Source organism: Micromonospora sp. NPDC049240, from assembly GCF_040647835.1.
In the GTDB taxonomy this organism is placed as follows: domain Bacteria; phylum Actinomycetota; class Actinomycetes; order Mycobacteriales; family Micromonosporaceae; genus Micromonospora.
In genome coordinates, this window is record NZ_JBEZCX010000005.1 from 169608 (window position 1) to 225984 (window position 56377).

Consider the following 56377-nt stretch of genomic DNA (forward strand, 5'->3'; position numbering starts at 1 on the left):
CGAAGTCGGCCGCGGCCGGGCCGCTCGCCCAGGCCGAGCGGGACCAGGCGATCCTCTCCGAGCAGCAGAAGGTGGCCGAGCGCAACGCCGAGCTGAAGCAGCGCCAGCTCGACACCGAGGTCCGCAAGCCGGCCGACGCGCAGCGGTACAAGGTGGAACAGGAGGCCGAGGCGGCCCGCAACGCGGCGGTGCTGCGCGCCGACGCCGAGCGGCAGGCCACCATCGCCGCCGCCCAGGCCATCGCCGAGCAGTCCCGGCTCACCGGTGAGGGTGAGCGGGCCCGCCGCGCCGCGCTGGCCGAGGCGAACGCGATCGAGGGCGCCAAGGAAGGTGAGGCGGAGCAGCGCCGGCGGTCCGCGATCGCCGAGGCGGTCGAGCGGGAGGGCCAGGCCGAGGCGGCGGCCATCCTGGCCAAGGGGCAGGCGGAGGCCGACGCGATGGCCCGCAAGGCCGAGGCGTTCGCCGCGTACGGCGAGGCGGCGGTGCTGGACCTGCTGGTCAAGGTGCTGCCCGAGGTGGTCGGAGCGGCGAGCGCCCCGATCGGCGCGATCGACAAGATGACCGTCATCTCCACCGACGGCGCCTCGTCGCTGACCAAGTCGGTGGCCGGCAACGTCGCCCAGGGCCTCCAGCTCGGCAGCGACCTGACCGGCATCGACCTGGCCGGGCTGCTCGCCCGGCTGGGCAGCGCGCACACCAACGGCAAGACCGCCGTGGACGGCAGCACGGTCACCCCGTGAACGACGGCGCCCGCCGGCTCCCCGAGGGGAACCGGCGGGCGACGTGCGGTGGTACGGGTCAGAGCACGGCGAGGACGAACTTCTCGCCGGCGCCCAGGCCGAGGGTGTCGCTGTCCCAGTCGATGACACGACTCGCGACGAGCTGGCTGGTGCCGGCACTGCCGGCGGTGACCGCCTTGCCGTTGGCGTTGGCGTAGAGGCTCACCGAGCCGTCACCGTAGTAGTCGAGGAAGACGAACGCCTCCCACGCGCCGATCGAGGTGCTGCGCGCGATCAGCGGCTTCGCCCCGGCGCTCTCCGCCGCCACGAACTTGCCGTTGGCCAGCGCCTTCAGGCCGAAGAAGCCGTCGCCATCGCTGACCACCTCGTACTTCTCCCAGGCGCCGACCGTCGTCGAGCGGGGGATCAGCGGCTTCGCGCCGCCGCTCTCCGCCGTGACGTACCGGCCGCCGGCCACCGCCTTGATGCCGACGATCGGGGACGGGGCGTCGAAGTCGAACTTCTCCGCCGCGCCGATCGAGGTCTTGCTGGCGATCAGCGGGGAGGTGGCGCTCGGCGCGGTGACGTACCGGCCGTTGACCGTGGCCTTCAGGCTGACCGTGCCGTCGGTGTTGTCGACGATCTGGAACTTCTCCCAGGCGCCGATGGTGGCGCCGCGCGCGATCAACGGCTTCGCGCCGGCGCTCTCCGCGGTGACGAACTTGTTGGTGACCCGGGCGCGCAGGCCGTACAGGCCACCGCCGGCGTCGACCACGTCGAACTTCTCCCACGCGCCGATGGTGGTGCCGCGCGCGATCAGCGGCTTCGTCCCGGCGCTCTCCGCCACGACGTAGCGGCCGTTGGCCCGGGCCTTGAGCCCGTACGAACCCCGGGCGGTGGGCACCGCGCCGAGGTGCAGGAGCCGGTCCAGCGAGCCCATGCTGTCGTGCACCGCGCCGCCGATGCCGGTGGTGACGACGGAGTCGCGCACCTGCTGCGGCGTCCAGGTCGGGTGTGCCTCCAGCAGCAGCGCGGCGGCGCCCGCCACGTGCGGGGACGCCATCGAGGTGCCGCTCATCGCCACCGACCCGTCGGTGGTGCCCTGCTCCGCCGAGACGATGCCGGCGCCCGGCGCGAACGTGTCCAGGCAGGAGCCGTAGTTGGAGAACCGGGCCCGGAAGTCGAGCCGGTCGGTGGCCCCGACCGTGATCGCCGTCGGCACGCTCGCCGGCGAGACCGTGCAGGCGTCCGCCGACTCGTTGCCGGCCGCGACCGCGTACGTGACGCCGGCGGCGATCGAACGGGTGACCGCGTCGTTGATCGCCTGGTCGACCCGGTCGGAACCCAGGCTCATGTTGGCCACCGCCGGCTTGACCGCGTTGGCGGTGACCCACTCGATGCCCGCCAGCACCTGGTCGGTACGACCGCTGCCGTCGCAGTCGAGCACCCGCACGGCGACGAGCTCGACGTCCTTGGCCACGCCGTACTTCGTTCCGCCGAGCGTGCCGGCCACGTGCGTGCCGTGGCCGTTGCAGTCCTGCGCGACGTCGTCGCCGTCGACGGCGTCGTAGCCGTAGCTGGCCCGCCCGCCGAAGTCCTTGTGGTCGATGTCGATGCCGGTGTCGATGACGTAGGCGGTGACCCCGGCGCCGGTCGCCGGGTAGGTGTACCGGCCGTCGGTCTTCGGCTTGAGCTGGTCGATCCGGTCCAGCCCCCAGGGCGGCGTGGTCTGGCTGCCGGAGGTCTTCCAGCGCTGGACCTGCTGGACGTACGCGACGGCCGGGTCGGCGGCGAGGCGCTCCGCCTGCCGGCGGTCCATGGCGGCGGAGTAGCCGTGCAGCGCCCGGCTGAACACGTGGCGGACGGAACCGCCGTGCTCGCCGGCGAGGGCCGACGCGGTGGACCGCACCTTGGCCGGGCTGGCCTTGCCGTCCTTCAGGACGACGATGTAGCTGCCCGGCACGGCGCTGGCCGTGCCGGCGCCCCGGATGTCGCCACGTGGTGGGGTGACCGGATCGGCCAGGGCGGCGCCGCCGGTGGCGGCGCAGATGATCGAGGTGGCGGAGGTGAGGGCGAGCCCCACCAGCGCGGAGCGGCGCAGCGCGCCGGGACGTGACACCGAATTGTCTCCCCGTGTCCAGCGACCGTCCGGACCGGACGGGCGGATGAGATCAGGACAGCCGCGCCCGTCGAGCGGGGGGCTGGCGATGACCAACATCATGCGGCAGAGATCGATCGGAACGCGTCAACCGTTCGGTCGACACGCCGGCGTATCGTCGTCGCTTTTTCCCGGCCGGCGGATCAGCCGACGATGCCCTCGCCACGGGCCCAGCGCAGCAGTTCCGCCTCGGCCTCGTCCCGGTCCAGCGGGCCACGCTCCAGGCGCAGCTCCTTGAGGTGCGCCCAGGCGCGGCCGACCACCGGGCCCGGCGGCACGCCGAGCAGCTCCATGATCGCGTTGCCGTCCAGGTCGGGCCGGACCCGGGCCAGGTCCTCCTCGGCGGCTATGCGGGCGATCCGCTCCTCCAACGCGTCGTAGTCGGCCGCGAGCTGGGCCGCCTTGCGCCGGTTGCGGGTGGTGCAGTCGGAACGGGTCAGCTTGTGCAGCCGGGACAGCAGGTCACCGGCGTCGGTGACGTACCGGCGGACCGCCGAGTCGGTCCACTCGCCCCGGCCGTACCCGTAGAAGCGCAGGTGCAGCCCGACCAGCTTGACCACCTGGGAGGTGACGTCCTTGGGGTAGCGCAGCGCCTTCATCCGGGCCTTGGTGAGCCGGGCCCCGACCACCTCGTGGTGGTGGAAGCTGACCCGGCCGTCCGGGCCGACCGCCTTGGTGCCCGGCTTGCCGACGTCGTGCATCAGCGCGGCCATCCGCAGCACGAAGTCGCAACCCTCGGACTCCATCGACATGGCGTTCAGCACCACGGTGAGCGTGTGCTCGTAGACGTCCTTGTGCTGGGCGTGCTCGTCGATGGTGAGCTTGAGGCCGGTCAGCTCCGGCAGGAAGCGCTCGGCCAGGCCGGTGTCGACAAGCAGGCGCAGCCCGGTCACCGGGTCGGCCGCGCACAGCAGCTTGGTGAACTCGTCCCGGATCCGCTCGGCGGTGATCCGGTCGAGGTCGGCCGCCATCCGGGTCATCGCGTCCCGGACGTCGGGGTGGACGGCGAAGCGGAGCTGGGCGGCGAACCGGGCCGCGCGCAGCATCCGCAGCGGGTCGTCACGGAACGACTCCTGCGGCGTGCCGGGGGTACGGATGACCTTGGCGCCGAGGTCGGCCAGGCCGCCGTACGGGTCGGTGAACCGGTGGTCCGGGAGGCTCACCGCCATCGCGTTGACGGTGAAGTCGCGACGCTTCAGGTCCTCGGCCAGGCTGGTGCCGTACTGCACCACCGGGTTGCGGCTCACCTGGTCGTAGACCTCGGCCCGGAAGGTGGTGATCTCCAGGGTGAGCCCGTCGCGCTGGCAGGCGATGGTGCCGAACTCGCGTCCGGTCTCCCAGATCGACTCGGCCCAGCCCCGGATGACCTTGACGGTCTCGTCCGGGTGGGCGTCGGTGCAGAAGTCGAGGTCGTTGCCGAGCCGGCCGAGCAGCGCGTCCCGGACCGATCCGCCCACCAGGTGCAGTTCGTGACCGGCACGGGCGAAGCGCCGACCCAGCTCGTCGGCGACCGGGGACACGCGGAGCAGCTCGGCGACGGCGTTGCGCTGCGCGGCGGTCAGCTCACGGCGATCGGCGGCGGAGGCGGAGGCTTCGGACATGGGATCGCCAGCCTAGCGGGCCGAGGGTGGATCGACCGCGCCGGGCGTGGGTAACCGGGCGAGGTTGACTAAGGTTCCGGTGGTGCGGGGCCGTCGGGCCCGGTTCCGACATCCCCCTGGGAGGCTGTGAGATGAGCGGCGGCGGGCTCTACCGCAGCGCGAACGCGCACGGCGGCGGCCTGCCGCCGGACGACGGCGCGACCTTCATCTCGGCGGAGCCGCTGAACCAGCCGGGCGTCGAGTCGGTGGCGCCACCGCAGGAGGTGGTCGCCGAGACCAGCGCCGCGGCGAACAGCGCGGTGATGGCGATCGGCAGCCTGGTCAGCCGCGGCACCGGCTTCATCCGCAATCTGATGATCGGCGCGGCGCTGGGCGGCGCGCTGGTCGGTGACGCGTTCACCACCGCGATCTTCCTGCCGAACCAGGTGTACGAGTTCCTGCTCGGCGGCGTGCTCACCAGCGTGCTGATCCCGGTGCTGGTCCGGCGGCGCAAGTCCGACCCGGACCGGGGCGAGGCGTACTCCCAGCGGCTGCTCACGCTCGCGGTGCTGGCGCTGGCCGCCACCGTGCTGCTCGCCCTGGTCGCGGCGCCGGTGCTGACCGCCATCTACGCCGGTGGCAAGGACGCCGACTACCGCGGGCTGGTCACCAGCCTGTCGTACCTGATGTTGCCGATGCTGTTCTTCACCGGCGTGAGCGCGCTGATCGCCGCGGTGCTGAACACCCGCGGGCACTTCGCCGCGCCGATGTGGGCGCCCATCCTCAACAATCTGGTGGTCATCGGCGTCTGCGCGCTCTACATCGCGGTCTTCGGCGCCAACATCGTCCAGCCCGGCGAGATGAGCTGGGAACGGATCCTACTAATCGGCGGCGGCACGCTGCTCGGTGTCGCGGTCCAGACCGCCGGCCTGCTGCCGGCGTTGCGCAAGGTGGGCTTCCGGTGGCGGTGGCGGTTCGACTTCCGGGCGCTCGGCCTCGCCGAGCTGGCCCGGCTCGGTGGCTGGATGTTCTGCTACGTCGGGGTCAACCAGCTCGGTCTCTTCGTGGTGGTCAACCTGCTCACCCGCGCCGCCGGCGGCAACAACGCCGGTCTGCTGATCTACAACAACGTCTTCCTGCTGCTGATGATGGCGCACGGCATCATCGCGGTCTCGATCATCACCGCGCTGATGCCCCGGATGAGCGCCGCCGCCGCCGAGAGCCGGTTCGGCGACGTCACCGCCGACCTGTCCCGGGGCACCCGGATGGTCACCGCGGTGCTGGCCCCGATCGCGGTCTGCTACGCGGTGCTGGCCGCGCCGATCTCCGTGGTGGTGTTCCGCTACGGCGCGTTCACCGGCGACAACGCGGTGGCCACCTCGACCGTGCTGCTGGTCGCGGCGCTCGGCCTGGTGCCGTTCGCGGTCAGCCAGCTCTTCACGTTCGCGTTCTACGCGCTGCCCGACACGCGCACCCCGGCACTGATCAACATTCCGGTGGTGGTCCTGCGGGTGCTGCTCCAGGTCGGCCTCTTCCTGATCTTCTCGAACACGTTCGCGGCGGCCGGGATGATGCTCGGCAACGCGGTGTCGTACCTGGCCGCGGCCATCATCTCGGCGATGCTGCTGCGCCCCCGGGTGGGGCGGATCGGGTTGGGCCGGATCATGCGCACGCTCGGCCGGGTCGTGGTGGCCGCGCTCGGCGCCGCGCTGGTCGGGCTGCTCGTGCTCGCGGTGCTCCCGGGCGACCCGGCGAAGCTGAGCTGGTTCGCCGCCGCGGTCCAGCTGGTGGTCGGCGGCGCGGCGATCGGCGGCACGTACCTCGGGCTGGCCATGCTGCTGCGGATCGGGGAGATCACCGAGGTGGTCGGCATGGTGCGCCGGCGGCTCGGGCGCTGAGCGCCCACCCGTGACCGACGGTGAACGAGGATCACCAGGCTGGGGATACGGCTGTGGATAACTCGGGATTCCGCCGTCCAGTGGGCCTCTCGGCCTGTGGACAACCAACCGTACGGACGAGGGTGCCCAGGCCGGGACGGGGAAAGCACCGGCACGCCACACCGGGACGCCCCTGCGCCGATCACTTGCCGTCAACCTCTAGATTGGCGGTGCGTGTTCGCTGCGACTGGCTTCCCGCCCGCCGCAGCGGGAAGATGACATGTCGGAGAACCGGGCATCCCGGGTAAGGTCGCTCTCGACGGGTACGTCCGGCGTCGACGTGGGCGTCGACGCCGACCGTGCCGGTTCCACCGAAGCCAGAGCGGGAAGCCACATGCCCAGCAGCACGGGTCCATCGATCGACACGATCACCGAGGGAGGACGGGTGACCCAGGTCGGCGAGGGTCAGGAAGCGGAGGAAAGTTCTCCCGCGGTCGTGACCCTCGGTGCTCCCACGGTCGGTGAGCTCCTCGCCGAGCGCTACGAACTGGTCGAGCACATCAACAACGACAGTGCCGGGCGGCTGGTCTGGCGCGGGGTCGACGTGGTGCTGCGCCGGCCCGTCGCGGTGGTCCTCCGCTACCCCGGCGGCGACTCCGCCACCGAGATGCTCCAGGCCGCGGTCGCGGCCAGCCGGGTCATCCACCCCAACCTGGTCGGCGTCTACGACGCCATCGACGAGGACGACCGGGCCTACGTGGTCCGCGAGTGGGTGGACGGCCAGTCGCTGCGGGAGCTGGTCGCCGCCGACGGGCCGCTGGATCCGGCCCGCGCGACCGCGATCGGCAACGCCGTCGCCAGCGCCCTGGCCGCGGTGCACGCCACCGGCATGGTGCACGGCAACCTCCACCCCGGCACCGTGATGATCAGCGACGACGGCCGGGTGGTGCTGGCCGACGCGCGCACCGACGGGGCGGACAGCCAGGAGAACGACCTGCGGGCCGTCGGCGGGGTGCTCTACTTCGCGCTGACCGGGCACTGGCCGCACGGTGAGGCCCCGCTGCACGGCGCCACCGCCGGGCACGGCCGGGCCGCCCTGCCGGACGCCGTCCGGGACGCCAGCGGCAGCATCGCCGCGCCCCGGCAGGTCCGCGCCGGGGTGCCGGCGTACCTCGACGACCTCACCATGGACCTGCTCGACCCGGAGATCGCCCCGCCCTCGTCGGACGTGCTGTCCGCCGAGCTGAGCCGGCTCGACATCCCGGCCGACGAGCAGTTCCTGGAGCAGGCCGGCCCGCTGCGCTTCACCGCCGACCCCGGCGAGGAGCCGTCGTCCCCGCTGGCCGCGGCCGGCGGGCGCAAGGTCGCCCTGGGCATCGCCGGCCTGCTGGTGGTGGCGCTGGTCGGTCTGCTCGTCGGGATCAGCGTGCTCGGGGGCGGTGACGACGACGCCAAGGAGCCGGTGGCCCAGCCCACCAACAGCGCCCCCGCCACGGGCGGCAGCACCGAGGCGGCCGCGCCGGTCCGCAAGCTCACCGTCTCCGACGTCCGGATCATCGACCCGGAGAGCGGGGACCGCGCCGAGGTGCGGAACGCCGAGAAGGTCATCGACGGCAGCGACGACGAGGGCTGGGAGACCCAGACCTACCGGAACAACGGCAAGTTCGGCGGCCTGAAGAAGGGCATGGGCGTCTGGATCGACCTGGGTGCCCCGCACACGGTCAAGTCGCTCCAGGCCACGCTCTCGTCCACCGGCGCCTCGGCCGAGCTGCGCGCCGGCACCAACGGTGAGTTCCCCTCCACCTCCAAGGGCGACAAGGACCTCGTCGCGGCGTACCCCACCGTGATCGGGCAGCCGTTCGAGGACCACGACGGCACCAAGATGACGTTCAACGGGTTCGACCCCGCCCAGAAGTACCAGTACCTCCTCTTCTGGATCACCGAGCTGCCGAAGAAGGACGACGGCAGCGGCTGGAAGATCGGGGTCCAGGAGATCACGGTCCAGGGCTCGTGAGCCGCTGGTCGGCGACCGGTGACGGCCCGCCGGCCGGCTCCGACCTGGAGCTGCTCCGGGCCCACGTCGCGGGTGACCGGGACGCCTTCACCGAGCTGTTCCACCGGCACCGCGACCGCCTCTGGGCGGTGGCGCTGCGGACCATCGGGGACCGCGAGGAGGCGGCCGACGCGCTCCAGGACGCGATGCTGTCGGCGCACCGCGCCGCGGCCCGTTTCCGGGGCGACTCGGCGGTCACCACCTGGCTGCACCGGATCGTGGTGAACGCGTGCCTGGACCGGATGCGGCGACGCCAGACCCACGCCACCGTCCCGCTGCCCGACGGGGTGCACACCGACGGGGATCCGGGACGCCACACCGGCGGCGTCGAACCGGCCGCGCCCGCCCCCGACCACGACACCGCGCTGGTGGTCCGGCAGGCGCTCGCGGCCCTGCCGGCGGAGCAGCGGGCCGCGCTGGTCCTGGTGGACGTGCAGGGCTACCCGGTGGCCGAGGTGGCCCGGATTCTCGACGTCGCCGAGGGGACGGTGAAGAGCCGGTGCGCCCGGGGTCGGGCGCGGCTCGCCGTGCTGCTGGGGCACCTGCGCACCGGTGCCGACGACGCCGTGCACGTGCCGCGGGTCACCGCAGGGAACCGCCGGCGGCCCGAGGGCGTCGGATCCTCGTCGGGACTCACCCGGCCGGACGCCAGCCAGGAGGAGCCGTGAGTTCGCGGGAGTTCAGCGAGGTCGACCACGACCTCCTCGCCGACTACCTCGGCGGGGCGCTGGACGGCACCCCCGAGCAGGCCACCGTGGCCCGGCTGGTCGAGCAGGACCCGGCCTGGCGCGCGGCGTACGCGGCCCTGGCCGGCGCGCTCGACCTGGTGCACGCCGACCTGGCCGACTGGGCGTCGTCGTCCGCGCCGGAGCTGCCGGTGGCGGTCTCCGACCGGATCACGGCCGCGCTCGCCGGCGCCGGTCCCGCCCCGACCGCCGACCACGTGCCCGAACACGCCGGTCGGGATGCGACGCCGGTCACCGTGCCGGCGCAGCCCGGCCGGACGACCCGCCCACCCGGCACGGTCGCCCGTCCCGACCGGCACACCGGGCCGGGGCGACGGTCCCGGCGCTGGGCCCGGGTCGCCGGGCCGGTGGCGCTGGCCGCCGCCTCGGTCGCCGCGGTCAGTCTCGGCGTCGGCCGGCTGGCGGACACGGGTGGGGACAGCAGCACCGTCGGGCGACCGGCCGGGGAGGCGGCGCCGGCGGCGGGCGCGCCGTACCGGACCACCGGGCCGGCCGTACGCAGCGGCACGGACTGGACCCCGGAACTCCTCGGCCGGGACGCCAAGGCGATGTCGGCCCGACCGGACATGGCCGGGCCGTCGGGCGCGACGGACAGCGGCCGGGAGACCCCCCTGGCCACCGACAAGTACCGCCTCGGCGCCGTCGGCGGGTTGGACCGGCTCGCCCGCCCGGAGGCACTGGCCGCCTGCCTGACCGCGATCGGCGCCGAACACGGCGCGGTGCCGCTCACCGTCGAGATGGTCGACTACGCCCGGTTCCAGGGCAGTCCGGCGCTGGTGGTGACGTTCTCGGACGCGGGCGGCGCCCGCTGGGGCTGGGTGAGCGGGCCGGAATGCGGCGTACCCGGGTCCGGCGCAGACACCCGGTTCCGCACGCGGGTAGGGTGAAACCGCGGTCAGGGGTCCTGTCCCGCCACGTGACGTGACCCACCAGATGACCGGCTCGGGAATCCCCGCTTCGTACGATGACGTTCTGGAAGTCAGGCGCCGGCGCCTCCGCGCGGTCGGCACTCGGATCGACATCGGTGCGTACCGGTGACGAACACACACATCGGGAGACGGCAGTGGACGAGGTCCGCAACCTGATCATCATCGGCTCCGGGCCGGCCGGCTACACCGCGGCGGTCTACGCCGCGCGCGCCAACCTCAAGCCGCTGGTGATCGAGGGCGTGCAGTCCGGTGGCGCGCTGATGACCACCACCGAGGTGGAGAACTTCCCCGGTTTCGCCGACGGGATCCTCGGCCCCGAGCTGATGGACAACATGCGCAAGCAGGCCGAGCGGTTCGGCGCGGAGTTCCTCACCGACGACGTGACCCGGGTCGAGCTGAAGGACACCGGCGAGATCGGCTCGGACGCGGTGAGCACGGTCTGGGTGGGCGAGACCGCCTACCGGGCCCGCGCCGTCATCCTCTCCACGGGTTCGGCGTGGCGACCGCTGGGCGTGCCGGGCGAGCAGGAATACCTCGGCCACGGCGTGTCGTCCTGCGCCACCTGTGACGGCTTCTTCTTCCGTAACCAGCACATCGTGGTGGTCGGCGGCGGCGACTCGGCCATGGAGGAGGCGAGCTTCCTCACCCGCTTCGCCGAGTCGGTGACGATCATCCACCGTCGCGACTCGTTCCGGGCCAGCAAGATCATGGCGGAGCGGGCGCTGGGCAACGAGAAGATCAAGGTGGAGTGGAACACCACGGTCGAGGAGATCCTCGGCGAGGACGGCAAGGTCAGCGGCGTACGGGTGCGCGACGTGCACACCGGCCAGACCAAGGTGCTCGACGTCACCGGCGTGTTCGTGGCGATCGGCCACGACCCGCGCAGCGAGCTGTTCCGCGACCAGGTGGAGCTGGACGACGAGGGTTACGTGAAGGTGCAGGCGCCGAGCACCCGCACCAACGTGCCGGGCGTGTTCGCCGCCGGCGACGTGGTCGACCACACCTACCGGCAGGCCATCACGGCGGCCGGCACCGGATGTGCGGCCGCGCTGGACGCCGAGCGGTTCATCGCCACCCTGCAGGGCTGAGAATTTCACCAAAGGGAGAAGGGGTTCATAGTGGGAGCAACCAAGGCGGTCACGGACGCGAGCTTCGCGAGCGACGTGCTGAAGTCCGACAAGCCGGTCCTGGTCGACTTCTGGGCGGAGTGGTGCAGTCCGTGCCGCAAGGTCTCGCCGCTCCTGGAGGAGATCGCGGGCGAGATGAGTGACCAGGTCACCATCGTCAAGCTCAACATCGACGAGAACCCCGAGACGGCCCGCGCCTACCGGGTGATGTCCGTGCCGACGCTGACCATCTTCAAGAACGGCGAGCCGGTGCAGTCGATCGCCGGCGCCAAGCCGAAGGGCGAGCTGCTCAAGCTCATCGAGTCGGCGCTCTGACCGACCCGACACCGCCGGAGCCCCCGTCACCCCACCCGGGTGTCGGGGGCTCCGGCGTTCCTGACCTGCGCGAACCCGAACCCGCCAGGTAACCGGCCACGGTACGCTCCGTAAGCGTCCGTCGGAGCTACCGCCTCCGCCAGCGCCCGTGCAGAGGGGGTCGTCGTGCGTCCGATCCGACCCGGTGACCGGGGCCCCGCGGTGGCCGAGATCCGAACCGTGCTCGCCGGCCTGGAACTGCTGCCCACCGACGGCCGCGCCGACGACTACGACGCCGCGACGGAACGCGCGGTCCGCGCCTTCCAGCAGTCCCGCGGCCTCAGCGTCGACGGGCGGGTGGGCGCGGAGACCTGGCGGGCGCTGGACGCGGCCCGCTGGCGGTTCGGCGCCCGCGCGCTCTACCACGCGGTGCCCGAGCCACTGACCGGTGAGGACGTCCGTTCGCTCCAGGAACGCCTGCTGGAGATGGGGTACGACGTGGGCCGCGCCGACGCCATCTACGGCATCCGCACCTCCCGCGCGGTGGCCCAGTTCCAACGCGAGATGGGGCTGAAGCCGGACGGGTCGTGCGGCCCGCACACCGTCAACGCGCTGCGCCGGCTCGGCCGCAAGGTGGTCGGCGGGCGCCCGCAGTGGCTACGCGAGTCCGACGCCATCCGCCAGGCCGGGCCGACGCTCGTCGGCCGGACCGTGGTGATCGATCCGGGCCACGGCGGCACCGACAGCGGAGTGGTGGTGCCCGACGGCTCGCTGCGTTGGACCGAGGCGGACCTCGTGCACGACCTCGCCAGCCGGCTGGAGGGGCGGCTCGCGGCGGCCGGCGTACGGGTGCAGCTCACCCGGGGCCCGTCGTCCCCGACCTGCCTGCCGGACGCGGACCGGGCCCAGCTCGCCAACTCGCTCGGCGCGGACGTGTTCATCTCGCTGCACACCGACGGGCACGCCAACCCGGAGGCCGACGGCGTCGCCACCTACCACTACGGCACCGACAACGGCGTCACCTCGGCCACCGGGGAGCGCCTGGCCGGGCTGGTGCAGCGGGAGATCGTGGCCCGCACCGGGCTGCGCGACTGCCGCACCCACGCCAAGGCGTGGGACCTGCTCCGGCTCACCCGGATGCCCGCGGTCCGCGTCGAGGTGGGCTACCTGACCTCCCCCACCGACCGGGGCCGGCTGATCGACCCGCGCTTCCGCGACCGGGTGGTCGAGGCGATCGTGGCCGGGGTGCAGCGGATGTACCTGCCGATCGAACGGGACGTGCCGACCGGCTCGATCGACGTCAGCGAGCTGCGGGCGATCGTGGCCGCCGGCACCGTGGTCGACTGAGCCCGGTCAGCTCGTCGAGCGGGTGGCCGGAGCCGGCCGCACCGGCCGCAGCAGCGTCTCCGGGCTCATCGAGCCGAGCAGCTTCTCCAACGCGTACTCGACGTCGGACTTCCAGCTCAGCGCCGTGCGCAGCTCCAGCCGCAGGCGCGGGTAACGGGGGTGCGGGCGGACCGTCTTGAAGCCCACCGAGAGGAAGAAGTCGGCCGGCGCGACACACGCCCGGGTGGGGCCGTCCGGCTCGTCACCGAACTTGGCGTCGCCGAACGCCTCGATGGCCTTGATGCCGCGCTTGGTGAGGTCCCGCGCCACGCCCTGCACCAGCATCCGGCCCAGACCGCCGTCGGCGAACGCGGGCACCACGTGCGCGGTCATCAGCAGCGCCGCGTCCGCCGAGACCGGCGACGTCGGAAACGCCATCGAACGCGGGACGTACGCCGGCGGGGCGTACATGACGAAACCGGCCGGCATGCCGTCGACGTAGACCAACTTGCCGCAGGAGCCCCACTCCAGCAGCGTCTGGGAGACCCACGCCTCCTTCTCCAGGCCCGGGTCGCCGGCCGCGCAGGCCCGCTCCGCGGAGACCGGATCCAGCTCCCAGTAGACGCACCGCCGGCAGGATCGGGGAAGGTCCTCCAGGGTGTCAAGCGTCAGGCTGACCAGACGTCGCGACATGAGCGCACCCCACCAACAATCTCGGAGCGTCGGTCACCGCGGTGTCCCGCCGCCCTCCTGCTCCCGACGAGCGATCGTACGCTTCCGCCCGCCGGTGCGGGAGGGGACGCGCGAACGCCCACCCGGGCGACGGACCCGGGAGTCCGGGATGTGGACGTGTCCACACGGCGGGTTCCGCGCCGGTCACCAGGGACTACGATCGACCAATCGGCCGCGCGCCGCCATTGGATGCCGGCATCGCGGGTACCACACCGGGCGGCAGCCCCGCCGACACCCGACCGAGGTGATGTCATGACCGGCACGACGCTCGACGACTACACCGACCGGTACGCCCGCCGCGTCCGGGGGATGACCGCCTCCGAGATCCGGGCGCTCTTCGCGGTCGCCAGCCGGCCGGAGGTCGTCTCGCTCGCCGGCGGAGCGCCCTACATCGCCGCGCTGCCGCTCGACGCGGTGGGCGAGATGCTCGGCCGGCTCGGCGCCGAGCACGGCGCCACCACCCTCCAGTACGGCATCGGCCAGGGCACCCTGGAGCTGCGCGAACGGATCTGCGAGGTGATGGCCCTCTCCGGGATCGACGCCTCCTGCGGGGCCTCCCCGGAGGACGTGGTGGTGACCGTCGGCGGGCAGCAGGCGCTCGACCTGGTGGCCCGCCTCTTCCTGGACCCGGGTGACGTGGTGCTCGCCGAGGGCCCGACCTACGTCGGCGCGCTCGGGGTGTTCCAGGCCGCCCAGGCGCAGGTGACCCACGTGCCGATGGACGACCAGGGCCTGATCCCGGAGGCGCTGGAGGTGGCCATCGCCGACCTGGCCCGGGCCGGCCGGCGGGTCAAGTTCCTCTACACCATCCCGACGTACCAGAACCCGGCCGGCGTGACGTTGAGCGAGGAGCGGCGCGAACGGGTGCTCGACATCTGCGAGCGTGCCGGCCTGCTCGTGGTGGAGGACGACCCGTACGGTCAGCTCGGTTTCGATGGCGAGGCGCCGGCACCGTTGCGGGCCCGGCGGCGCGACGGGGTCTTCTACCTGAGCACCTTCTCCAAGACGTTCGCCCCCGGCCTGCGGGTGGGCTGGATCCTCGCCCCGCACGCGGTGCGCGACAAGCTGGTCATCGCCAGCGAGGCGCAGATCCTCTGCCCCAGCGTCTTCGCGCAGTCCGCCGTCTCGACGTACCTCGGCACCATGCCGTGGCGGGAGCAGCTCAAGACCTACCGGGAGGTCTACCGCGAGCGTCGGGACGCGCTGCTCGGCGCGCTGACCGACCTGATGCCGGCCGGCACCACCTGGACCACCCCGACCGGTGGCCTCTTCGTGTGGGCCACCCTGCCGGACGGGCTGGACGCCAAGGCGATGATGCCGCGGGCCGTCGCCGCCCGGGTCGCGTACGTGCCCGGCACCGGCTTCTACGCCGACGGGACGGGCACGTCCAACATGCGGCTCAACTACTCCTTCCCGCCGCCGGAGCGGATTCGGGAGGGCGTGCGCCGGCTGGCCGGCGTGATGGAGCAGGAGATCGCCATGCGGAAGGTCTTCGGAGCGGTCGGCAACGCCGGGCCACGCCGACGCCAGGGCGGCTCCGACGCGCCCGGCCCCGACTTGGCATGATGCCGGCATGGCCGTCACCCCCGCCGCACCGACACCTGTGACCGGATCCTCCGCCGACGAGCTGCACGTGCTCGTGCTCGCCGGCGGTCTCTCCTACGAGCGGGACGTCTCCCTGCGGTCCGGCCGTCGCGTGCTGGACGCGCTGCGCGCGGTCGGCGTGCAGGCGGAGCTGCGGGACGCCGACGTCGCGCTGCTGCCCGCGCTGGCCGCCGACCCGCCGGACGCGGTGGTCATCGCCCTGCACGGCGCCACCGGCGAGGACGGCTCGCTGCGCGGCGTGCTCGACCTGTGTGACGTGCCCTACGTCGGTTGCGACGCCCGCTCCTCCCGGCTGGCCTGGGACAAGCCGTCCGCCAAGGCCGTCCTGCGCGAGGCCGGCATCCCCACGCCCGACTGGGTGGCGCTGCCGCACGACCGCTTCTCCGAGCTGGGCGCGGTCGCCGTCCTGGACCGGATCGTCGACCGCCTCGGGCTGCCGTTGATGGTCAAGCCGGCGCAGGGCGGTTCCGGGCTGGGCGCCGCCGTGGTCCGGGACGCCGCGTCGCTGCCGGCCGCGATGGTCGGCTGTTTCGCGTACGACCAGACGGCGCTGGTGGAGCGCTACGTGCCCGGCATGGACGTGGCGGTGTCCGTGCTCGACCTGGGCGACGGCCCGCAGGCCCTGCCCCCGGTCGAGATCGTGCCCCGCAACGGCGTCTACGACTACGCGGCCCGCTACACGGCGGGGCGCACCACCTGGCACGCGCCCGCCCGGCTCGACGCCGCCACGACCGCGCAGGTGACCGACGTGGCGCTCGCCGCGCACACGGCGCTCGGCCTGCGGGACGTGTCCCGCGTCGACCTGATTGTCGACGCGGAGGGCCGGCCGCACGTGCTGGAGGTCAACGTCTCGCCGGGCATGACGGAGACCTCACTGCTGCCGCTGGCGATCCAGGCGGCCGGGCTCGACTTCGGTCGCGTCCTGGGCTCACTGGTGGGCCGGGCCGCCGCGCGCCGCTGAGCTGACCCGACCGGCGCCACCACTTTCACTCCCGGTTCGGACCGGCCGTTCCTGTCGCCGGCTCCGCGTCGCCGTCCGACGCCGTGGGTTCGGCGTCGCCGGTCGCGGTCTCGCCATCCCCGTCGCGAGGGCCGCCGTCCGGCGTGTGCACGGAAGGCGTGTCATCGGCGGCGTCGTCGGCCGACCCCACCGGCTCGGCCTCCGGGATCTCGTCCGCCGCTTCGATCACCGACGCCGTCTCCTCGTCGGGTTCCTCGGTGGTGTCCGCCGGCGCCGGCGAGGAGAGGCTCGACGGAGCCTGCCACCGGATGCGCGGCGGCTCGGCGAGCGGTCGGCCACCGAACTCGGCGAGCCACGCCGCCACCATGGCGAGGTTCTCCCGCCACTGCTCCTCGGAGATCGGCGGCAGGATCGAGTCCCACAGCGACAGGAACGTGCCCCGCAGTTGCAGCCGCCCGTACGGGCGGGCCAGGAACCACATGTGCAGGTGCGCCGACCCGTCGCCCCAGCGGTTGACGTGCACCCGGGCGACCCCGTCCAGCGAGCGGATGGCCCGCTCCAGCCGGACGGTCATCACCCCCAGTTCGGCGGCGAGCAGGTTCGGCAGGTCACCAAGGTCCAGGTGGGAGCGGGACTCCAGGATCAGAACCATCGGCAGGCCGGTGGGCCGGTCCATGGTGCGGACCCGCCACCGCTCACCGACCCAGATGTACGCCTCGTCAGGCGCGTTGCAGGCGGTGCACTCCCGGTCCTCCTCGCCCCGACGGGGAGGTTCGACCGGCACGGGATCGTCGAGCTGCTTGACGCGAAGATCGCCCTCGAAGGGGAAGGAGGGCCACTGGGTGAAGTCCGGGACTGAGGGAGGGGTGTCCTGCACGACGCTGACCCTAACGGAGTTGGCGACGCCTGTCCCTCCCCGTTCCCACCGGAGTCGAGCCCGCTTCGACGATCCACAGCGCGTTGTCCACCACGTTGTCCACAGGCCGCCGAGATCACCACCACAGTGCGTCATCCACAGCTCAGCAAGGGTTTCCGGGTGTTGTTTCACGTGAAACGGAGTGAGCCTGTGGACAACCGCTGTGGATAACTTCTGCGGCCGTGAGGCTTCCCGTGACCCTTCCGTTCAACGAGCGGAGGGCTCCGACGCAGCGGCTCAACGGGGCTCAGTCCCGCCGCATGGGCTGGCTCGTTTCACGTGAAACGGAGCACTCCATGATTCCTGGCTGCGCGGGCCACCCGTCGCGGTTCAGCCCTGGAAGAGGCGCTCGGTTGGATGCGACCCCTCTCCCGTTTCACGTGAAACGGGCTACGGGGATCCGCCGGGTCCGGAGCGCTGCGGGTGGGCTCGCACTGCCGCAGACGCCGACCGGCGACCAAACTCGTCCCACCGGGCCGGCTCACGCCTGAAGCGCCCCGGGCCCGGCCGCACCGCGCGGTCGGATCTGCTCGGGCCCCTCAGCGGTCCGTAGGAACGGCACCGCATCTGCCCCGGGCGGAGAACTCATTCCGAAGTCGCTGGCCGCCGCCGGCCCGCGCACAAGACCGGAAGGTATGTGCGGCATGAGCGCGGCCCTCGCCTCTGCCGTCGCGCGTCACCGGAACCGCTGGGTGCTGCGCCGGTGACTCGGCCAGGCCGCGCCGGTGACTGAGCCAGGCTGTGGTGGGGATCGCCGCGAGGGCTGCGGGACGGCTGCCTTTCGACGCGCCGTTCCCGAAGCCGCGCACGTTGACCGCGCACCCGGCCTGTCGCGCCGTGCATGCCGTCATGGACAGCATCGCGAGGCCCGCCCGGAGATCGATCGGGTGAGGGCCCGGGCGCACCGCACATGCCCTGGACGGGACAGCACGGAGGCAAGGCCGATGATCAGCCGGGTCGAGGCAGATCGGCTCAGCGGCACGGCGAGCCTCTGTCCGTGAGAGGAGACGACCGAGCAACGCCGGCGACAAACAAGCCGCCGTCGCCACGGCTCATTCGCGTGCGATGAGCAAGCGCAAGGACACCGCTCCCGCCCCCGCAGGCCAAAGACGCGCCTATTCGGGTCGAGACCATCAAGGCGGATGGGGACCGCTCTTGCGGGCCCTGACAGGCCCATGCCGTTTCACGTAAAACCACACCGCTGGCCCTACCGCTTCACGGCCCCACGCCGGCCCGGCACGGCGTGCCTTATGGCAGGTGGCGCCGGCGGTCGACGGTCCTCGTGTCGAGCGCGGCACGACCAGCGAACGGCAACGGTGGCAGCGCAGCACGCCCGGGTGACCCAGCGGTCGGGACGCATCACGTCCGACGAACGACAACGGGTGCGAGGCACAGCACGTCGGAGGACCGACACGGGTGCGAGGCAGCACCGTGGGGCGAACCGCAGCGGTGGAAGGCTGCCGGAACGCCACCGGCCGCACCCCTCAACGGGAATGCGGCCGGTCGGGTCGAGCAGTGAGTCACTCCTCGGGCTGCTCCTCCTGGCCCACGCCGATGATGCCGACGATCCGCTCCAGGTCGTCGACGGTCGCGAACTCGATCGTGATCTTGCCCTTGCTCCGGCCGATGTCGACCTTCACGCGAGTGTCGAAGCGGTCGGCGAGCCGGTCGGCGAGATCGGAGAGCGCGGGAGCATGCGCCTTGGCCCGTCGCTTGGCCGCAGGGGGCTTTGCCGGCCCCTCAGCCAGCGCCAGAGCCACCAACTCCTCGGTGCCGCGTACCGATATGCCCTCGGCGACGATCCGCGTGGCGAGCTTCTCCTGGGCCTCACCGTCGTCGAGGCTGAGCAGCGCCCGGGCATGGCCGGCGGAGAGCACTCCGGCGGCGACCCGCCGCTGCACGGCCCCGGGGAGGTTCATCAGGCGAATGGTGTTGGAGATCTGCGGTCGGCTGCGGCCGATCCGGCGTGCCAGTTCCTCGTGGGTGGCACCGAACTCCTCCAGCAACTGCTGGTAGGCCGCCGCCTCTTCGAGCGGGTTCAGGTTGGCGCGGTGGATGTTCTCCAGCAGCGCGTCCCGGAGCATCGCGTCGTCCTTGGTCTCCCGGACGATCGCGGGAATGCTCTCCCGGCCGACCGCCTGGGCGGCACGCCAGCGCCGCTCACCCATGACGAGTTCGTACTTCTCGCCGTCGAGCTGCCGGACGACGATCGGCTGAAGGAAGCCGACCTCCTGGATCGAGGTCTTCAGCTCCTCCAACGCCTCCTCGTCGAAGACGTGCCGCGGCTGCTTCGGGTTCGGCACGATGCTGTCGACCGGAATCTCGGCGAAGCGCGCACCCGGCACCGGGCTCAGCTCGAACTCCGGCTCGGCGGCCGGCTTGCCACGGTCGAGGACCGCGCCGGCCCCGGTGGGGGGCGGGTCCGCGACGGGAGAAGCCGGGGTGGCCACCGTCGGGACGGATGCCTCATCGGCCTCCGGCGGGGCGACGCCCGGCGCCGGCCCGGTGGGGATGAGGGCGCCGAGCCCTCGGCCCAGACCGCCGCGGGGACGGTTCTTCATGCGACGCCTCCCAGCGACTTCTCCGCACTACGCATTCCGGCTCACCGGCTCCTTGACCCCTCGTTCGGCGATCTCCTGGGCGGCCTCGAAGTAGCTCGTGGCACCCCGCGAACCGGGATCGTAGGTCATGACCGACTGGCCGTAGCTCGGTGCCTCGGAGACACGCACGTTGCGGGGGATGACGGCCTGGAGCACCTTGTCCCCGAAGTGGTTCCGGACGTCCTGCTCCACCGCGTCGGCCAGCCGAGTACGCCGGTCGTACATGGTCAACAGGATGGTGGAGACGTCGAGCTTCGGGTTGAGGTGCTGGCGTACCAGGTTGATGTTGTTGATCAGCTGGTTGAGCCCCTCCAGCGCGTAGTACTCGCACTGGATGGGGATCAGCACCTCCTGCGCGGCCACCAACGCGTTGACGGTCAGCAGGCCGAGCGAGGGCGGGCAGTCGATGAAGACGTAGTCGAAATGGCCCGGGTACGCCTCGATGGCGCGCGACAGGCGGGACTCCCGGGCGACCACCGAGACCAGCTCGATCTCGGCACCGGCCAGGTCGATGGTCGCCGGCACGCACCACAGGTTGGGGATGCCCTCGACCGCCTGGGCCACCTCCTCCAGCGGCACGCTGTCGATGAGGCAGTCGTAGACGTCCGGCACACCGGTGTGGTGTGGCACGTTCAGCCCGGTGGACGCGTTGCCCTGCGGGTCGAGGTCGACCACGAGCACGCGGTTGCCGTGCAGCGCGAGCGCCACCGCCAGGTTCACGGTGGTGGTGGTCTTGCCCACGCCACCCTTCTGGTTGGCGACGCACATCACCCGGGTCCGGTCGGGGCGGGGCATGTTGACCTCGCCACTGGGATTCAGGATCTGCACGGCGCGCATCGCCTCCATAGCCAACGGTGGGTCATCCTCTTCGCGCGTCGGGGTTTCACGTGAAACGTACGTGTCGGCCGCGGCCTCGTCCCCGTATCCGGCGACCGGTGGCGTGTCGGCCGACACCGGGTCCGGAACGGGCTGGTGCGGTACGGCGGAGACCGGCGGTTGTGGTTCGTAACGGGCGGGGATCGCGACGTTCGCCCGCACCGATGCCGGCCGCGGGGACGGGGCGTTCACCGGGCCGTCGCTCGGGTCGTGCGGTTCGCGGGCCGGTGGGACGTTGGCCGGTGCGGACGAGACCGGCCGGAGAGCGCCCGCCACCGACGCCTCCGGCCGGTGGGCCGGGTCGACCGGAGAAGGCGGCGAGGTGTCACGGGAATCGTTCACCGCCCATTCCTGGTAGCTGGTTTCACGTGAAACGGAACCGTCCGGGGCTCGCCCGCCGGCGCCGGTCAGCCGTGGCTCGTCGTACCTGCCGTCGTCATGCACCTGTCATCCCTACCCGCTCCGGATGGTCGGTCCGCACCGTCGATCGGGCCTCCGCTGTGCGCGGCGTCACCGGCCGGCGAAACGGTCGGGTCGGGTGCCGCCCGGCACCGCCGCTCCACACTATCGACGCGCGGTCAGCCTACGGCCGACGGGCGTGGCGGGTCCATGTCGGGTTGTGATCGATCCGGTCACGCCCCACGGGTCCAACGACCCGTGGGGCATCCGGAAAGCTGCTCCGCTCAGCGATCCCGGTTACGGTCGCCGCGTCGGCGACCGCCACGCGAGCGCTTCGCCTTCGGCTTCTTCGGGTTGACCACCCGTTCCCGGACCACCTCGACCACAGTTGCCGCCAGCTCGATCAATCCGGTCCCGCACCGGTGCAGCGTGGGCTCCCCGCCGCCGAGCCGGGTCACCGCATCGGTGTGCTCGGCGATCTCCTCGGCGGCGGAGGCGCCCTTGAGCGCCAGCAGCCGGCCGCCCGGCACGATCAGCGGGAGGCACCAGCCGGCGAGCCGGTCCAGCGGGGCCACGGCCCGTGCGGTGACGATGTCGGCGGAGAGCGGATCGCGGTCCCGGGAACCGGCCGCCGCCTCGTCGGCCCGCCCTCGGAACACCCGGACGGACCGGGTCAGGCCGAGACGCTGCACCGCTTCCACCAGGAAGGCGACCCGCCGGGCGAGCGGTTCGACAAGGGTCACGGTGAGATCCGGACGGGCGATCGCCAGCACCAGGCCGGGGAGCCCGGCACCGGAGCCGACGTCGATCACGCGGGCATCCGCCGGGATCCGCTCCGCCACCACGGCGCAGTTGAGCAGGTGCCGGTCCCAGAGCCGGGGCGTCTCGCGGGGCCCGATCAGGCCCCGGAGCACGCCCTCGGTGGCCAGGAGTTCGGCGTACGCGGCAGCAAGGTCGAGCCGGTCGCCGAAGAGTGCGCGCGCGGCCTCCGCCAACTCCGGCGGCAACGTGGCGCCGGCCGGGTCGGGCGCGGCACCCGCGACGGGCCCGTCCGCCATGGACGGCTCGGGAGGGGTCGCCGGATCCGCGAAGGCCGGCACCGCCACCACGTCCGGTTCGGCGAAGAACGGGTCGACCGTCCCGGCCGGAGCTTCGGCGTCGACGGGTTCGGCCACTGCCGGCACGTCACCGGAGAAGGACGGTGTCACCTCGGTGGCGGCGGTCGGCTCGACGCCGTCCACCGTCGTGGTGCCGCCGGAGAACTCGGGATCGACCGCTGCCCCGGGCGCGTACGCCGGATCAGCCGCCCGGTCCTCGTCGGAGCGGAACGGGTCGGGAGTCGTTTCGGGCCGCACAGCCGGCGGCCCGGGTGGCGTACCACCCGGGCCGGCCACGGCGTCCGCCGTCGTGTCGTCGGAGGCCACTGACCTCAGTCCGCAACCGGCCGGACGACGATGCGGCGGTTCGGCTCCACGCCTTCGGACTCGCTCTCCACGCCGCTCATCGCGTTGACCACGTCGTGCACGCACTTGCGCTCGAACGCCGACATCGGCTCCAGGCGCACCGGCTCGCCGTGCTCCTTGACCTTCTCGACCGCGTTCTTGGCGACCGCGGCCAGTTCCTTACGCCGGGCGGCCCGGTAGCCGCCGACGTCCAGCAGCAGGCGGCTCGGCGTGCCGGTCTGCCGAAACACCGCCAGGCGGGCCAGCTCCTGAAGTGCCTCCAGGGTGGCGCCACGCTGGCCGACCAGGTTCTGCAGTCGACCGCCGACCACCTCGACGACGGGCCGGCCACCGGAGACCAACTCGTCGATGTCGCCGTCGTAGTCGAGGATGTCCAGCAGGCCCTCGACGTAGTCGGCGGCGATCTCGCTCTGCCGGAACAGGTCGCTGTCGGCCGGGGCCTTCTTCTCCCGGGTCCCGGCCGTGCCCTCGTCGGTCTCGGTGGCGGGAGCCGCGGGGATCTCCTCGTCCACGGACTGGTCGGCGCTGGGGATGCTGGTGTCGGTCACGGGTCTCATCTCCGTACTCGCTCGGCCGGACCGTCGAGGTCCGCTTGTCTCCCGGGGGCCGGCGGGAGGTTCGCCGGATGCCCCTCGGGCACGTCCGTACGGGCCAGTGTCGCCCGTGACCGCGCGTCGCGCGGCGGTTCCGGCCCGGCGCCGACTCCTCGGGTGCTGCTCGGGTCCGGAGGGGGCCGCCACCGGTCGCGGCGGCGGCCCGGTGCGGCTCAGCCCTGCCGCTTGGCAGGGCGGCTGCCGCCCTTCTTCGGGTTGGTCGGCTTGGCGCCCGGCTTCGGACCGGCCACCTTCGGCGCGGCGGCCGGGGCCTTGGCCACCGGCGGGGCGGCCTTGCGACCGAACAGGCCACTGGTCTTGGCCGGCTGGGCGGCGGTCTTGCCGGCGGTGGCGGTGGCCTTCTTCGGCGGCACCAGCGGCGGGAACTTCCGCAGCACCCACTGCTGCTGGCCGAGCGTGAAGAGGTTGTTGGTGACCCAGTAGATGATCACACCGATCGGGAAGATCGAGCCCGAGACCAGCAGCGAGACCGGGATGCCGTAGAGCATCAGCCGCTGCACCATGCGCTGCTGCGGGTCCTCCGCCCAGCCGGTCTTGAGGATCATCTGCCGGCTGGTGAGGTAGGTCGTGGCGATCATGATGAGCACCAGGATGCCGGCGATCAGCTTCACGGTGCCGGTGTTCGCGCCCAGCGGGGCCAGGTCGGCGGCGGTGGAGCCGAACCGGCCGGAGATCGGGGCAGTGAAGAGCTTCGCGCTGGAGGCGCTGTTGAACTGGTCGGCCGTCCAGCCGTAGAGCGTCTTGCCGGGGTTCGTCGGGTTGAGCCGCTTGAGCGTGTGGAACAGGCCCAGGAAGACCGGGATCTGGAGGAACATCGGAAGGCAGCCCATCAGGGGGTTGGCCTTTTCCTTCCGGTAGAGCTCCATCATCTCCTTCTGGAGCGTCTCCCGGTCACCCTTGTGCTTCTCCTGGAGCTCCTTCACCTTCGGCTGGAGCGCCTGCATGGCCCGTTGCGACTTGATCTGCTTGACGAAGACCGGGAACAGGATCACCCGGACCGTCACCACCAGGAAGATGATGGCGAGGATCCAGGCCCAGTTCGTGCCGATGACCGCGCCGACCGGCACCCCGATGGCGTCCCAGGCCGAGTGCCAGGTCAGCAGGATCCACGAGATCGCGTAGTAGATCCAGTCGAGACTCAATTCTCAGGCTCCAGTCACGTCGGCACGGCGGCGACCGCCCGGCTCCGGCACCGGGTCGTGTCCACCTGGGTGAAAGGGGTGGCAGCGCGACAGCCGCCGGACCGTCAGCCAGGCTCCCCGCAACGCGCCGTGCCGGGACACCGCCTCCACGGCGTAGGCACTGCACGACGGGTAGAACCGGCAGCGGGCCGGCAGTGCCGGACTTATCCACCGACGGTACGCGATGATGGGTACCAGCAGCATGCGGGCACCGGTTGTCGGCGAGGGGGTCGTGGTGCCGCCGTTCATCGCGACCGCCGTCCCCGGGGGGCCCGTGCGGCGGCGAGCGCGGCGTCCAGGTCGGCCCCGAGTCGGGCGTACGCCGCGTCGGCGGCCGGGGGCAGGGCGCGTACCACCAGGGTGGTGCCGGCGGGCAGCTCGGCCAGGCGTTCCCGGACCAGGTGCCGCAGCCGGCGGCGGACCTTGTTGCGCACCACCGCGCCGCCGACGGCCTTGGACACGACGAAGCCGGCGCGGCGGGGTGCGGAGATCTCCGCACCGCTGCTCCGCGCCGGCTCCGGCGAAGGTGTCGCGGTGGACTCGGTCGGGTCGGGGAGCGTCAGGTGGACCACGACGGCGCCACGGCCGACGCGTCGGCCACCACGAACCGCTGCGGCGAAGTCGCTACTGCGCCGCAGTCGCTGTGCGGCGGCCAGCACGACTGCCCACGTCCCCGGACCGGTCGGCCTCAGGCCGCCAGGCGGGTGCGGCCCTTGGCGCGACGGGTCGAAAGGATGGCGCGGCCGGCACGGGTGCGCATGCGCAGCCGGAAGCCGTGGGTCTTCGCGCGCCGGCGGTTGTTCGGCTGGTAGGTGCGCTTGCTCACGTCAGGCTCTCCGTTGTCGTACGCCCCGCGCGGCGGATCGCCCGGGGTCCTGTGCTGGTCCCGATCACCTCGACGGTGACCGCTGATCGACGCTGCCCGGCGAACCGGCCTCCGGTGGTGCTGGGAGGTGACCGCGGGCAACGAGCATCCATCACCCTAGCAGAGGGCGAGAGAGCATCCGCTCCAGCCTACGCAGCACCGCAATGACCGTCAAACCCTTCCCGCCCGGCCCCGACCTGCGTTGCGACGGCGGCCGACGGGGTCGTTTCCGGTGCGGTCGTCACCGCCTCAAGGGTGTCGGCGGTTGATGGCGCGGGGTCCGCGCTGTTAGCGTGCGCGATTGCGGTCGGCGTCGGGTGCCCGGGTTTGTCGCCGACCGGCAAGACCGGACAAGCTGTTGAATCGTTCGGCACGGTGAACCCGCTTCAGCGCCTCCGCCAATCAGGGGGCAGGTCCGACCCGCGTCCGGTGGGCGGCCACAATCGGTCGGTACACAGGCTGTGGATAACTTGTGGATGACGACCGGTCAGCCGTCCGGGCGGGCGTGAGGATCAGGCGAGGGGGTGGCACGACGGTGACCGGAGCGACAGACCTTGCCGCGGTGTGGGCGGCGGCCACCGAGGAACTCGCCGACGAGATCATCTCCGCCCAGCAGCGGGCGTACCTCCGGCTGACCCGACTCCGCGCGATCGTCGAGGACACCGCGCTGCTCTCCGTGCCGGACGCGTTCACCCGCGACGTGATCGAGTCCCGGCTCCGCCCGGCCATCACCGAGGCGTTGAGCCGCCGGCTCGGCCGGCCGATCCAGGTGGCCGTCACCGTACGGGTCGCCGACGATCCGAGCGGACGACCGGGCGGCACGGTGTACCGCAGCGGCCCGGAACCACTTCCCGACCGGGACGGCGCGGTCGGTCTGCTCCCCGGATTCGACCGGGCGGGCCCGCCCCCCGAGTCCGCCTACCCCGCGCCCCGCCCGGAGCCCCAGTACGCGGCGGACGCCCGGCCGGAGCATCCGATGGAGGAGCCCGCGCCACGGCAGCGGAACGCGGACGGCGGCCGGCCGCACCTGATCCCCGCCGGCCGGGACGGACAGGACACGCTCTTCGGCGCCGCGTTCGCCGAGCCGCTGCGCGCCGCCCCCGACCGCCGGTCCTTCGACGACCGCCCCGACCTGGAGCCGACCGCCCCGGACCGGGGTGGGTACGAGCCCCGCTACCGGGAGGCCCCGGGTCCGGTCGACTCCCCGCCGCTGCGCGGACTGCCCCGTGACGGTGTCACCGACAACGGTCCGGGGCGCGGCGCCACCGACAACGGTCCGGGCCGTGGTGCCACCGACAACGGCCCCGGCCGTGGTGCCCCCGATCACCACCGGCCGGGCGGGCAGGCCGACCGCCGGCTGCCCGGCGTGGAGAGCGGCGGCAACCGGCTCAACCCGAAGTACATGTTCGAGACGTTCGTCATCGGCTCGTCCAACCGCTTCGCGCACGCGGCGAGCGTGGCGGTGGCCGAGTCGCCGGCCAAGGCGTACAACCCGCTGTTCATCTACGGCAGCTCCGGGCTGGGCAAGACCCACCTGCTGCACGCCATCGGGCACTACGCCACCACGTTGGGCAACGCCCGCTCGGTCCGGTACGTCTCGACCGAGGAGTTCACCAACGACTTCATCAACTCGTTGCGGGACGACAAGACCAGCGCGTTCCAGCGCCGCTACCGGGACGTGGACATCCTCCTGATCGACGACATCCAGTTCCTGGAGAACCGGGAACGGACGCAGGAGGAGTTCTTCCACACCTTCAACACGCTGCACAACGCCAACAAGCAGATCGTGATCACCTCCGACCGCTCGCCGAAGCAGCTGGCGACCTTGGAGGACCGGCTCCGGACCCGGTTCGAGTGGGGCCTGCTCGCCGACATCCAGCCGCCCGACCTGGAGACCCGGATCGCGATCCTGCAGAAGAAGGCGGCACAGGAGCGGCTCTACGCCCCGCCGGACGTGCTGGAGTTCATCGCCTCCCGGGTGTCGAACTCGATCCGGGAACTCGAGGGCGCGTTGATCCGGGTCACCGCGTTCGCCAGCCTCACCCGGTCCTCGGTCGAGCTGTCGCTGGCCGAGGAGGTGCTGCGCGACTTCATCCCGGACGGCGCCGGCCCGGAGATCACCGCGGACCAGATCATGGTCTCGACCTCCGAGTACTTCGGGGTGAGCCTGGAGGACCTGCGCGGTCATTCCCGGTCCCGGGTGCTCGTCAACGCCCGCCAGGTGGCCATGTACCTGTGCCGCGAGCTGACCGACCTGTCGCTGCCCCGGATCGGCCAGGCGTTCGGCGGACGCGACCACACCACGGTGATGCACGCCGACCGCAAGATCCGGCAGCAGATGGCGGAGCGGCGTTCGCTCTACAACCAGATCGCCGAGCTGACGAACCGGATCAAGCAGAACACCTGAGACGCTCGTCTCGTACCCGTCACGACAGCCCGGCCGGACGACGTTCCCGGCCGGGCTTCTTCGTGCCCGTCGGGTGCCGCGTCGACGGCCCCGGGCCGCCCGTGGACGCCGCCGGTTGACCCTCGACCCGGTGGAGGGCCCAGAATCGGCGTCGTGGTTGTCCACAGCTCGTACCGGTTGTCCACATCCCCTGTGTCACAGGCGGTGGAAAACCACCCTGTGCACCCGGCCGGTTACCCACAGACTGTGGACAACTCCTGGGGACGAGCCTGTGGACGCCTGGGGACGACGGCCACGTTGTCCACCGACGACGGCCTGCCTGTGGGGATCCTGTTGAAGGTTCTGGGGACGACGGGGGTTCGGGCCGTCGGCGTTGTCCACAGCGCTGGGGAGAAAACCGGTGGATTACCGGTGGACAACCGGTGGACAGCGGTGGAAAACCCGGCGGCCGGCGGGGCCTGTGGACCGGGACCCGGGTTGTACCCCGGGTTATCCACCGGGAACCCACCTGTGGAAAACGTGTCTGACCTGGGCAGACGCCGGTTCTCCACAGTTTGCACAGGTGCGATGAAGACGATGAGTTATCTCTTCTAAACAACAAAAACCAATCATCACCGTTGGACTTCCTGTGGATCGGGCCGCAGCGCTGCCGTCGGCAGTCGGCCGGGCACCTGGATCCACGGGGTCGGGCGCACAGCCGATGCCCACGCGCCCTAAGGTGCGATGGGTACCCGCACGGTCGGGCGGGACGGGTGGCAGCGGTCGGCATGAGAGAGTTGTCGCTGACGTCGACGCGGAGGCATTGATGAAGTTCCGAGTGGAGCGCGACGCGCTCGCCGAGGCGGTCGCGTGGACCGCCAAGAGCCTGCCCAACCGACCCTCCGTGCCGGTGTTGGCCGGGGTGATGCTCCGGGTGACCGACGGCAACCTCCAGGTCTCCGGCTTCGACTACGAGGTCTCCAGCCAGGTGACCGTCGAGGTGCAGGGTGACGCGGACGGCGCGGCACTGGTCTCCGGTCGACTGCTCGCCGAGATCACCAAGGCGCTGCCGGCCAAGCCGGTGGACATCGCCGCCGTCGGCTCCCACCTGGAGCTGGTCTGCGGCAGCGCCCGGTTCACGCTGCCCACCATGCCGGTGGAGGACTACCCGACCCTGCCGGAGATGCCGGAGAGCGCCGGCACCGTCGACGCCGCCGCCTTCGCCGCCGCCGTGGCCCAGGTGGCCGTGGCCGCCGGCCGCGACGAGACGCTGCCGATGATGACCGGCGTCCGGATCGAGCTGTCCGGCGGCACCATGGCCATGCTCGCCACCGACCGCTACCGTCTCGCGCTGCGCGAGATGGAGTGGCACCCGGACGACCCGGAGATCAGCCTCAACGCGCTGGTGCCGGCCCGCACGCTGAACGACACCGCGAAGGCGCTCGGCCCGCTCGGCGGGCACGTCACCATGGCGCTCTCCGCCGGCGGCGCCGGCGAAGGCATGATCGGCTTCTCCGGCGGCACCCGCCGGACCACCAGCCGCCTGCTCGACGGCGCCAACTACCCGCCGGTGCGCTCGCTGTTCCCGGCCGACCACAACGCCGAGGCCCGGGTCGCGGTCGCCACTCTCATCGAGGTGGTCAAGCGGGTGGCGCTGGTCGCCGAGCGCACCACCCCGGTGCTGCTCAGCTTCAGCGCCGACGGCCTGGTCGTGGAGGCCGGCGGCACCGAGGAGGCCCGGGCCAGCGAGGCCATGGAGGCCACCTTCAGCGGTGACCCGCTCACCATCGGCTTCAACCCGCAGTACCTGATCGACGGCCTGTCCAACCTGGGTGCCCAGCACGTCCTGCTGCGGTTCGTCGACGCCTTCAAGCCCGCGGTCCTTTCTCCGGCCGGCGAGGATGGCGAGGTCATTCCGGGGTACCGGTACCTCATCATGCCGATCCGCGTCTCCCGCTGATCGCCGGCAGCACCACCCTGACGTACGGAGGTAGCAGCACATGCAGCTCGGCCTGGTAGGACTCGGCCGGATGGGCGGCAACATGCGCGAACGGCTGCGCGCCGCCGGGCACGAGGTGGTCGGCTACGACCGCAACCCCGAGCTCAGCGACGCCGCGAGCCTCGCGGAGCTGGCCGAGAAGCTCGACGCACCGCGCGCCATCTGGGTGATGGTCCCGGCCGGCGTCACCGACGCCACCATCGACGAGCTCGCCGGTGTGCTCGGCGAGGGCGACATCATCATCGACGGCGGCAACTCCCGGTTCAGCGACGACGCCCCGCGCGCCGAGCGGCTCAACGAGCACGGCATCGGCTACGTCGACGTCGGCGTCTCCGGCGGCGTCTGGGGCCGGCAGAACGGCTACGGCCTGATGGTCGGCGGCGCGCAGGAGCACGTCGACCGGCTCATGCCGATCTTCGACGCGCTCCGGCCCGAGGGCGATTTCGGCTTCGTGCACGCCGGCCCGGTCGGCGCCGGCCACTACGCCAAGATGGTGCACAACGGCATCGAGTACGGCCTGATGCACGCCTACGCGGAGGGCTTCGAGCTGCTCTCGGCGTCCGAACTGGTGACGAACGTCCCCGGTGTGGTCAAGTCGTGGCGCAAGGGCACCGTTGTCCAGTCCTGGCTGCTCGACCTGCTCGACCGGGCCCTCGACGAGGATCCGGAGCTGGCCGAGCTGAGCGACTACACCGAGGACACCGGCGAGGGCCGGTGGACGGTCGACGAGGCGGTCCGGCTCGCCGTGCCGCTCAACGTGATCACCGCCGCGCTGTTCGCCCGGTTCGCCTCCCGGCAGGACGAATCACCCGCCCTGAAGGCCGTCGCCGCGCTGCGCCAGCAGTTCGGCGGGCACGCCGTCCACAAGCGCTGACCGGCGTCCACAGCCTGTGTACGTCCGCCGGCTCGAACTGGTCGACTTCCGCTCGTACGAGCGGGTCGGCGTCGACCTGGAGCCGGGTCCGAGCGTGCTCGTCGGCGCCAACGGCGTCGGCAAGACCAACCTGGTCGAGGCGTTGGGCTACGTGGCGACCCTGGACTCGCACCGGGTCGCCACGGACGCCCCGCTGGTCCGGATGGGCGCCACCTCGGCGGTGATCCGCTGCGCGGTGGTGCACGACGGCCGGGAACTGCTCGTCGAGCTGGAGATCGTGCCGGGCAAGGCGAACCGGGCCCGGCTCGGCCGTTCCCCGGCCCGCCGCGCCCGGGACGTGCTCGGCGCGCTGCGGCTGGTGCTCTTCGCGCCGGAGGACCTGGAACTCGTCCGCGGTGACCCGGGCGAACGCCGCCGCTACCTGGACGACCTGCTGGTCAGCCGCCAACCCCGCTACGCCGGTGTCCGCGCCGACTACGAGCGGGTGGTGAAGCAGCGCAACGCGCTGCTGCGTTCCGCGTACCTGGCCCGCAAGACCGGCGGCTCCCGTGGCGGTGACCTGTCCACGCTCACCGTGTGGGACGCCCACCTCGCGCAGCACGGGGCCGACCTGCTCGCCGGCCGGCTGGAACTGGTCGCCGCGCTCACCCCGCACGTCGCCAAGGCGTACGACGCGGTGGCGGCCGGCCGGGGTGCGGCCGGGATCACCTACCGGCCGTCGGTCGACCTGCCCGAACCGGCCGCCGACCGGCCGGCGCTGGCCGAGGCGCTGACCGCCGCGCTCGCCGCGGGCCGCGCCGCCGAGATCGAACGCGGCACCACGCTGGTCGGTCCGCACCGTGACGACCTGGCCCTCACCCTCGGCCCGCTGCCGGTCAAGGGGTACGCCAGCCATGGCGAGTCCTGGTCCTACGCGCTGGCGCTGCGGCTGGCCGGGTACGACCTGCTGCGCGCCGACGGGATCGAGCCGGTGCTGGTGCTCGACGACGTCTTCGCCGAGCTGGACACCGGCCGGCGGGAACGCCTGGCCGAGCTGGTCGGCGGCGCCAGCCAGCTCCTGGTCACCTGCGCGGTGGACGACGACGTGCCGGTGACGCTGCGCGGTGCCCGTTACACGGTTGGCGAGGGGACGGTGCGACGTGCCGGATGACGACGAGGTCCGGCTCCCGCCGGCCCGGCTGGGGCCGGGACGCGACGGCGCGACGGCGGCACGTGGCGGCCGGGGCGAGCCTTCCGCGCGTACCCCCGGGAAGCCGGCGGACGGCGAACCGGGCCCGGCGACGGAGGGCACGGCCGGGCCGGAGCTGGCCCGAGCGGTGCTGGAGGCGGCGAAGGCCCGGCGCCAGGCCGCGGCCGGCCCCCGACGACGCAGCGCGGTCCGTGGCGACGGTGAGAAGCGGCTGCGCGGCTACTCCGGGCCCGGCCCGGATCCGCGTGACCCGCAGCCGCTCGGCGCGGTGCTCGACAAGCTGGTCAAGGCGCGGGGCTGGCAGCAGCCGGCGGCCGAGGCGACCGTCTTCGGCGCGTGGGAGAAGGTGGTCGGCGCGGAGGTCGCCCAGCACAGCCGCCCGGTGAAGCTGGAGAACGGCGAGCTGACCGTGGAGGCCCGCTCGACGGCCTGGGCCACCCAGTTGCGGCTGCTGGCCGGCTCGCTGCTCAAGCAGATCGCCAGCGAGGTCGGCCACAACGTGGTGCGCAAGCTGCACATCCACGGCCCGGCCGCGCCGTCCTGGTCGCGCGGCCCTCGGCGGGTACGCGGCCGTGGCCCCCGGGACACCTACGGCTGACCCGAGCGGCTGCTACGCGTCGGCGTAGACCGCGAAGCCCCGCTCCGCGCAGCGCCGGTAGAACGCGGCCAGCACGCTCAGCTCGGCGCAGGTGAAGTTCCACTGCGGCGGATCGCCGCTGTCGTCGCGCAGCTTGTCGAGCCGGCTCTCCAGCCAGCGGAGCTGCTGCTCGGCCAGCCGCCCGTCGCCGAGCAGCGCGCGCAGCACCTCGCTGACCGACTCGAACGTGACCGCCTCGCCGTACGGCCGGTGCCGGGCGATGAACTTCTCCACGCCCTCGGCGATCCAGGCGCAGCCGTCCGGGTCGATCACCGGGTCCTCGTCCTCGGCCGCGTTCTCCGTGGCGTAGAGCACATTCTCCAGCCCGAGGATCAGGTCGACCAGTTCGGTGTACGCGGTCGCCCGCACCGTGCCGGTCTTCGCGATCAACTCGGCGAGCGCGGCGGTCGGGGCGGAGATGCGTGGCATGTCCACGATTTCGCCGAAGTCCACGAACTCAGCCGGCGCGACCGGATCGTAGAAGCGGCCGGTACGCGGCCAGTGCACCGCGACGTTGTCCAGCCCCATCTGGCGTCACCTCTCACCAAGCGTCTGTCGGACCATCCAGGCGATGGTCCCCGGTCCGGGCGCGAAAGATCAAGACCGCAACGGCGGCGCCGCAAAAGGTACGGCACGTCGCGTTCCACCGCGACCCCCGGCCCGCGAACCGCCGATCACCGACCCGGCGGCCCGGACCGGTCGCGGTGGCCGATGGCACGGCGGGTGCCGGTGGCGTGTAGGGGGAGTCGCGGGCAGCGAGGTTCGTCCGGCTACGGCATTCTCAGCCGCCTCTCCAGGGGTGCCGAGTGGCGGTTTGGTCGGCTGCGCACAGTAAGATTGGGGGCGAGACGAAAGACCCGGCACGGAGCGATCGACATGGGCCCCCAGGGCCCTTGATCATTGTGCCGCATCGGGTCCGAGCCGATCGCGATCCGCGGGCAACCGCGGCGCCCGGCGTACCCGATCCGTGACCTGGTGATCCCAGGCACGGCCTGGGGTACGCCGACGTCGCGTCCTGTCCGCCGAACCCGCGCCCCGCGCCCACGCGCGGCCGGTGCGAGAAAGTGGCCGAGCGTGGCAGCGGAGGACAACAAGAAGTACGGCGCCGAGTCCATCACCGTGCTGGAGGGCCTGGAAGCGGTCCGGAAGCGGCCCGGTATGTACATCGGGTCCACCGGCGAGCGCGGTCTGCACCACCTGGTGTGGGAGGTCGTCGACAACGCGGTGGACGAGGCGCTGGCCGGATACTGCGACACCATCGACGTGGTGCTGCTGGCCGACGGGGGCGTCCGGGTCACCGACAACGGCCGGGGCTTCCCGGTCGACCTGCACCCCAAGCTGAAGAAGCCGGGTGTCGAGGTCGCGCTGACCGTGCTGCACGCGGGCGGCAAGTTCGACGGCAAGGCGTACGCGGTCTCCGGCGGCCTGCACGGCGTCGGCGTCTCGGTGGTCAACGCGCTCTCCAGCCGGATGGCCGTGGAGATCCACAAGGACGGCTTCGTCTGGCGGCAGCGCTACGACCAGTCGAAGCCGACGCCGCTGGAGAAGGGCGAGGCGACCGACCGGACCGGCTCCGCGGTCTCCTTCTGGCCCGACCCGGACGTCTTCGAGACCGTCGACTTCGACTTCCACACCATCTACCGGCGCCTCCAGGAGATGGCCTTCCTCACCCGCGGCCTCACCATCCACCTGCTGGACGAGCGGGTGCCGGAGGACGAGGAGGGCAAGCCCCGCGAGGTCACGTTCCACTACGACGGCGGCATCGCCGACTTCGTCCGGCACCTCAACGCGTCGAAGAGCCCGATCCACAAGACGGTGGTCGAGTTCGGCGCCGAGGAGACCGGCATGTCGGTCGAGATCGCCATGCAGTGGAACGAGTCGTACGGCGAGTCGGTCTACACCTTCGCCAACAACATCAACACCCACGAGGGCGGCACCCACGAGGAGGGCTTCCGGGCCGCGTTGACCAGCGTGGTCAACCGCTACGGCGCGGAGAAGAAGCTGCTCAAGGGCGACGAGCGGCTCTCCGGTGAGGACATCCGCGAGGGTCTGGCCGCGATCATCTCGGTCAAGCTGACCGACCCGCAGTTCGAGGGGCAGACCAAGACCAAGCTGGGCAACACCCCGGTGAAGGGCTTCGTCCAGCGGGTCTGCAACGAGTCGCTTGTCGACTGGTTCGACCGCAACCCCGCCGAGGCGAAGATCATCATCACCAAGGCGTCCCAGGCCGCCCGGGCCCGCATCGCCGCGCAGCAGGCGCGCAAGCTGGCCCGGCGCAAGTCGCTGCTGGAGTCCGGCTCGATGCCGGGCAAGCTGGCCGACTGCCAGTCCACCGATCCGCGCGAGTCCGAGGTCTTCATCGTCGAGGGCGACTCGGCCGGCGGCTCGGCCAAGCAGGGGCGTGACCCACGTACCCAGGCGATCCTGCCGATCCGCGGCAAGATCCTGAACGTGGAGAAGGCCCGGATCGACCGGGTGCTGAAGAACAACGAGGTGCAGGCGCTGATCACCGCGCTCGGCACCGGCATCCACGACGACTTCGACATGGAGAAGCTGCGCTACCACAAGGTGGTGCTGATGGCCGACGCGGACGTGGACGGTCAGCACATCCAGACGCTGCTGCTCACCCTGCTGTTCCGCTTCATGCGACCGCTCGTCGAGCTGGGTCACGTCTACCTGGCCGCCCCGCCGCTCTACAAGATCAAGTGGAACAAGAAGGGCGACGACGCCCAGTACGCGTACTCCGACCGGGAGCGGGACGGGCTGATCGCGCTGCGTCAGCAGAAGAAGCCCAACGCCAAGCCGGACGACATCCAGCGGTTCAAGGGCCTCGGCGAGATGAACTACCCGGAGCTGTGGGAGACCACGATGAACCCGGCCACCCGTACGCTGCGCCAGGTCACGCTCGACGACGCCGCCACCGCGGACGAGCTGTTCAGCGTCCTGATGGGCGAGGACGTCGAGGCGCGCCGGTCGTTCATCCAGCGCAACGCCAAGGACGTGCGGTTCCTGGACATCTGACGGACGCGTGCCCGGGCCGGCCGGAGATCCACCGACCGGCCCGGTGGTCCACAGAGTTATCCACAGCCTGGCCGCTTTCCACAGCCGTTATCCACAGCTAGATCACGACTCTGAGTCTGATAAGGGTTAACAGTGACCGATCTTCCCGAGTCCACCCCGAACGAGCCGGAGGCCCCGGAGACACTGGCCGCGGTCGTCCAGCACGACCGCATCGAGCCGGTCGGCCTCGAGGTCGAGATGCAGCGCTCGTACCTCGACTACGCGATGAGCGTCATCGTGGGGCGCGCCCTGCCGGACGTGCGGGACGGGCTCAAGCCGGTCCACCGCAAGATTCTCTACGCCATGTTCGACTCCGGCTACCGGCCGGACCGCGGCTACGTGAAGTGCTCCCGCGTCGTCGGCGACGTGATGGGCCAGTTCCACCCGCACGGCGACTCGGCCATCTACGACGCGCTGGTCCGGATGGCGCAGCCGTGGTCGCTGCGCTACCCGCTTGTCGACGGCAACGGCAACTTCGGCTCGCCCGGTAACGACCCGGCCGCCGCGATGCGCTACTGCCTTACCGCAGATGTCCGTATTCGCACCGTCGAGGGCAGTGTTCGGATCGGCGACATCGTCCCTGGTGCCGCGCCGAGCAGCGAGACCGACATTGAGCTCAAGGTCCGCGATCGCAACGGCGACCTGGTTCGCGCCTCGAAGTTCTTCCACTCCGGTGAGCACCCCACGCTGCGGCTGCGCACCCGCGAGGGGTACGAGCTGACCGGCACCCACAACCACCCGGTGCTCTGCCTGGTGAACGTGGCCGGCGTGCCGACCCTGCTGTGGAAGCTGCTCGCCGAGGTTTCCCCCGGTGACCGCGTGGTCCTCCAGCGCACCGTGCCGGACGAGATCGGCTACCCGATGCTGGAGCACGTCGAGGCGGCCGTCCTCGCCGGCGCGTTCGTGTCCGAGGGCTGGGTGTCCGAGGGTCGGGCCGGCTTCAACAACGTGGATCGGGAGTTCTTCGTCCGGGTCCTCGCCGCCTACGATCTCGCGGTCGGCGGCCCCCGGTATGTTTCCGAGCGGGTCATCGCGTCCGGCAGCACGCTGCACGAACTCGACGTGCAGAACCTTTCCGCGCTTCGGGCGAGCGTGCTCGGTGAACTGACCGGGGCGCGCAGCGCCGCCAAGTTCGTACCGGAGTTCGTCTGGCGCGGAACGGCGGCGGTCAAACGGGCCTTCCTCCAGGCGCTGTTCGAGGGCGACGGTTCGTCGTCGCTACTGCCGCGCCACACCATCCAGGTCTCGTACTCCACCCGCAGCGAGCGCCTGGCCCGCGAGGTGCAGCAGCTCCTGCTGGAGTTCGGCGTCATCAGCCGGCAGTGCCGGTACGAGGACGGCGAGATCAAGGTCGTGGTCACCAACCGCCGGGACGCCCGGATCTTCGCCGCTCACGTCGGCTTCCTCGGCCGCAAGCAGGCCAAGCTGGAGTCCGAGCTGGCCCAGGTGCCGGCGAGCAGCACGGCGCTCTCCGGCGACATGGTGCCGTTCGTCGGCGACTTCATCCGGGAGCACGGCGCCACGCGGTGGACCGAACGCGACTGGCTGCGCCGGCACAACGTGGACCGGGTCGAGCGGTGGGAGCGGGATCGCGACGAGATCGCGGCCCGGATCACCGAGCCGGGAATCCTCGACGTGGTCGAGCCGTTGGTCGACGGCCGGTTCTACTACGCCGAAGTGACCGAGGTCACCAATTCGGGTATGCGCCCGGTCTACAGCATTCGGGTCGACACCGACGACCACTCCTTCATCTCTGACGGCTTCGTCAGCCACAACACCGAGTGCAAGCTCGACCCGCTGGCCATGGAGATGCTGCGGGACATCGACGAGGACACCGTCGACCTCCAGGACAACTACGACGGCCGGGCCAAGGAGCCCACCATCCTGCCGTCGCGGATCCCGAACCTGCTGATCAACGGCTCCGAGGGCATCGCGGTCGGCATGGCCACCAAGATCCCGCCGCACAACCTGCGGGAGATCGGCGCGGCGGTGCAGTGGTGCCTGGGGCACCCGGAGGCCGACGAGGCGACCACGCTGGAAGCGCTGCTGGAGATCGTCAAGGGCCCGGACTTCCCGACCTACGGCCTGATCGTCGGGCAGCAGGCCATCCAGGACGCGTACCGGACCGGGCGCGGCTCGATCCGGATGCGCGCCGTGGTCGAGGTGGAGGAGGACAAGCGGGGCCGGCCGGCGCTCGTGGTCAGCGAGTTGCCCTACCAGGTCAACCCGGACAACCTCGCCGAGCGGATCGCCGAGCTGATCAAGGAGGGCAAGCTCGCCGGCATCGCCGACATCCGGGACGAGTCCTCCGGGCGCACCGGCATGCGGATCGTGCTGGTGCTCAAGCGCGACGCGGTCGCCAAGGTGGTGCTGAACAACCTCTACAAGCACACCCAGCTCCAGGAGACGTTCGGCGCCAACATGCTGGCGCTCGTCGACGGCGTGCCGCGCACGCTGAACCTGGCGCAGTTCATCCGCTACTACGTCGAGCACCAGATCGAGGTGATCCGCCGGCGGACCGCGTTCCGGCTGCGCAAGGCGGAGGAGCGGGCGCACATCCTGCGCGGCCTGAGCAAGGCGCTGGACGCGCTGGACGAGGTGATCGCGCTGATCCGGCGTTCGCCGACGGTGGAGGACGCCCGACAGGGGCTGATCCGGCTGCTGGAGATCGACGAGGTCCAGGCGACCGCGATCCTGGACATGCAGCTGCGCCGGCTGGCCGCGCTGGAGCGGCAGCGGATCCTGGACGACCTGGCCAAGCTCGAGGTGGAGATCGCCGACCTCAAGGACATCCTGGCGAAGCCGGAGCGGCAGCGGAAGATCGTCTCCGACGAGCTGGGCGAGATCGTCGCGAAGTGGGGCGACGACCGGCGCACCAAGATCGTGCCGTTCGACGGCGAGGTCTCGATGGAGGACCTCATCGCCCGCGAGGACGTGGTCGTGACGATCACCCGCACCGGGTACGCGAAGCGGACCAAGGTCGACCTGTACCGGTCGCAGCGGCGTGGCGGCAAGGGCGTGAGCGGGGCGACGCTCCGGCAGGACGACATCGTGAGCCACTTCTTCGTATGCTCTACCCACGACTGGATCCTGTTCTTCACGAACAAGGGTCGGGTCTACCGGGCGAAGGCGTACGAGCTTCCCGAGGCCAGTAGGGTGGCCAAGGGCCAGCACGTGGCCAACCTGCTCGCGTTCCAACCGGACGAGCAGATCGCGCAGATCATCGAAATCCCGAACTACCAGGTGGCGCCCTACCTGGTACTGGCCACGAAGAACGGCCTGGTGAAGAAGACGCGGCTCGAGGAGTTCGACTCCAACCGTTCCGGCGGCATCATCGCGGTCAACCTGCGCGATGAGGACGAGCTGGTCGGTGCGGTTCTGGTGGCGCCGGAGGACGACCTGTTGCTGGTTTCCAAGAACGCGCAGGCGATCCGCTTCAACGCCACCGACGAGGCGCTGCGTCCGATGGGCCGGGCCACCTCGGGGGTGATCGGCATGCGCTTCAGCGGTGAGGACGAGCTGCTCGCCGTCGAGGTCGTCCGGGAGGGCCTGGACGTGCTGGTGGCGACGAACGGGGGGTTCGCGAAACGTACCCCGATCGAGGAATACCCGGTCCAGGGCCGGGGAGGTAAGGGCGTGCTGACTGCGAAGATCACCGAGCGACGCGGTGGTCTGGTCGGCGCGGTCGTGATCGATCCGGAGGACGAGCTGTTCGCCATCACGAGCAACGGCGGCGTCATCCGGACTCCGGTGAAGCCTGTACGCCGTACGCGTGACCGGAACACAATGGGGGTCAAGCTGATGGACCTTCCGGACGGCGTGACTATCGTGGCGATTGCTCGCAATGCCGACGAGCCTGACGAACAGGACTAGTTGATGACGGAGACACAGGCGAAGTCGGGGAACAAGGGGACCTCGGCCACCCCGGTCGACGAGGAGGCCGCACAGGGCGGTACACCAGCGACCGGCCGTGCGGCCGTGGGTCGGGCCACGGTCCCCGCCGACGCGCCTGCCCCGAAGTTCACCCGGGCCCCCGGCATGGCCCCGCCTCCCGACAAGCCGACCGACGGTTCGGAGTCCCGCGAGGCGACCGAGACCAAGATCGACGCGCCGACGTCGGCCGACGGCTTCGCGGCTCCGGCCGCGGCGAAGCCCGCCACGAACACACCGCCGGCCAGGCCGACGGCCGCCGCCCGGGCCTCCACCGGCACCACCGGCACGCAGCCGCGCATCGGAGCGGGCCTGGGCACCGCCCCGAAGGGGGCACCCGAGGCCACCGGACCGGCCGGCGGCAACCCGGGGCGTCCCGCCAACGGGGGCGGCCTGCCGCCGGGCATCAGCGGCGCGGCGGCGGTCGGCGCCGCGCGCGTGGGTGAGGCGGTACGCGCCGCGCGTACCTCGGTCGGTTCGGCCGCTTCGCGCGGGCCGCGCCGGGCCCGGTTGAACCTGAAGCGCATCGACCCGTGGTCCGTGATGAAGTTCGCCTTCGCGGTCTCGGTGGTGCTCTTCATCGTGGTGGTGGTGGCCACGTCGGTGCTCTACCTCGCGCTCGACGCGATGGGTGTGTTCAAGAGCGTCAACGACAGCCTGACCGACCTGGTGAACGCCGGCGGCGGTTCGGGTGGCGGCGGGTTCCGCATCACCGCGAAGGGCGTGATCCTCACGTCCGCACTGATCGGCCTGGTGAACGTGGTGCTGTTCACCGCGCTGGCCACGCTGAGCGCGTTCGTCTACAACGTCTGCGCCGACCTGGTCGGCGGGATCGAGCTGACGCTCGCCGAGCGGGACTGATTCGATGACGCCGGGGCACCGCGTAAAGCGGTCGCCCCGGCGTCGTGCGTCCGGGTAGGTTCGGGACGGCGCGGGTGCTTCCGCCACGGGCCCCCCGATTTGGGCGCGCTGGCGGGCATGGGTTAACCTTGCTCGTCGCCACGCGGGGCTATAGCTCAGTCGGTTAGAGCGCAGAGCTGATAACTCTGAGGTCGCTGGTTCGATTCCAGCTAGCCCCACCGCACATCGTCCGACGGTAGTCGAGCGCAAGGGGTCAATCCCATGTTCAAGAAGCTCCTGATCCTGGCCGGTATCGTCGGGGTGGCCGCCGTCGTGGCCAAGAAGGTCAAGGCGTCGAACGACGAGCGCGCCCTGTGGCACGAGGCGACCACCGCTCCCGACCTGCGCTGAGCGCCGCCTCGGGGCCCTAGCTCAACTGGCAGAGCACTGCCTTTGCAAGGCAGGGGTTAGGGGTTCGAGTCCCCTGGGCTCCACCAGCACTTTCACTGAGGTACGGCCCGCTCCAGCTGAAGGAACGGGCCATAGCCGTGCGCAAGGGTGGACAGCCCGGCGGTGAGCCGATGAATCAGATGGTGAAGCCTCCGTCGACGTTGACTGTTGCCCCGGTGATGTAACGCCCGCCCGGGCTGGCGAGGAACGCCACCGCAGCGGCTACGTCGGCTGGCTTCGCGTAGTGGCCGAGGGCGGTGAACCCGTTGATCGTGTCGGCGTTGGGGCCGTCGGCCGGGTTCAGTTCGGTGTCCGTGGCTCCTGGGTTCACCAGATTCACGGTGATCGCCCTGCCGCCGAGTTCGCGTCCGAGTGCCTTGGTCAGGCCGATCAGGGCGGTCTTGCTCATCGCGTAGAGCGAGAAGCCCGGGAAGACCGCCCGCTCCGCCATGTTGCTGCCGATGTTGATGATCCGGCCACCGACCGACATGTGGGGCACTGCGGCCTGCGAGGCGACGAACGGTGCCCGGACGTTGACCGCGACGGTCTGTTCGAACTCTTCCAGGCTCAGCTGCTCCAGCGGTCCCAGCAGGAACGCGCCGGCATTGTTGACCAGGATGTCCAACCGACCCAACTCGCCGGCGGCCCGGTCCACTGCGGCGACCACTGCCGCCGGGTCGGCGCTGTCGGCCCGCACGGCGATCGCCCGCCGTCCTACCGCTTTGATCTGGTCCACCACGTCGTCGGCGCGCTGCTGATTCTGCTGGAACGTCAGCGCCACATCGGCGCCGTCCTGGGCCAGGCGCAGGGCCACCGCGGCGCCAATGCCACGACCACCACCTGTGACGAGAGCTACCTTGCCGTCAAGTGCGTTGTTCATGACGGAGAGCCTGGTCGACAAAGGGCCAGCCGTCTGGCGGTGATCGGACGACGCGCTCGCCCCGTGGGGACCGTCCGTGACCGCAGCGCTGAGTGCCAGGTTGAGGAGTAGATGCGCGACATTGTGAGGAAATGGCCCCGGAGGCCGAGCACGCCGAGATTGGGTGCTCGGCTGAAATGCGAAGGCCACTGAGTCAGAATTCTTGAAACGATCGGGCCATCTGTTCGAACGCCTGCCGTCGGCGTGTTTACCGTCAGGCTCGGCGAAGCTCATCCCGAGCTGATGCATGGCCGGAGCGCATCCTGTTCGGTCTTTGTCTACCTGGCCAAGGGTGGTCCTGTGGCTCGCCACCGGGGTGGGGGAGCGCTTCCAGAAGGGCGCGAACAGCCACCACCTCGACGCTAGCCAGATCGACAGGGGGCATGCCTATAATCCTCGCCATGAAAAATTTGAAAATTGCTGGCGGGGCCGCCACCGCCCTTGCCACGGTTCTCCTCGTCGGAGGGATTGCGACCCCGGCGCAGGCGGCGACCGGCCCGGAAATCTGTGGCGGCTCGGAGTATGTCCGCATTGAGGCGCACGAATTTGCCAACGGCCGTCTCGTGGTTTCGAAGCACCGGAACAGCAACACCATGTGTGCTGTGACGTTCAACACCACCGGCGCGACGAGATACACCAGAGCGACGCTCGTCAGGGTGCCCGCAGGCGGCGGGGTGACGTACGGATCGAAGGAGGATGCGGGCCAGTACACCCAGTACGCCGGGCCGATCTACCTCGCGAACCAGTACCCGAACAACGACTTCTACGCCGAAGGCCAGGTCGGCGGCAACAGCGTCCAGCTTTACTGCACGCTCACGTACTGCGCCGTTCCCCGCTAGTTCCAGGACGCCATAAGAAGCCAGGCACGGTGAGGGTCGCGCCCCGGTCGTCGTGCCGGTGCGGCGGGGCGGGAGTCCCTTTCTTCCTGAGGCGATGCGCCCGGCCCGACGAGATGTCGAGCCGGGCGCATCGGCGTCAGCTACGCCACGAAGCGGGAACGGCGTCGGCGTCCGATCAGGTAGCCCGCGCCGCCGAGCAGCAGAAGCACAGCGCCGATGGTGACCACGGTCGCGGTGTCGACACCGGTCAGGCGTCGACGGACGGCGCGTCCAGCACCTTATTCGCGGCGGCCTGCACGTTGGGGCCGGCGTTCGTCAGCGTCTGGGCCACCGCCACCCGCAGCGCCGTCGACCAGGCGTGCTCCAGCTCCGCCCGGAGGAATGCGCGGAGATCGTCGGCGGCGCCGTTCAGTCGCTCCTGGATGCCGTCGGGCAGCACGGGCAGCGACTCGCGGTTTGCCTCGGCCAGGATCTGATTGGCCAGCAGCCGTACCTGGGTGGTGGTGGCGTTGTCCAGGTCGATGGCGACCATGGTGCGGACGTCCTTGTACACCTCGCGGTCGACCGTCTGGCAGGCCTCGTTCGGCCTGGGTGACGGCGTTTGTGCGATGGCCGGAACAGAGGACATTACCGGCGACGAATCAGCCCCGGGTGCCCGAAGTTGGCCGGGGCGCGCCCGTTCCGGTGCTTGATAGGCAAGTCAGCACTTGCCTATGATGAGCGGCGTGGGCGACCTGTACCAGGCGCTGGCCGATCCCACCCGCCGCCTGATCCTCGACGAGCTGACCGAGCGCGACGGTCAGACGCTGTTCGAGATCTGCGGTCGGTTGGCCACCCGGCACCAGGTCGGCTCGTCCCGGCAGGCGATCTCCCAGCATCTCGATGTCCTGGAGGCCGCCGGCCTGATCGTCACGCGCCGGCAGGGCCGGTACAAGTTCCACCACCTCGACACCCGGCCGCTGCGTGCCATCACCGAGCGGTGGCTCAGGCCCGAACCCACCCGGGAGACCCCATGAGAATCAACCTGACCAGCGTGTACGTCGACGACCAGGAGAAGGCCCTGCGCTTCTACACCGACGTGCTGGGCTTCGTGAAGAAGACGGACGTGCCGACCGGCGAGCACCGCTGGCTGACCGTCGTCTCGCCGGACGCTCCCGACGGGGTCGAACTGCTGCTGGAACCGGAGGCCCACCCGGCCGCCAAGGCGTTCAAGGAGGCCCTGGCGGCCGACGGCATCCCGTTCACGCAGTTCGCGGTGGACGACGTGGCGGCCGAGCACGACCGGCTGCGGCAGCTCGGCGTGCTGTTCACGCAGGCGCCGGTCGACATGGGTCCGGTGGCCACCGCCGTGTTCGACGACACCTGCGGCAACCTCATCCAGATCGCGCAGTACAGGTAACGTCCGTGCCCGTCTGGCGAAGTCCGTTGCTGGCCGACACCGTGGCGGGGCTGGAAAGAGAGATCCGTGGTGCCTGGGAGCTGCTACTGCGCGAGCTGGACGTGGCTCCCGGGTCCCCGGAGGAAACCGAGCTGGCCTGGCTGGTCGTGGACGATCCTGCGGCGTACGACTGGCGGACGGTGGACGGTGCGCTCGACCGACTGACGTGTCCCGCCTCCCGGGCGCGCGTGGGCTACGAGCTGGCGTTGCCGGAGCTGGTCGCGGGCGCGTTGCCCACCACTCCGCAGGCTCAGGCGGCCAAGGCGCTGATCAACAGGCTGGCCGACGACGAGTGTGACCGGGTGGCGAGCTTCGCCGAGGTGGAGGCGCTGGCGAAGGGGCGCTGAGTTCCGTTGGTCAGCCCAACCGGTCGAGGAGGTCGCGGCTGCGGGTCACCACCAGCGCGGTCGCTTCCGCGTCGTACGACGGGAGCGAGCTGTCGGTGAAGAGGTGCCGGTCACCGGGGTAGACGAACAGCTCTCCCCGGTCCGGGCCGACGATCGAGACCAGTTCGCGGGCGGCGTCGACGTCACCCTCCAGCCCGAAGAACGGGTCCCGCTCCATGCCGTGCACCTGCACCGCCACGCCGTCGGGCCAGGGGCCGAGCGCCCATTCGCCGGTGACCGGCAGGCAGGCCTCGTAGAGCAGGGCGGCCCGCGCGCCGGGTCGGGTCTGGGCGAGCCGTTGGGCGGTGGCGGCGCCCCAGGAGACGCCGGCGTGGACCAGGTCGGGGCGCAGGTCCGCGGCGATCCGGTCGGCTCGCTGGTCGAGGACGTCCCTTCCGATGCGTTTGACCAGCGCCGAGCCCTCCTCGACGCTGGCCGGACGCTCGCCGTCGAAGAGGTCGGGCAGGTGCACGGTGTGCCCGCCGGCGCCGAGGGCGTCGGCGAGGGCGCGTACGCCGTCGGTGAGCCCTTGCAGGTGGTGGAAGAGGAGGATCTCGGCCATCTCTAGACTCCCGATTGTCGGACCGTAATCATCGAACGAACCAGAATATTAGAACGGTCGAGAAATGTCGGTCAATAAGCGGGTCCCGGACTACGACCTCGACGACCTGCTCGTGGTCACCGCGCCCGAGCAGTTGCGTGCGCTCGCCGACCCCCTGCGCGGCACCCTGCTGGAGCTGCTGCTGGAGCGCGCGGCCACGGTCAACGAGCTGGCCCGCGCCGTGGACCGGCCGAAGAGCAGCGTGGCCTACCACGTGAACCAGCTCGTCGACGCCGGCCTGCTGCGGGTGGTGCGTACCCGCCGGGTCCGGGCCATCGAGGAACGCTTCTACGGCCGGGTCGCGCGCACGTTCTACGTCGGCGTGCTCAACCGGCCCGAGGACAAGCAGGTCGTCGCCCGGATCAACGGGCTGGCCGAGGCCGCGGCGGAGGCCGCCGCCGCGCACGCCGCCGACGAGCTGCGGTGCACGCTGGTGCACGCGCGCATCCCGATCGAGGACGTGCGGGAGTTCTGGACGGAGGTGCAGGCGCTGGCCCGACGGTTCGCCCAGATCCCCCGCGCCGGTGACCAGGTCTACGGCTTCGCCGCCGGCCTCTACCCCACCGACGCACCCACTCTCCCCGACCCGGACCACCCCGCCGACTGACCATTGTGATCATGAAGTTGACGGCGGTGAAACGGACGAAACGTGCGGCCAACTTCATGATCACCGCAGTGCGGCGGGGCCGGGACGGGACGGGGAGCGGGGCAGGCTAGCGTCGCAGCGTGAGCAACGGATCCCCGCGTGTCCTGCCGGCCGGCAGCGGCATCGACGAGGCCGCCGCCGTCCTGCGCGCCGGCGGGCTGGTCGCGTTCCCCACCGAGACGGTCTACGGGCTGGGCGCGAACGCACTCGACGCCCGGGCCGCTGCGCGGATCTTCGAGGCGAAGGCGCGGCCCAGCTTCGACCCGCTGATCAGCCACCTGGCCGACGCCGCCGACCTGCCCGCGCTCGTCGGCGCCGTGCCGCCGGCCGTGGCCGCGCTGGTGCGGCGGTTCTGGCCGGGTCCGCTCACGCTGATCGTGGACCGGCCGGCGACGATCCCGCCGATCGTCACCTCCGGCCTGGACACGATGGCCGTCCGGGTGCCCGACGAGCCGGCCGCCCGCGCGCTGATCGCCGCCGCCGGCGTGCCGGTGGCCGCGCCGAGCGCCAACCGGTTCGGCCAGCTCAGCCCCACCCGGGCCGAGCACGTGGTGGCCGGGCTGGGCGGCGCGGTGGACGTGGTGCTCGACGGCGGGCCCACCCGCTGCGGCATCGAGTCGACGATCGTGGACGCCCGGGGCGAGCGGCCGGTGGTGCTGCGGTTGGGCGCGCTGCCGGTCGAGGCGCTGGTCGAGGCCGTCGGACCGGTCGAGGTCCGCCAGGGCAGCTCCGGTCAGCCGGTCGCGCCCGGGACGCTGGCCGCGCACTACGCCCCGCGTACCCCGTTGCGGTTAGGTGCGGCGGACGCGCGCGACGGCGGCCGGCGGGGATTCCTGGCCTTCCGGGAGCCACCGGCGGACGGCGACTGGACGGCGGTGGAGGTGCTGTCGCCGGCGGGTGACCTGACCGCGGCCGCCGCGCGGCTCTTCGACGCGTTGCACCGGCTCGACGCGGCCGGGGTGACCGAGATCGTCGCCGAGCCGGTGCCCGACGAAGGGGTCGGGCGGGCGATCAACGACCGGCTGCGCCGGGCGGCCGCCACCTGGCGGTAGGGCCGTCAGGACGAGCCGGGCTGCGGCAGGCGGTCCACCAGCCGGGTCAGCGCGCCGTTGGCGAACGTCGCGCCGAGCGCCGAACCGGTGGCGATGGTCCAGCCCACCGGGCCCAGCGGGGTGCAGCCGAAGAACTGGCTGACCCCGGGCGTCTGCACCACCAGGACCAGCACGCCGACGGACGCGGCGGTGGCGGCCAGCACGGTCGGGCTGGTGCCGCCGGCCAGCACGGTCTGACCGAGCTGGGTGCCGATCAGCGAGGCGAGCGCGACCGTACCGGCCCGGCGTTGCGTGCCGGTCCACCGGGCCAGCGTCCAGCCGGCGGTGGCACCCAGCGTGGTCGCCGCCGCGCGCAGCCCGATCTCCCGGGTCATGGTGGCGCCGAGCGACGAGTCGGGACCCTCCCGCAGCAGGTGGTCGGTGCGGTCGTCGGCCGGTGGCCGGACCGCGATGGCGAGTGCCGGCGCGAGGTCGGTGAGCAGGTTGACCAGCAGCAGTTGCCGCCCGGTCAGCGCGGACCGGCCGGTCGAGGCGGCGGTCAGCACACTGAACGCGATCTCGCCGAGGTTGCCGCCGACCAGGATGCTCAACGCGTGCCGGACGGACGACCACATGGCCCGCCCCTCGACCAGCGTGGCGATGATCGTCTCCAGCCGGTCGTCGGTGACCACCAGGTCGGCGGCGGCGCGGGCGGCCGGGGTGCCCCGCTGGCCGAGCGCGATGCCCACGTCGGCCAGCCGGATTGCCGGGGCGTCGTTGGCGCCGTCGCCGGTCATCGCCACGGTCCGGCCCCGCTGCTGCAACGCCTGGATGATCCGGACCTTGTGCGCGGGCGTGCAGCGGGCCACCACGTCGGTGGCCATCAGCCGCTCGGCGAGCGCGCCGTCGTCGAGCCGGTCCAGGTCGGTCGCGGTCACCACGCGCTGCTGGCCGTGGTCGGGGCTGATGGTGGCCGCGATCGCCTCGGCGGTGGCCGGATGGTCACCGGTGATCATGACGGTGTGCACGCCGGCCGCCCGGATCCGCTCCACCGCCGGACGGGCGCTCTCCCGCACCCCGTCCGCCAGCGTCAGGAAACCCACGAACACCAGGCCGTCGACCTGCTCGTCGGTGACCGCGTCGGTGGACACCCGACACTCGGCCACGGCGAGGACGCGGTGCCCGGCGCCGGCCCGGTCGGCCAGCATGGCCTGCACCTCGTCCCGGCCGGCCGGGTCCAACGGCCGGTCCCCGGTGGCGGTCCGCCGGGACGCGCAGCGCGGCAGCACCGACTCGGGCGCGCCCTTCACGCTGAGCAGCGACCCGTCGGCGGTGCGACCGACCGTGGCGCTGTAGCCCCGGGAGGGCTCGAACGGCAGCCCACCGGTCGCGGTCCACTCCGCCGCGCCGGTGCGTTCGGTCACCCCGGCCACGTTCGCGCCCCGGCGTACCGCGCGGTCGGTCTGCTGCGGCAACTCGTCCGGGTCGGCCGCGGCCGGAGTGGCCCGCAGCGCCGCGGCCAGCGTCGACCGGAGCGGCTCGTCGTCGAGGCGGTCCGCCGGGGCGTACCGGTCGTCGCCGGTGCCCACGCCGGCCAGCAGCAGCTTCCCCTCGGTCAGCGTGCCGGTCTTGTCGAAGCAGAGCACGTCGACCCGGCCCAGCGCCTCGATCGTGCGCGGGTTGCGGACCAGCGCGCCGTGCGCGGCCAGCCGCCGCGCCGCCGCCAACTGCGCGGCGCTGACCAGGAACGGCAGCCCCTCCGGCACTGACGCCACGGCCAGGTTCGCGGCGGTCGCCGCCGTTTCGGCCAGGGGTACGCCCCGGAGCAGCCCCGCCCCGGCCACCGCGATCGCCGAGCCGGCCGCCAGCGGTACGGCGCTGTTCGTCAGCTTTCCCAGCCGCGCCTCCACGCCGCTGACCGGCGGGGCCTGCCGGGCCAGCGCCAGGCTCCGCCCCGACTCGGTCTCCGCGCCGGTGGCCACCACCACGGCGGTGCCGTGCCCGGCGGCCACCGTGGTGCCCTCGAACAGCATCGAGTGCCGCTCGGCGATCGCCGCCGCGACCACCGGGTCGGGGCTCTTCGCCACCGGCAGTGACTCGCCGGTCAGCGACGACTCGTCGGCCTCCAGGCCGTCACTAGTCAGCACCCGGCAGTCGGCCGGTACGGCGTCCCCGGAGGAGATGCTCACCACGTCGCCCGGCACCAGGTCCTCGGCGGGCACCACCCGTTCCGCGCCGTCACGTCGTACCCGGGCGGCGACCGCCGAGCGGGACAACAACTCGGCCAGCGACCGTTCGGTGTTGCGCTGGTGCACGGCGCCGATCAGCGCGGAACCGCCGACCAGACCGCCGACCAGCGCCGCGTCGACGAGGGAGCCGAACGCGGCGGAGAGCACCGCGCCGGCGGCCAGCACCGGGGTGAGCGGGTTGGACAGCTCGTCGACGAACGCGCGGAGCAGCCCGGCCGGCCCGTGTCCGTCGCCGGGACCGGCACCCCGCCGACGGTCCGCCTCCTCGTCGGTCAGCCCGCCGGAGTGCGTGCCGAGCTGGTCGAGGACGGTCTCCACCGGCATGAGATGCCAGGCGGTGAGCGCGGGCACCGGGGTGCCGGTGCGGTCCGGCAGCCGGTGCGCCCGGAACACACCGTGCGCGAACGCGACCGCGGCGGCGCCGTTCACCGCCGCCATGGTCCGGCCGGGCAGTTGCCGCCGGTCGGCGGTGAACGCGCCGAGCGCGCCGAGCCCGCTGCCGGCCATGGCGATCCGGATGTTCTGCCGGGTCATCCGACGGGCCACCCCGGCGGCGTCGACGAGCAGGGCCGGGACGCGCAGGTCGTCGCCGACCAGCAGGTGCGCGCCCCACGGGGGCAGGTCGTCGGGCGCGGCCACGCCGAGTCCGCAGTCGGCAGCGGCGAGCGCCGACCGCTCGCCGGAGACCACCAGCACCACCGCGCCCTCGCGTTGCAGGTCGCGTACCGCGTCGGCGATCCGGGTGCCACCCGGTACGCGACGGTCCGCGTCGCCGGGGCCACCGCCCTCGGCGCCACCGATCACGAGCCGGAACCCGGCCTGGCGGGTGGCGGACACCAGCGCGTCCACCCCGGGGGCGGGCTCCGGCTCGACCCGCAGCACGGCGGCGAGCCGACCGTCCCGGGCCAGCCCGAGCAGCCGTCCGCCGTCGGCGCGCAACCGCTCGCTGTCCGGGGTGTCCCCCGGGTCCTCGGCGGCCAGGCGGTCCAGGGGCCCGATCTGCCAGCCGTCGTCGGCGCGTACCGCCTCCGGATCGGCCGGGTCGAAGAGGGCGAACGCCCGGGCGGCCACCTGGCCGGTGTCGGCGCCGGGCAGCGGCGCCAGGTCGGCCAGCACGCCCCGGTCCGAGCCGAGCACCGCCGCGTCCAGCAGCACCGTGTCGATCCGGTCCAGCTCGCGCAGCACGCTGCGGTCCATCGCGATCACGCCACGCCGGGCCAGCATCCGGCCGAGCTGCGCCGCGTACCCCTCGCGACCGCTGCCGGGCGCCTTGGACAGCGCGGAGAGCGCCAGCGCGGCGGCCCGCTTGCCGCCGGCGAACGGAACCGCCGCCGCGCCGGCCGCCGCGCCCGCCGCGAGCATCCGCTGGACGTAACGCTCGGCCTGGCCGTCCGGGACCGGGCAGGGACGCTCACCGTCCGGCACCCGGGCGACCGCCCGGTCCGGGTCGCCGGTCAGCCGCGGTTCGGCGCGGCTCCAGGCGGCGAGCTGGGCGCGCGCCTCACCCCACTGCACCACCCGCTGCGCGCCGTCGAGCACGATGCCGGCCCAGCCTCCGGTGAGACCCTGCACCACCGCCTCGACCAGCGGGAAGACCACCTCGGCGCGGGGGTCGGCGCGGAGGCCCCGGTCGGCGAGCGCGTGCAGCTTCGGGTGCAGGTCGACCGCGTTCAGCAGTCCCGCGACCTCCCCGGGGACCGGAGTGAACGGCAGGATTCGGGTGGCCGCCGAGATGGTCAGGCCGAGCGCGTCGGAGGCCAACGCGCCGAGCGTACGAGGGGTGCGCGGCCCTTCCTCGGGCGGATGCGGCGGCGGAATCTCCGGGTCCGGCTCGTACGGGCAGGTGTGCTCGGCGCGCGCCACCGTGTCGATCAGGTCCCGCAGCTTCGGCGCCGGCTCCCGGGTCGCCACCACCACCCGGCCGGACGGCGCGTTCACCCGCGCCCAGGCCACGCCGGGCACCGCCTCCAGCGCCGCCTCGACCTGCCGGGCCAGCCGGTCCCCGCCGTCCTGACAGACACCGTGCACCTCGATGTGGTGCCGGCCGTCGGCGGACCACACCCGACGGCGGGTCAGGCCGGCCACCCGGGCCAGCCGGGTGGCGGCCGTGCCGACCGCGCCCGCCGCCTCGGTGACCCCGGTCGGCACGGCGGCGCCGGGCAGGACCGAACCGACGGTACGGGCGACCCGCGCGACCGCGTCCGGAACGGCGGCCGGCGACAGCAGGAGACCGGCGAAGCCGTACGCCATCTCGCCTCCCGGACTCGTCCCGGTGGCCCGACTTCCCGGCGCGGCGTCCGTTATGCCCTCCGGGAGGGGGAAGTTTCCCCACTGCCCGGCGCATGGACGACGGGGGCGGTGGAATGCCGATCGGGTCGATGCCGTCGTCGCAACCGGGGAGGCTGGGATGAGCACACTGACCCGACATCTGAGCGGATCGCGGGAGATGGTCAGGGCGTACAGCCGGCGGGTGGACGTGCCGCTGCTGGGTGAGGTGGCGGTGCCCCCGCCGGACAAGCTGGCCTACTACGCCGGCATCGGGGTGCTCACCGCGTTGCAGGTCATCGAGTGGCCGCTGGCCCTGGTCATCACCGCCGGGCACGTCCTGGCCGACCAGCACTTCTCCGGCCTGGTGAAGGGCGTGGGCGAGGCGCTGGAGACCGCCTGACGAGACCGGGCCCACAGTTGACCTCAACCGCGGTTGAGGTCGCAGGCTGGGGTACATGACAATCGCCGCCGCCACCGCCGTAGCGGAGGACCGGGACCTCTGGTCGCCACGCCTGCGGGCGATGACCGTGGGCAGCGTCGCCCTGGTGTCGCTGCTCGCGTTCGAGGCGCTCGCGGTGGGCACCGCCATGCCGACGGTCGCGCGTCACCTGGACGGTCTCGGCCTGTACGCGCTGGCCTTCGGCGGCCCGTTCGCCTCCGGCGTGGTGGCGATGGTGGCGTCCGGCATCTGGTGCGACGCGCGCGGACCCCGGCCGGCGATGTGGCACGGGGTCGCCTGGTTCGTCACCGGGCTGGCGGTGGCGGGCGCCGCCACCAGCATGGGGACGCTTGTCGTCGGGCGGGTGGTGCAGGGCTTCGGCTCCGGTCTGCTCTCCGTGGCGCTCTATGTGATCGTCGGGCACGCGTACCCGGAGCGGCTGCGGCGGCGGATGTTCGCCGCCTTCGCGGCGGCCTGGGTGGTGCCGTCGCTCGTCGGTCCGGCGCTGGCCGGCCTGATCGTCGAGCACCTGGGCTGGCGCTGGGTGTTCCTCGCGGTTCCGGCGGTCGCGGTGCCGGCGGTGCTGCTGATCCAGCCGGGGCTGCGGACGCTGGCCGGCGTGGTGCCGACCCGGCCGCCGGTCGGCGCGCTGGCCCGGGTGGGTTGGGCCTGCGGCGCCGGGGCGAGCGCCGCGCTGCTGCACTACGGGGGGCAGCAGCGCGGCGCGTACGCCGTCGGCCTGATCGGCGTGGCGCTGGCCGGGATGCTCGCCTGCGTACCCCGGTTGCTGCCGCCCGGGTTCCTGCGGGCGGCGCGCGGGCTGCCGACGGTGATCGGCCTGCGCGGGCTGGCGTCGGCGGCGTTCGTCGGCGCGGAGGTGGTGATCCCGCTGATGCTCTCCCGAGAACGCGGGTTCACGCCCACCGGTGCCGGTCTGGTGCTCACCGTCGGGGCGCTCTCCTGGTCGGTGGGCTCCTGGTTCCAGGGGCGGATCGCCGCTCCCCGGTCCGCCGCCAGCCTGCCCCGGGCCGGGCTGGCCTGCATCGCGGTCGGTACGGCGGGTGTCGCGTCGGCGCTGCTGCCGGCAGTCCCGGTGGCGCTCGCGGTGTCCGCCTGGGCGGTCGCCGGCCTCGGCATGGGGCTGCTCTACCCCTCGTTGTCGGTGCTCACGCTGGAGCTGTCCGCCCCGGCCGAGCAGGGCCGGAACTCCTCGGCGCTGCAACTGGGCGACTCGCTGGCGGCGGCCACCGTGTTGGCGCTGACCGGGGCGGTGCTGGCCGCTGGTTCGTCGCCCGGCCCGGCCAGCTACGCGGCCACGCTCGCCGTCGCGGCCGGCTGCGGCGTGCTCGGTCTGGTGCTCGCCGGCCGGGTGTCCCCGTCGGCAGCGGGCTGACCGGACCCGTACGGGGGAACGGGGCGAAGACGAGAGCCGGTCGCGTCCGCCGTCGACCTACCGTGACCCCATGCTGGTCTTTGTCGCCACCGTGGTGCTCTACGTCTTCGGCTTCGTCTTCCTCTACGGCGTGATCCGGGTCGGGGTCCGGCACGGCATCCAGGACGCCGAGGCGAACCGCCCGGAGCCGCTGCAACGCCGCCAGCTCACCGAGGTGTAAGGAGGGGCCCCTTCTTAACGCATTCTGCATAGCAGGGGGCCCCGCTTAACACGCTGGCGAGCGGATTCTCCGCACAGGTGCGAGGATCGCACCCGTGATGGGGACGCTGAAGACCGAGCCGGCCCGCCTCCGGCTGGACCTGCTGGCTCCGCCGGTCGCCGCGGCGGTGGAGCGGTGGCCGGACGAAGCACCGGTCGACGTGGACGAGATGCTGGTCGCCCCGATCGACGCCGAGTTGGCCGACACCGCGGCCTTCTGCGCGGCGTACGAGGTGGAGTTGGCGGAGTCGGCCAACTGCGTGGTGGTCGCCGGCAAGCGTGGCGGCGAGACCCGGTACGCCGCCTGCATCGTGCTCGCCACCACCCGCGCCGACGTGAACGGCGTGGTCCGCAAGCTGCTCGACGTCCGCAAGGCGAGCTTCGCGCCGATGGCCGAGGCGGTGGAGCTGACCGGGATGGAGTACGGCGGGATCACCCCGATCGGGCTGCCCGAGGAGTGGCCGATCCTGGTCGACGCGCGGGTGATCGCCACGCCGCACGTGATCATCGGATCGGGCGTACGTCACAGCAAGATCGCCCTGCCCGGGCCGGCGCTCGGCGCGCTGCCCGGAGCGCAGGTGGTGGACGGCCTGGCCCGACCGGCCTAGCCGCTCACTGGCATCGATCTTGTTCCACGTGAAACATCACCCGGCCGCCTCACGCTGCTCGACCTCGCGCAACGCGGCGAGCAGCGTCTCCGGCTCCTGGGCGCCGGTGACCGCGTACTTCCCGGCCAGCACGAACGTCGGCACGCTGGAGACGCCGAGCTGGTGCGCGGCGCTCAGCTCGGCGGCCACCTCGCGGCGACCGAGGTTCGACGTCAGGTAGCGGCGCGCCTCGTCCTCGTCCAGCCCGACCTCACCGGCGAGCGTGACAAGCACGTCGATCGAGCCGACGTCGAGGCCGTCGAAGAAGTGCGCCCGGTAGAGCCGCTCGACCGTCTCGGCGGCCCGACCGTGCTCGGTGGCGAACCGCACCAGTCGGTGCGCGTCGAACGTGTTCGCCGCCACCGCGCGGTCGAACCGCAGATCGAGCCCCGCGCCGGCGGCGACGCCGGAGACGTGGGCGGCCATGCCCTCGGCCTTGTCCCGGCCGCCGAACTTGTCGCCCAGCGCGTCCAGCAGCGGCCTCGGCTCGGCGACCGGCGTCGGGTCGAGCTGGAACGGCCGGAACCGGACGGTCACCTCGCCGTCGTACGAGTCGAGTGCCTGTTCGAGTCGGCGCTTGCCGATCCAGCACCAGGGGCAGACGACGTCGGCGTAGATCTCGATCTCCATGACCAGCGACAACCCGCCGGTCAGGCGATCTGTTCCCGGACCTGCCGCTTCAGCCGGGCCAGGATGGCCGTGCCGCCGCGTACGCGGAGCGGGCTGATCGCCTGGGCCAGGCCCATCCGCTGGTAGAGGTCGTCCGGCACGGCCAGCACCTGCTCGGCGCTCGCCCCGGCCAGCCCTTCGGCGAGGATGCCGGCGAACGCCCGGGTGGTCGGCGCCTCCGGCGGGCAGTCGAAGACCGTGTTCACCGTGCGGTCCGGGTTCACCTCGGCGCGCAGGAAGAACGCGGTCTGGCACTCCGGGACCTGCTCCAACTCCTCCCGGTCGACTCCTTCCGGCAGGGGCGGGATCACGTCGGCGAACTCCAGCAGCATCTCCAACACGACGTCGCGCGGGGCGGCGGCGAACTCGTCGACGATCTCGGCCAGCTTGGTCGGCATCTCGGGCATGGGTCGAGGCTATCCGCCCGCCTGGTGGTGAGAAGGGGCCCCTTCTCTACCGGAGGCGTTAAGGAGGGGCCCCGCCTTTCACGAGTTCGGGGCGGCCTCGCTGATGTCGCTGAGGGCCGACTGGGGGTCCAGCTGCATGGCCAGGTCGCCGAGGGAGACGATGCCGACCAGCTTGCGGTCGCTGTCGCACACCAGCACGCGCCGGATGTTGCGCTCGCGCATCAGCGCCGCCGCCTCGTTCGCGGTGCAGTGCTGCTCGATCATGACGACCTCGCGGGTGATGATCGACCCGATCGTGGTCGTGCCCGGGTCGGCGCGCTCGGCCACGGCGCGTACCACGATGTCGCGGTCGGTCAGCATGCCGGCGAGCGTGGCGCCGTCGGTCACCACCACGTCGCCGATGTCCGACTCCTTCATCACCCGGGCCGCCTCGTCCAACGGGGTCTCTGCGGGAAGGTAGACGACCTGCTTGGTCATCACGTCACTGACGCGGTACATGAGAGCCTCCGAAACGCCTCGGTCGATCCAATTGCGGTACCCGGTGGCACGATCGCTACACCCGGTTGCGGCGCGTCGCGGCAAGCTCGTCGCGCAGGCGCTCGACGACCGCCCCGACCGGCAACTCGGTGCGCTCACCGGTGGCCCGGTCGCGCAGTTCGGCGTACCCGTCGGCCAGCCGGCGGCCGAGCACGACGGCGCGCGGGATGCCGATCAGCTCGGCGTCGGTGAACTTCACCCCGGCGGAGACGGTGGCCCGGTCGTCGACGAGCACCCGCAGGCCGGCGTCGGCCAGCCGCCCGCCGAGGTCGAGCGCCGCGTCGAGCTGCGGCCCCTTCCCGGCCACCACCAGGTGTACGTCGCACGGCGCGACAGCGGCCGGCCAGACCAGCCCCCGGTCGTCGTGGTGCTGCTCGGCCACGGCGGCGACCGCCCGGGACACGCCGATGCCGTAGCAGCCCATGACGGGCCGGACCGGCCTGCCCTCGCGGCCGAGCACGTCCACCGCGAACGCGTCGGTGTACCGGCGGCCGAGTTGGAAGACGTGCCCCACCTCGATGCCGCGCCGCATGGTCAGCTCACCGTCGGCACAGGACGGGCAGGGGTCGCCGGGCCGCACCTCGGCCGCCTCGATGGTGCCGTCGGGCACGAAGTCGCGCCCGCACACCACGTCGGTGGCGTGCCGCCCCGGCTCGTTGGCCCCGGTCAGCCACGCCGTGCCGGCGACCACCCGGGGGTCGACCAGGTAACGGATGCCGTGCTTGGCCAGGATCTGCGGCCCCAGGTAGCCCCGGACCAGCTCCGGATGCGCGGCCCAGTCGTCGAACACGGCCACGGTGGCCGGGGCCAGCACCGCCCCGAGCCGTCTCAGGTCCACCTCGCGGTCTCCGGGCAGGCCGACGACCAGCAGGTCGGCCCGCTCGGCACCGGGCCGGCGAACGGCCAGCACCACGTTCTTCAGCGTGTCCGCCGCGGTCCAGTCGGTGCGGCCGGCGAGCGCGCGGTTGTTCGCCACCTCCACCACGGCCGCGATGGTCGGCGTCTCCGGGGTGTCGTGCACCGCCATGGCGGGATGCGCGTCCGGGTCACCGGCGGCCGGGGCACGGATCACCACCGCCTCGGTGTTGGCCGCGTAGTCACAGGCCGTGCAGCCGACGTAGGTGTCCTCCCCGACCGGCGTGGCGGCCAGGAACTCCTCGGACGCCGAGCCGCCCATCGCGCCGGACGTCGCGCGCACCACCGTGAAGTCCAACCCGAGCCGGGTGAAGATCCGCTGGTACGCCTCGCGGTGCCGGGCGTAGGT

Annotated in this window: 51 protein-coding genes and 2 tRNA genes (2 of these 53 only partly in view); 31 read left to right on the top strand and 22 right to left on the bottom strand. The window is 72.2% G+C overall.

Features of this window, described 5'->3' with window-relative positions:
• A protein-coding gene (locus AB0B02_RS09670; protein WP_357298760.1) for an SPFH domain-containing protein crosses the window boundary here: on the top strand, positions 1-740 show its final stretch. The gene continues 766 nt to the left of window position 1, outside the view; 740 of the gene's 1506 nt are visible here — the last part of the coding sequence; the start codon falls outside the window, past its left edge; it ends in the stop codon at positions 738-740.
• A gap of 58 nt (positions 741-798) precedes the next feature.
• On the opposite strand, the gene AB0B02_RS09675 is transcribed toward AB0B02_RS09670, so the two are convergent.
• Positions 799-2838: a S8 family serine peptidase gene (locus tag AB0B02_RS09675; protein ID WP_357298762.1), complete on the bottom strand. Its 2040-nt coding sequence runs from the start codon at positions 2836-2838 to the stop codon at positions 799-801.
• A 182-nt stretch (positions 2839-3020) separates the two neighbouring features.
• Positions 3021-4478 (bottom strand): CCA tRNA nucleotidyltransferase, encoded by a 1458-nt coding sequence (locus AB0B02_RS09680; protein WP_281933946.1) that lies wholly within the window; start codon positions 4476-4478, stop codon positions 3021-3023.
• A gap of 131 nt (positions 4479-4609) precedes the next feature.
• On the opposite strand from AB0B02_RS09680, the gene murJ reads away from it, so the two are divergent.
• From murJ to AB0B02_RS09715, 7 genes are all read left to right on the top strand, one after another.
• Positions 4610-6355 carry a murein biosynthesis integral membrane protein MurJ gene (gene murJ, locus AB0B02_RS09685; RefSeq protein ID WP_281933945.1) on the top strand — a complete coding sequence of 582 codons (1746 nt, stop codon included), beginning with the start codon at positions 4610-4612 and terminating at the stop codon, positions 6353-6355.
• 373 nt (positions 6356-6728) lie between these two features.
• Entirely contained in the window at positions 6729-8348 is a 1620-nt protein-coding gene (locus tag AB0B02_RS09690; protein ID WP_281933944.1) for a protein kinase family protein, read from the top strand.
• Positions 8345-9055: an RNA polymerase sigma factor SigM gene (sigM, locus tag AB0B02_RS09695; protein WP_281933942.1), complete on the top strand. Its 711-nt coding sequence runs from the start codon at positions 8345-8347 to the stop codon at positions 9053-9055. Before AB0B02_RS09690 ends, sigM begins: the two co-directional genes overlap by 4 nt.
• Positions 9052-10020, top strand: a complete 969-nt coding sequence (locus AB0B02_RS09700) for a hypothetical protein (protein ID WP_281933940.1) — start codon at positions 9052-9054, stop codon at positions 10018-10020. Before sigM ends, AB0B02_RS09700 begins: the two co-directional genes overlap by 4 nt.
• Before the next feature lie 176 nt (positions 10021-10196).
• A complete protein-coding gene (trxB, locus tag AB0B02_RS09705; RefSeq protein WP_281933938.1) occupies positions 10197-11150 on the top strand; it encodes a thioredoxin-disulfide reductase in 954 nt (317 codons plus the stop codon).
• A 30-nt stretch (positions 11151-11180) separates the two neighbouring features.
• Positions 11181-11504 carry a thioredoxin gene (gene trxA, locus AB0B02_RS09710; protein ID WP_281933936.1) on the top strand — a complete coding sequence of 108 codons (324 nt, stop codon included), beginning with the start codon at positions 11181-11183 and terminating at the stop codon, positions 11502-11504.
• A gap of 165 nt (positions 11505-11669) precedes the next feature.
• A complete protein-coding gene (locus AB0B02_RS09715; RefSeq protein ID WP_281933933.1) occupies positions 11670-12830 on the top strand; it encodes an N-acetylmuramoyl-L-alanine amidase in 1161 nt (386 codons plus the stop codon).
• 6 nt (positions 12831-12836) lie between these two features.
• Here AB0B02_RS09715 and AB0B02_RS09720 read toward each other — a convergent pair whose 3' ends face one another.
• Positions 12837-13502: a GNAT family N-acetyltransferase gene (locus AB0B02_RS09720; protein WP_107161981.1), complete on the bottom strand. Its 666-nt coding sequence runs from the start codon at positions 13500-13502 to the stop codon at positions 12837-12839.
• Between the two features lie 291 nt (positions 13503-13793).
• On the opposite strand from AB0B02_RS09720, the gene AB0B02_RS09725 reads away from it, so the two are divergent.
• Both AB0B02_RS09725 and AB0B02_RS09730 read left to right on the top strand, forming a co-directional pair.
• Positions 13794-15107, top strand: a complete 1314-nt coding sequence (locus AB0B02_RS09725) for a PLP-dependent aminotransferase family protein (RefSeq protein WP_357298774.1) — start codon at positions 13794-13796, stop codon at positions 15105-15107.
• A gap of 7 nt (positions 15108-15114) precedes the next feature.
• Positions 15115-16107, top strand: a complete 993-nt coding sequence (locus AB0B02_RS09730) for a D-alanine--D-alanine ligase (protein ID WP_281933927.1) — start codon at positions 15115-15117, stop codon at positions 16105-16107.
• Between the two features lie 25 nt (positions 16108-16132).
• On the opposite strand, the gene AB0B02_RS09735 is transcribed toward AB0B02_RS09730, so the two are convergent.
• From AB0B02_RS09735 to rpmH, 9 genes are all read right to left on the bottom strand, one after another.
• Positions 16133-16984, bottom strand: a complete 852-nt coding sequence (locus tag AB0B02_RS09735) for a hypothetical protein (RefSeq protein ID WP_357298779.1) — start codon at positions 16982-16984, stop codon at positions 16133-16135.
• Between the two features lie 1559 nt (positions 16985-18543).
• Positions 18544-19584 (bottom strand): ParB/RepB/Spo0J family partition protein, encoded by a 1041-nt coding sequence (locus AB0B02_RS09740; protein WP_281933925.1) that lies wholly within the window; start codon positions 19582-19584, stop codon positions 18544-18546.
• Between the two features lie 27 nt (positions 19585-19611).
• Positions 19612-20943 (bottom strand): AAA family ATPase, encoded by a 1332-nt coding sequence (locus AB0B02_RS09745; RefSeq protein ID WP_357298782.1) that lies wholly within the window; start codon positions 20941-20943, stop codon positions 19612-19614.
• Between the two features lie 239 nt (positions 20944-21182).
• Complete coding sequence (gene rsmG / locus AB0B02_RS09750; protein WP_357299061.1) at positions 21183-21956, bottom strand: 16S rRNA (guanine(527)-N(7))-methyltransferase RsmG; 774 nt, start codon at positions 21954-21956, stop codon at positions 21183-21185.
• Positions 21957-22327: 371 nt separating this feature from the next.
• Complete coding sequence (locus AB0B02_RS09755; RefSeq protein WP_357298786.1) at positions 22328-22918, bottom strand: R3H domain-containing nucleic acid-binding protein; 591 nt, start codon at positions 22916-22918, stop codon at positions 22328-22330.
• Positions 22919-23127: 209 nt separating this feature from the next.
• Positions 23128-24117, bottom strand: a complete 990-nt coding sequence (yidC, locus tag AB0B02_RS09760; RefSeq protein WP_357298789.1) for a membrane protein insertase YidC — start codon at positions 24115-24117, stop codon at positions 23128-23130.
• A 3-nt stretch (positions 24118-24120) separates the two neighbouring features.
• Positions 24121-24360 (bottom strand): membrane protein insertion efficiency factor YidD, encoded by a 240-nt coding sequence (gene yidD, locus AB0B02_RS09765; RefSeq protein ID WP_233220212.1) that lies wholly within the window; start codon positions 24358-24360, stop codon positions 24121-24123.
• 41 nt (positions 24361-24401) lie between these two features.
• A complete protein-coding gene (gene rnpA, locus AB0B02_RS09770) occupies positions 24402-24815 on the bottom strand; it encodes a ribonuclease P protein component (protein ID WP_281933914.1) in 414 nt (137 codons plus the stop codon).
• Between the two features lie 29 nt (positions 24816-24844).
• On the bottom strand, positions 24845-24982 hold the full coding sequence (rpmH, locus tag AB0B02_RS09775) for a 50S ribosomal protein L34 (RefSeq protein WP_091061882.1): 138 nt from the start codon (positions 24980-24982) through the stop codon (positions 24845-24847).
• Positions 24983-25556: 574 nt separating this feature from the next.
• On the opposite strand from rpmH, the gene dnaA reads away from it, so the two are divergent.
• The 5 genes from dnaA to AB0B02_RS09800 all read left to right on the top strand — a co-directional run bounded on the left by dnaA (position 25557) and on the right by AB0B02_RS09800 (position 32067).
• Complete coding sequence (gene dnaA / locus AB0B02_RS09780) at positions 25557-27428, top strand: chromosomal replication initiator protein DnaA (protein WP_357298796.1); 1872 nt, start codon at positions 25557-25559, stop codon at positions 27426-27428.
• Between the two features lie 805 nt (positions 27429-28233).
• Positions 28234-29367, top strand: a complete 1134-nt coding sequence (dnaN, locus tag AB0B02_RS09785) for a DNA polymerase III subunit beta (protein ID WP_281933910.1) — start codon at positions 28234-28236, stop codon at positions 29365-29367.
• A 40-nt stretch (positions 29368-29407) separates the two neighbouring features.
• On the top strand, positions 29408-30280 hold the full coding sequence (gene gnd / locus AB0B02_RS09790) for a phosphogluconate dehydrogenase (NAD(+)-dependent, decarboxylating) (protein WP_281933909.1): 873 nt from the start codon (positions 29408-29410) through the stop codon (positions 30278-30280).
• A 16-nt stretch (positions 30281-30296) separates the two neighbouring features.
• Positions 30297-31430 carry a DNA replication/repair protein RecF gene (recF, locus tag AB0B02_RS09795; RefSeq protein ID WP_281933907.1) on the top strand — a complete coding sequence of 378 codons (1134 nt, stop codon included), beginning with the start codon at positions 30297-30299 and terminating at the stop codon, positions 31428-31430.
• Entirely contained in the window at positions 31420-32067 is a 648-nt protein-coding gene (locus tag AB0B02_RS09800) for a DciA family protein (protein WP_357298802.1), read from the top strand. Before recF ends, AB0B02_RS09800 begins: the two co-directional genes overlap by 11 nt.
• Positions 32068-32079: 12 nt before the next feature.
• Here the strand turns inward: AB0B02_RS09800 and AB0B02_RS09805 are convergent, their stop codons facing one another.
• On the bottom strand, positions 32080-32634 hold the full coding sequence (locus AB0B02_RS09805) for a hypothetical protein (RefSeq protein WP_357298804.1): 555 nt from the start codon (positions 32632-32634) through the stop codon (positions 32080-32082).
• Positions 32635-33180: 546 nt separating this feature from the next.
• Between AB0B02_RS09805 and gyrB the strand changes: the two genes are divergently transcribed.
• From gyrB to AB0B02_RS09835, 6 genes are all read left to right on the top strand, one after another.
• Positions 33181-35127 (top strand): DNA topoisomerase (ATP-hydrolyzing) subunit B, encoded by a 1947-nt coding sequence (gene gyrB / locus AB0B02_RS09810; protein ID WP_357298807.1) that lies wholly within the window; start codon positions 33181-33183, stop codon positions 35125-35127.
• Positions 35128-35259: 132 nt separating this feature from the next.
• Positions 35260-39039: an intein-containing DNA gyrase subunit A gene (gene gyrA, locus AB0B02_RS09815; protein ID WP_357298810.1), complete on the top strand. Its 3780-nt coding sequence runs from the start codon at positions 35260-35262 to the stop codon at positions 39037-39039.
• A 3-nt stretch (positions 39040-39042) separates the two neighbouring features.
• On the top strand, positions 39043-39957 hold the full coding sequence (locus AB0B02_RS09820) for a DUF3566 domain-containing protein (protein ID WP_281933897.1): 915 nt from the start codon (positions 39043-39045) through the stop codon (positions 39955-39957).
• Positions 39958-40101: 144 nt separating this feature from the next.
• A tRNA-Ile gene (locus AB0B02_RS09825) sits at positions 40102-40175 on the top strand.
• Between the two features lie 43 nt (positions 40176-40218).
• Complete coding sequence (locus AB0B02_RS09830; RefSeq protein WP_013283222.1) at positions 40219-40347, top strand: DLW-39 family protein; 129 nt, start codon at positions 40219-40221, stop codon at positions 40345-40347.
• A gap of 10 nt (positions 40348-40357) precedes the next feature.
• Positions 40358-40433, top strand: a tRNA-Ala gene (locus tag AB0B02_RS09835).
• An 89-nt stretch (positions 40434-40522) separates the two neighbouring features.
• On the opposite strand, the gene AB0B02_RS09840 is transcribed toward AB0B02_RS09835, so the two are convergent.
• Entirely contained in the window at positions 40523-41266 is a 744-nt protein-coding gene (locus AB0B02_RS09840) for an SDR family oxidoreductase (RefSeq protein ID WP_357298815.1), read from the bottom strand.
• A gap of 440 nt (positions 41267-41706) precedes the next feature.
• On the opposite strand from AB0B02_RS09840, the gene AB0B02_RS09845 reads away from it, so the two are divergent.
• A complete protein-coding gene (locus AB0B02_RS09845) occupies positions 41707-42144 on the top strand; it encodes a hypothetical protein (protein ID WP_357298818.1) in 438 nt (145 codons plus the stop codon).
• Between the two features lie 140 nt (positions 42145-42284).
• Here the strand turns inward: AB0B02_RS09845 and AB0B02_RS09850 are convergent, their stop codons facing one another.
• A complete protein-coding gene (locus AB0B02_RS09850) occupies positions 42285-42371 on the bottom strand; it encodes an LPXTG cell wall anchor domain-containing protein (protein WP_357299065.1) in 87 nt (28 codons plus the stop codon).
• Between the two features lie 20 nt (positions 42372-42391).
• A complete protein-coding gene (locus AB0B02_RS09855; RefSeq protein WP_357298821.1) occupies positions 42392-42697 on the bottom strand; it encodes a hypothetical protein in 306 nt (101 codons plus the stop codon).
• A 160-nt stretch (positions 42698-42857) separates the two neighbouring features.
• Between AB0B02_RS09855 and AB0B02_RS09860 the strand changes: the two genes are divergently transcribed.
• From AB0B02_RS09860 to AB0B02_RS09870, 3 genes are read left to right on the top strand one after another with little or no spacing between them, the layout of a single operon-like run.
• Positions 42858-43160, top strand: a complete 303-nt coding sequence (locus tag AB0B02_RS09860; RefSeq protein WP_281933891.1) for a metalloregulator ArsR/SmtB family transcription factor — start codon at positions 42858-42860, stop codon at positions 43158-43160.
• A complete protein-coding gene (locus AB0B02_RS09865) occupies positions 43157-43543 on the top strand; it encodes a VOC family protein (RefSeq protein WP_281933889.1) in 387 nt (128 codons plus the stop codon). The genes AB0B02_RS09860 and AB0B02_RS09865 overlap by 4 nt, the downstream gene beginning before the upstream one ends.
• A 5-nt stretch (positions 43544-43548) precedes the next feature.
• The gene (locus AB0B02_RS09870; RefSeq protein ID WP_281933887.1) at positions 43549-43929 is read left to right on the top strand and encodes a hypothetical protein; all 381 of its coding nucleotides are present in this window, start codon (positions 43549-43551) and stop codon (positions 43927-43929) included.
• 10 nt (positions 43930-43939) lie between these two features.
• Here AB0B02_RS09870 and AB0B02_RS09875 read toward each other — a convergent pair whose 3' ends face one another.
• On the bottom strand, positions 43940-44530 hold the full coding sequence (locus AB0B02_RS09875; protein WP_281933885.1) for a dienelactone hydrolase family protein: 591 nt from the start codon (positions 44528-44530) through the stop codon (positions 43940-43942).
• A 64-nt stretch (positions 44531-44594) separates the two neighbouring features.
• Here AB0B02_RS09875 and AB0B02_RS09880 point away from each other — a divergent pair, with 64 nt between their 5' ends.
• Complete coding sequence (locus tag AB0B02_RS09880; protein ID WP_281933883.1) at positions 44595-45176, top strand: helix-turn-helix domain-containing protein; 582 nt, start codon at positions 44595-44597, stop codon at positions 45174-45176.
• Positions 45177-45319: 143 nt separating this feature from the next.
• Positions 45320-46267: an L-threonylcarbamoyladenylate synthase gene (locus tag AB0B02_RS09885; protein ID WP_357299068.1), complete on the top strand. Its 948-nt coding sequence runs from the start codon at positions 45320-45322 to the stop codon at positions 46265-46267.
• A gap of 5 nt (positions 46268-46272) precedes the next feature.
• On the opposite strand, the gene AB0B02_RS09890 is transcribed toward AB0B02_RS09885, so the two are convergent.
• Entirely contained in the window at positions 46273-50745 is a 4473-nt protein-coding gene (locus AB0B02_RS09890; RefSeq protein ID WP_357298829.1) for an HAD-IC family P-type ATPase, read from the bottom strand.
• Between the two features lie 157 nt (positions 50746-50902).
• Between AB0B02_RS09890 and AB0B02_RS09895 the strand changes: the two genes are divergently transcribed.
• The 4 genes from AB0B02_RS09895 (at position 50903) to AB0B02_RS09910 (ending at position 53461) form a co-directional block, all read left to right on the top strand.
• On the top strand, positions 50903-51163 hold the full coding sequence (locus tag AB0B02_RS09895; RefSeq protein ID WP_281933880.1) for a hypothetical protein: 261 nt from the start codon (positions 50903-50905) through the stop codon (positions 51161-51163).
• A 55-nt stretch (positions 51164-51218) separates the two neighbouring features.
• Positions 51219-52595, top strand: a complete 1377-nt coding sequence (locus tag AB0B02_RS09900; protein WP_357298832.1) for an MFS transporter — start codon at positions 51219-51221, stop codon at positions 52593-52595.
• A gap of 70 nt (positions 52596-52665) precedes the next feature.
• Positions 52666-52815, top strand: coding sequence for a hypothetical protein (locus AB0B02_RS09905; protein WP_199199841.1), 150 nt, complete (start codon positions 52666-52668; stop codon positions 52813-52815).
• Positions 52816-52912: 97 nt separating this feature from the next.
• Positions 52913-53461, top strand: a complete 549-nt coding sequence (locus AB0B02_RS09910; RefSeq protein ID WP_357298836.1) for a YbaK/EbsC family protein — start codon at positions 52913-52915, stop codon at positions 53459-53461.
• A 36-nt stretch (positions 53462-53497) separates the two neighbouring features.
• On the opposite strand, the gene AB0B02_RS09915 is transcribed toward AB0B02_RS09910, so the two are convergent.
• The 4 genes from AB0B02_RS09915 to AB0B02_RS09930 all read right to left on the bottom strand — a co-directional run.
• Positions 53498-54130: a DsbA family oxidoreductase gene (locus tag AB0B02_RS09915; protein WP_281933876.1), complete on the bottom strand. Its 633-nt coding sequence runs from the start codon at positions 54128-54130 to the stop codon at positions 53498-53500.
• Positions 54131-54150: 20 nt separating this feature from the next.
• Entirely contained in the window at positions 54151-54576 is a 426-nt protein-coding gene (locus AB0B02_RS09920; RefSeq protein ID WP_281933875.1) for a SufE family protein, read from the bottom strand.
• 78 nt (positions 54577-54654) lie between these two features.
• Complete coding sequence (locus AB0B02_RS09925; protein ID WP_107158151.1) at positions 54655-55074, bottom strand: CBS domain-containing protein; 420 nt, start codon at positions 55072-55074, stop codon at positions 54655-54657.
• Positions 55075-55129: 55 nt separating this feature from the next.
• On the bottom strand, positions 55130-56377 hold the 3' portion of the coding sequence (locus AB0B02_RS09930) for a proline--tRNA ligase (RefSeq protein ID WP_357298843.1). Its footprint extends 522 nt past the window's final position; the window shows 1248 of its 1770 coding nt (coding positions 523-1770); its start codon lies beyond the right edge, outside the window; the stop codon is at positions 55130-55132.

Bases quoted from the DNA above. Each gene is read 5' to 3' on its own strand.
- AB0B02_RS09680 (WP_281933946.1), bottom strand. From the start codon at position 4,478: ATGTCCGAAGCCTCCGCCTCCGCCGCCGATCGCCGTGAGCTGACCGCC.
- murJ (WP_281933945.1), top strand. From the start codon at position 4,610: ATGAGCGGCGGCGGGCTCTACCGCAGCGCGAACGCGCACGGCGGCGGC.
- AB0B02_RS09690 (WP_281933944.1), top strand. From the start codon at position 6,729: ATGCCCAGCAGCACGGGTCCATCGATCGACACGATCACCGAGGGAGGA.
- AB0B02_RS09720 (WP_107161981.1), bottom strand. From the start codon at position 13,502: ATGTCGCGACGTCTGGTCAGCCTGACGCTTGACACCCTGGAGGACCTT.
- AB0B02_RS09725 (WP_357298774.1), top strand. From the start codon at position 13,794: ATGACCGGCACGACGCTCGACGACTACACCGACCGGTACGCCCGCCGC.
- AB0B02_RS09730 (WP_281933927.1), top strand. From the start codon at position 15,115: ATGGCCGTCACCCCCGCCGCACCGACACCTGTGACCGGATCCTCCGCC.
- AB0B02_RS09740 (WP_281933925.1), bottom strand. From the start codon at position 19,584: ATGAAGAACCGTCCCCGCGGCGGTCTGGGCCGAGGGCTCGGCGCCCTC.
- rsmG (WP_357299061.1), bottom strand. From the start codon at position 21,956: ATGGCGGACGGGCCCGTCGCGGGTGCCGCGCCCGACCCGGCCGGCGCC.
- AB0B02_RS09755 (WP_357298786.1), bottom strand. From the start codon at position 22,918: ATGAGACCCGTGACCGACACCAGCATCCCCAGCGCCGACCAGTCCGTG.
- yidD (WP_233220212.1), bottom strand. From the start codon at position 24,360: ATGCTGCTGGTACCCATCATCGCGTACCGTCGGTGGATAAGTCCGGCA.
- dnaN (WP_281933910.1), top strand. From the start codon at position 28,234: ATGAAGTTCCGAGTGGAGCGCGACGCGCTCGCCGAGGCGGTCGCGTGG.
- gnd (WP_281933909.1), top strand. From the start codon at position 29,408: ATGCAGCTCGGCCTGGTAGGACTCGGCCGGATGGGCGGCAACATGCGC.
- AB0B02_RS09805 (WP_357298804.1), bottom strand. From the start codon at position 32,634: ATGGGGCTGGACAACGTCGCGGTGCACTGGCCGCGTACCGGCCGCTTC.
- AB0B02_RS09820 (WP_281933897.1), top strand. From the start codon at position 39,043: ATGACGGAGACACAGGCGAAGTCGGGGAACAAGGGGACCTCGGCCACC.
- AB0B02_RS09830 (WP_013283222.1), top strand. From the start codon at position 40,219: ATGTTCAAGAAGCTCCTGATCCTGGCCGGTATCGTCGGGGTGGCCGCC.
- AB0B02_RS09840 (WP_357298815.1), bottom strand. From the start codon at position 41,266: ATGAACAACGCACTTGACGGCAAGGTAGCTCTCGTCACAGGTGGTGGT.
- AB0B02_RS09845 (WP_357298818.1), top strand. From the start codon at position 41,707: ATGAAAAATTTGAAAATTGCTGGCGGGGCCGCCACCGCCCTTGCCACG.
- AB0B02_RS09860 (WP_281933891.1), top strand. From the start codon at position 42,858: ATGATGAGCGGCGTGGGCGACCTGTACCAGGCGCTGGCCGATCCCACC.
- AB0B02_RS09865 (WP_281933889.1), top strand. From the start codon at position 43,157: ATGAGAATCAACCTGACCAGCGTGTACGTCGACGACCAGGAGAAGGCC.
- AB0B02_RS09875 (WP_281933885.1), bottom strand. From the start codon at position 44,530: ATGGCCGAGATCCTCCTCTTCCACCACCTGCAAGGGCTCACCGACGGC.
- AB0B02_RS09880 (WP_281933883.1), top strand. From the start codon at position 44,595: ATGTCGGTCAATAAGCGGGTCCCGGACTACGACCTCGACGACCTGCTC.
- AB0B02_RS09890 (WP_357298829.1), bottom strand. From the start codon at position 50,745: ATGGCGTACGGCTTCGCCGGTCTCCTGCTGTCGCCGGCCGCCGTTCCG.
- AB0B02_RS09895 (WP_281933880.1), top strand. From the start codon at position 50,903: ATGAGCACACTGACCCGACATCTGAGCGGATCGCGGGAGATGGTCAGG.
- AB0B02_RS09900 (WP_357298832.1), top strand. From the start codon at position 51,219: ATGACAATCGCCGCCGCCACCGCCGTAGCGGAGGACCGGGACCTCTGG.
- AB0B02_RS09905 (WP_199199841.1), top strand. From the start codon at position 52,666: ATGCTGGTCTTTGTCGCCACCGTGGTGCTCTACGTCTTCGGCTTCGTC.
- AB0B02_RS09910 (WP_357298836.1), top strand. From the start codon at position 52,913: ATGGGGACGCTGAAGACCGAGCCGGCCCGCCTCCGGCTGGACCTGCTG.
- AB0B02_RS09915 (WP_281933876.1), bottom strand. From the start codon at position 54,130: ATGGAGATCGAGATCTACGCCGACGTCGTCTGCCCCTGGTGCTGGATC.
- AB0B02_RS09920 (WP_281933875.1), bottom strand. From the start codon at position 54,576: ATGCCCGAGATGCCGACCAAGCTGGCCGAGATCGTCGACGAGTTCGCC.
- AB0B02_RS09925 (WP_107158151.1), bottom strand. From the start codon at position 55,074: ATGTACCGCGTCAGTGACGTGATGACCAAGCAGGTCGTCTACCTTCCC.